General features: G+C 66.6%; 54 protein-coding genes (1 of these 54 cut by a window edge). 14 read left to right on the plus strand and 40 right to left on the minus strand.

Annotated features, from left to right (window positions below; translation table 11 throughout):
* Nucleotides 1-238: 238 nt before the first annotated feature.
* The 4 genes from ACFQ4E_RS05465 (at nt 239) to aat (ending at nt 3,551) form a co-directional block, all read left to right on the plus strand.
* Nucleotides 239-757, plus strand: coding sequence for a hypothetical protein (locus ACFQ4E_RS05465; RefSeq protein WP_386801933.1), 519 nt, complete (start codon nt 239-241; stop codon nt 755-757).
* A gap of 309 nt (nt 758-1,066) precedes the next feature.
* Nucleotides 1,067-1,561 (plus strand): acetyl-CoA carboxylase biotin carboxyl carrier protein, encoded by a 495-nt coding sequence (gene accB / locus ACFQ4E_RS05470; RefSeq protein ID WP_386801934.1) that lies wholly within the window; start codon nt 1,067-1,069, stop codon nt 1,559-1,561.
* Between the two features lie 5 nt (nt 1,562-1,566).
* Nucleotides 1,567-2,919, plus strand: coding sequence for an acetyl-CoA carboxylase biotin carboxylase subunit (gene accC, locus ACFQ4E_RS05475; protein WP_386801935.1), 1,353 nt, complete (start codon nt 1,567-1,569; stop codon nt 2,917-2,919).
* Nucleotides 2,916-3,551, plus strand: coding sequence for a leucyl/phenylalanyl-tRNA--protein transferase (aat, locus tag ACFQ4E_RS05480; RefSeq protein WP_386801936.1), 636 nt, complete (start codon nt 2,916-2,918; stop codon nt 3,549-3,551). Before accC ends, aat begins: the two co-directional genes overlap by 4 nt.
* Here the strand turns inward: aat and ACFQ4E_RS05485 are convergent.
* Nucleotides 3,515-3,871, minus strand: a complete 357-nt coding sequence (locus ACFQ4E_RS05485) for a DUF2155 domain-containing protein (RefSeq protein WP_386801937.1) — start codon at nt 3,869-3,871, stop codon at nt 3,515-3,517. The two genes, aat and ACFQ4E_RS05485, sit on opposite strands and share 37 nt — an antisense overlap.
* A 5-nt stretch (nt 3,872-3,876) precedes the next feature.
* Complete coding sequence (locus ACFQ4E_RS05490) at nt 3,877-4,260, minus strand: NADH:ubiquinone oxidoreductase subunit NDUFA12 (protein WP_386801938.1); 384 nt, start codon at nt 4,258-4,260, stop codon at nt 3,877-3,879.
* A gap of 250 nt (nt 4,261-4,510) precedes the next feature.
* Between ACFQ4E_RS05490 and ACFQ4E_RS05495 the strand changes: the two genes are divergently transcribed.
* Nucleotides 4,511-5,668 carry a glycosyltransferase family 61 protein gene (locus ACFQ4E_RS05495; protein WP_386801939.1) on the plus strand — a complete coding sequence of 386 codons (1,158 nt, stop codon included), beginning with the start codon at nt 4,511-4,513 and terminating at the stop codon, nt 5,666-5,668.
* Here the strand turns inward: ACFQ4E_RS05495 and ACFQ4E_RS05500 are convergent.
* From ACFQ4E_RS05500 to ACFQ4E_RS05510, 3 genes are all read right to left on the minus strand, one after another.
* Nucleotides 5,629-5,991 carry a RidA family protein gene (locus ACFQ4E_RS05500; protein ID WP_386801940.1) on the minus strand — a complete coding sequence of 121 codons (363 nt, stop codon included), beginning with the start codon at nt 5,989-5,991 and terminating at the stop codon, nt 5,629-5,631. The two genes, ACFQ4E_RS05495 and ACFQ4E_RS05500, sit on opposite strands and share 40 nt — an antisense overlap.
* Nucleotides 5,992-6,124: 133 nt before the next feature.
* Nucleotides 6,125-7,390 carry an ATP-dependent Clp protease ATP-binding subunit ClpX gene (gene clpX, locus ACFQ4E_RS05505; protein WP_386801941.1) on the minus strand — a complete coding sequence of 422 codons (1,266 nt, stop codon included), beginning with the start codon at nt 7,388-7,390 and terminating at the stop codon, nt 6,125-6,127.
* A 159-nt stretch (nt 7,391-7,549) separates the two neighbouring features.
* Complete coding sequence (locus ACFQ4E_RS05510; RefSeq protein WP_386801942.1) at nt 7,550-8,182, minus strand: ATP-dependent Clp protease proteolytic subunit; 633 nt, start codon at nt 8,180-8,182, stop codon at nt 7,550-7,552.
* A 200-nt stretch (nt 8,183-8,382) separates the two neighbouring features.
* Here ACFQ4E_RS05510 and ACFQ4E_RS05515 point away from each other — a divergent pair, with 200 nt between their 5' ends.
* Nucleotides 8,383-9,570, plus strand: a complete 1,188-nt coding sequence (locus ACFQ4E_RS05515; protein ID WP_386801943.1) for an FAD-binding domain-containing protein — start codon at nt 8,383-8,385, stop codon at nt 9,568-9,570.
* Between the two features lie 69 nt (nt 9,571-9,639).
* Here the strand turns inward: ACFQ4E_RS05515 and ACFQ4E_RS05520 are convergent, their stop codons facing one another.
* From ACFQ4E_RS05520 to ACFQ4E_RS05570, 11 genes are all read right to left on the minus strand, one after another.
* Nucleotides 9,640-10,899, minus strand: a complete 1,260-nt coding sequence (locus tag ACFQ4E_RS05520) for an FCSD flavin-binding domain-containing protein (RefSeq protein ID WP_386801944.1) — start codon at nt 10,897-10,899, stop codon at nt 9,640-9,642.
* A gap of 31 nt (nt 10,900-10,930) precedes the next feature.
* Nucleotides 10,931-11,254 (minus strand): c-type cytochrome, encoded by a 324-nt coding sequence (locus ACFQ4E_RS05525; RefSeq protein WP_386801945.1) that lies wholly within the window; start codon nt 11,252-11,254, stop codon nt 10,931-10,933.
* Nucleotides 11,251-12,501, minus strand: a complete 1,251-nt coding sequence (locus ACFQ4E_RS05530) for a c-type cytochrome (protein ID WP_386801946.1) — start codon at nt 12,499-12,501, stop codon at nt 11,251-11,253. The genes ACFQ4E_RS05525 and ACFQ4E_RS05530 overlap by 4 nt, the downstream gene beginning before the upstream one ends.
* On the minus strand, nt 12,485-13,759 hold the full coding sequence (soxC, locus tag ACFQ4E_RS05535; RefSeq protein ID WP_386801947.1) for a sulfite dehydrogenase: 1,275 nt from the start codon (nt 13,757-13,759) through the stop codon (nt 12,485-12,487). The genes ACFQ4E_RS05530 and soxC overlap by 17 nt, the downstream gene beginning before the upstream one ends.
* A gap of 90 nt (nt 13,760-13,849) precedes the next feature.
* A complete protein-coding gene (soxB, locus tag ACFQ4E_RS05540) occupies nt 13,850-15,547 on the minus strand; it encodes a thiosulfohydrolase SoxB (protein ID WP_386801948.1) in 1,698 nt (565 codons plus the stop codon).
* A 94-nt stretch (nt 15,548-15,641) separates the two neighbouring features.
* A complete protein-coding gene (soxA, locus tag ACFQ4E_RS05545) occupies nt 15,642-16,490 on the minus strand; it encodes a sulfur oxidation c-type cytochrome SoxA (protein WP_386802065.1) in 849 nt (282 codons plus the stop codon).
* Nucleotides 16,491-16,543: 53 nt separating this feature from the next.
* Nucleotides 16,544-16,870, minus strand: coding sequence for a thiosulfate oxidation carrier complex protein SoxZ (gene soxZ / locus ACFQ4E_RS05550; RefSeq protein ID WP_386801949.1), 327 nt, complete (start codon nt 16,868-16,870; stop codon nt 16,544-16,546).
* 24 nt (nt 16,871-16,894) lie between these two features.
* Nucleotides 16,895-17,311: a thiosulfate oxidation carrier protein SoxY gene (gene soxY / locus ACFQ4E_RS05555; protein WP_386801950.1), complete on the minus strand. Its 417-nt coding sequence runs from the start codon at nt 17,309-17,311 to the stop codon at nt 16,895-16,897.
* A 29-nt stretch (nt 17,312-17,340) separates the two neighbouring features.
* Nucleotides 17,341-17,805, minus strand: a complete 465-nt coding sequence (soxX, locus tag ACFQ4E_RS05560) for a sulfur oxidation c-type cytochrome SoxX (RefSeq protein ID WP_386801951.1) — start codon at nt 17,803-17,805, stop codon at nt 17,341-17,343.
* Between the two features lie 138 nt (nt 17,806-17,943).
* On the minus strand, nt 17,944-18,528 hold the full coding sequence (locus tag ACFQ4E_RS05565; RefSeq protein WP_386801952.1) for a SoxW family protein: 585 nt from the start codon (nt 18,526-18,528) through the stop codon (nt 17,944-17,946).
* A 19-nt stretch (nt 18,529-18,547) separates the two neighbouring features.
* Complete coding sequence (locus ACFQ4E_RS05570) at nt 18,548-19,285, minus strand: cytochrome c biogenesis CcdA family protein (protein ID WP_386801953.1); 738 nt, start codon at nt 19,283-19,285, stop codon at nt 18,548-18,550.
* A gap of 14 nt (nt 19,286-19,299) precedes the next feature.
* Between ACFQ4E_RS05570 and ACFQ4E_RS05575 the strand changes: the two genes are divergently transcribed.
* The 3 genes from ACFQ4E_RS05575 to ACFQ4E_RS05585 all read left to right on the plus strand — a co-directional run bounded on the left by ACFQ4E_RS05575 (nt 19,300) and on the right by ACFQ4E_RS05585 (nt 21,248).
* Nucleotides 19,300-19,791: a thioredoxin family protein gene (locus tag ACFQ4E_RS05575; RefSeq protein ID WP_386801954.1), complete on the plus strand. Its 492-nt coding sequence runs from the start codon at nt 19,300-19,302 to the stop codon at nt 19,789-19,791.
* Nucleotides 19,788-20,123: an ArsR/SmtB family transcription factor gene (locus ACFQ4E_RS05580; protein ID WP_386801955.1), complete on the plus strand. Its 336-nt coding sequence runs from the start codon at nt 19,788-19,790 to the stop codon at nt 20,121-20,123. The genes ACFQ4E_RS05575 and ACFQ4E_RS05580 overlap by 4 nt, the downstream gene beginning before the upstream one ends.
* A 66-nt stretch (nt 20,124-20,189) precedes the next feature.
* Nucleotides 20,190-21,248 (plus strand): YeeE/YedE family protein, encoded by a 1,059-nt coding sequence (locus ACFQ4E_RS05585; protein WP_386801956.1) that lies wholly within the window; start codon nt 20,190-20,192, stop codon nt 21,246-21,248.
* Nucleotides 21,249-21,257: 9 nt separating this feature from the next.
* On the opposite strand, the gene ACFQ4E_RS05590 is transcribed toward ACFQ4E_RS05585, so the two are convergent.
* The 8 genes from ACFQ4E_RS05590 to ACFQ4E_RS05625 form a co-directional block, all read right to left on the minus strand.
* Nucleotides 21,258-23,678 carry a DUF3772 domain-containing protein gene (locus tag ACFQ4E_RS05590; protein ID WP_386801957.1) on the minus strand — a complete coding sequence of 807 codons (2,421 nt, stop codon included), beginning with the start codon at nt 23,676-23,678 and terminating at the stop codon, nt 21,258-21,260.
* Nucleotides 23,675-24,703, minus strand: coding sequence for a cysteine synthase A (locus ACFQ4E_RS05595; protein ID WP_386801958.1), 1,029 nt, complete (start codon nt 24,701-24,703; stop codon nt 23,675-23,677). Before ACFQ4E_RS05595 ends, ACFQ4E_RS05590 begins: the two co-directional genes overlap by 4 nt.
* A 59-nt stretch (nt 24,704-24,762) precedes the next feature.
* Entirely contained in the window at nt 24,763-25,890 is a 1,128-nt protein-coding gene (locus ACFQ4E_RS05600) for an NUDIX domain-containing protein (RefSeq protein ID WP_386802066.1), read from the minus strand.
* A 4-nt stretch (nt 25,891-25,894) separates the two neighbouring features.
* On the minus strand, nt 25,895-26,335 hold the full coding sequence (locus ACFQ4E_RS05605) for a TrgA family protein (RefSeq protein WP_386801959.1): 441 nt from the start codon (nt 26,333-26,335) through the stop codon (nt 25,895-25,897).
* Between the two features lie 4 nt (nt 26,336-26,339).
* On the minus strand, nt 26,340-27,554 hold the full coding sequence (locus ACFQ4E_RS05610; protein WP_386802067.1) for a class I SAM-dependent methyltransferase: 1,215 nt from the start codon (nt 27,552-27,554) through the stop codon (nt 26,340-26,342).
* Nucleotides 27,555-27,662: 108 nt separating this feature from the next.
* On the minus strand, nt 27,663-29,084 hold the full coding sequence (locus ACFQ4E_RS05615; RefSeq protein WP_386801960.1) for a cryptochrome/photolyase family protein: 1,422 nt from the start codon (nt 29,082-29,084) through the stop codon (nt 27,663-27,665).
* Between the two features lie 195 nt (nt 29,085-29,279).
* Nucleotides 29,280-32,759, minus strand: coding sequence for a transcription-repair coupling factor (gene mfd, locus ACFQ4E_RS05620; protein WP_386801961.1), 3,480 nt, complete (start codon nt 32,757-32,759; stop codon nt 29,280-29,282).
* A gap of 63 nt (nt 32,760-32,822) precedes the next feature.
* A complete protein-coding gene (locus tag ACFQ4E_RS05625) occupies nt 32,823-33,347 on the minus strand; it encodes a component of SufBCD complex (RefSeq protein ID WP_386801962.1) in 525 nt (174 codons plus the stop codon).
* 171 nt (nt 33,348-33,518) lie between these two features.
* Between ACFQ4E_RS05625 and hemB the strand changes: the two genes are divergently transcribed.
* Together hemB and ACFQ4E_RS05635 are read left to right on the plus strand one after the other, a co-directional pair.
* Nucleotides 33,519-34,517, plus strand: a complete 999-nt coding sequence (hemB, locus tag ACFQ4E_RS05630; protein WP_386802068.1) for a porphobilinogen synthase — start codon at nt 33,519-33,521, stop codon at nt 34,515-34,517.
* Between the two features lie 137 nt (nt 34,518-34,654).
* Nucleotides 34,655-35,209, plus strand: a complete 555-nt coding sequence (locus tag ACFQ4E_RS05635) for a lipid-binding SYLF domain-containing protein (protein ID WP_386801963.1) — start codon at nt 34,655-34,657, stop codon at nt 35,207-35,209.
* A 267-nt stretch (nt 35,210-35,476) separates the two neighbouring features.
* On the opposite strand, the gene scpA is transcribed toward ACFQ4E_RS05635, so the two are convergent.
* The gene (gene scpA, locus ACFQ4E_RS05640) at nt 35,477-37,606 is read right to left on the minus strand and encodes a methylmalonyl-CoA mutase (protein ID WP_386801964.1); all 2,130 of its coding nucleotides are present in this window, start codon (nt 37,604-37,606) and stop codon (nt 35,477-35,479) included.
* 117 nt (nt 37,607-37,723) lie between these two features.
* Here scpA and ACFQ4E_RS05645 point away from each other — a divergent pair, with 117 nt between their 5' ends.
* On the plus strand, nt 37,724-38,170 hold the full coding sequence (locus ACFQ4E_RS05645) for a DUF4174 domain-containing protein (RefSeq protein ID WP_386801965.1): 447 nt from the start codon (nt 37,724-37,726) through the stop codon (nt 38,168-38,170).
* Nucleotides 38,171-38,237: 67 nt separating this feature from the next.
* Here ACFQ4E_RS05645 and ACFQ4E_RS05650 read toward each other — a convergent pair whose 3' ends face one another.
* The 7 genes from ACFQ4E_RS05650 to ACFQ4E_RS05680 all read right to left on the minus strand — a co-directional run bounded on the left by ACFQ4E_RS05650 (nt 38,238) and on the right by ACFQ4E_RS05680 (nt 44,682).
* Nucleotides 38,238-39,038 carry a hypothetical protein gene (locus ACFQ4E_RS05650; protein WP_386801966.1) on the minus strand — a complete coding sequence of 267 codons (801 nt, stop codon included), beginning with the start codon at nt 39,036-39,038 and terminating at the stop codon, nt 38,238-38,240.
* 4 nt (nt 39,039-39,042) lie between these two features.
* Complete coding sequence (locus ACFQ4E_RS05655) at nt 39,043-41,043, minus strand: acetyl-CoA carboxylase biotin carboxylase subunit (protein WP_386801967.1); 2,001 nt, start codon at nt 41,041-41,043, stop codon at nt 39,043-39,045.
* Between the two features lie 132 nt (nt 41,044-41,175).
* On the minus strand, nt 41,176-41,379 hold the full coding sequence (locus ACFQ4E_RS05660; protein WP_386801968.1) for a hypothetical protein: 204 nt from the start codon (nt 41,377-41,379) through the stop codon (nt 41,176-41,178).
* A gap of 295 nt (nt 41,380-41,674) precedes the next feature.
* Complete coding sequence (locus tag ACFQ4E_RS05665) at nt 41,675-42,034, minus strand: hypothetical protein (RefSeq protein ID WP_386801969.1); 360 nt, start codon at nt 42,032-42,034, stop codon at nt 41,675-41,677.
* A gap of 66 nt (nt 42,035-42,100) precedes the next feature.
* Nucleotides 42,101-42,244 (minus strand): hypothetical protein, encoded by a 144-nt coding sequence (locus tag ACFQ4E_RS05670; protein WP_386801970.1) that lies wholly within the window; start codon nt 42,242-42,244, stop codon nt 42,101-42,103.
* Between the two features lie 214 nt (nt 42,245-42,458).
* Nucleotides 42,459-43,130: a DUF6497 family protein gene (locus ACFQ4E_RS05675; RefSeq protein ID WP_386801971.1), complete on the minus strand. Its 672-nt coding sequence runs from the start codon at nt 43,128-43,130 to the stop codon at nt 42,459-42,461.
* A gap of 19 nt (nt 43,131-43,149) precedes the next feature.
* Nucleotides 43,150-44,682, minus strand: coding sequence for an acyl-CoA carboxylase subunit beta (locus ACFQ4E_RS05680; RefSeq protein ID WP_386801972.1), 1,533 nt, complete (start codon nt 44,680-44,682; stop codon nt 43,150-43,152).
* Between the two features lie 181 nt (nt 44,683-44,863).
* Here ACFQ4E_RS05680 and ACFQ4E_RS05685 point away from each other — a divergent pair, with 181 nt between their 5' ends.
* Both ACFQ4E_RS05685 and ACFQ4E_RS05690 read left to right on the plus strand, forming a co-directional pair.
* A complete protein-coding gene (locus ACFQ4E_RS05685) occupies nt 44,864-46,093 on the plus strand; it encodes a multidrug effflux MFS transporter (protein WP_386801973.1) in 1,230 nt (409 codons plus the stop codon).
* Nucleotides 46,094-46,154: 61 nt separating this feature from the next.
* Nucleotides 46,155-47,555, plus strand: a complete 1,401-nt coding sequence (locus ACFQ4E_RS05690) for a helix-turn-helix domain-containing protein (protein WP_386801974.1) — start codon at nt 46,155-46,157, stop codon at nt 47,553-47,555.
* Nucleotides 47,556-47,616: 61 nt separating this feature from the next.
* On the opposite strand, the gene ACFQ4E_RS05695 is transcribed toward ACFQ4E_RS05690, so the two are convergent.
* From ACFQ4E_RS05695 to ACFQ4E_RS05730, 8 genes are all read right to left on the minus strand, one after another.
* Entirely contained in the window at nt 47,617-48,210 is a 594-nt protein-coding gene (locus ACFQ4E_RS05695) for an N-acetylmuramoyl-L-alanine amidase (protein ID WP_386801975.1), read from the minus strand.
* 65 nt (nt 48,211-48,275) lie between these two features.
* A complete protein-coding gene (locus tag ACFQ4E_RS05700; RefSeq protein ID WP_386801976.1) occupies nt 48,276-48,968 on the minus strand; it encodes a hypothetical protein in 693 nt (230 codons plus the stop codon).
* 34 nt (nt 48,969-49,002) lie between these two features.
* Nucleotides 49,003-50,484, minus strand: a complete 1,482-nt coding sequence (gene gatA, locus ACFQ4E_RS05705; RefSeq protein WP_386801977.1) for an Asp-tRNA(Asn)/Glu-tRNA(Gln) amidotransferase subunit GatA — start codon at nt 50,482-50,484, stop codon at nt 49,003-49,005.
* On the minus strand, nt 50,484-50,771 hold the full coding sequence (gene gatC, locus ACFQ4E_RS05710; RefSeq protein WP_386801978.1) for an Asp-tRNA(Asn)/Glu-tRNA(Gln) amidotransferase subunit GatC: 288 nt from the start codon (nt 50,769-50,771) through the stop codon (nt 50,484-50,486). The genes gatA and gatC overlap by 1 nt, the downstream gene beginning before the upstream one ends.
* 72 nt (nt 50,772-50,843) lie before the next feature.
* Complete coding sequence (locus ACFQ4E_RS05715) at nt 50,844-52,052, minus strand: beta-ketoacyl-[acyl-carrier-protein] synthase family protein (protein WP_386801979.1); 1,209 nt, start codon at nt 52,050-52,052, stop codon at nt 50,844-50,846.
* Nucleotides 52,049-52,309, minus strand: a complete 261-nt coding sequence (locus ACFQ4E_RS05720; protein WP_386802069.1) for an acyl carrier protein — start codon at nt 52,307-52,309, stop codon at nt 52,049-52,051. The genes ACFQ4E_RS05715 and ACFQ4E_RS05720 overlap by 4 nt, the downstream gene beginning before the upstream one ends.
* Before the next feature lie 38 nt (nt 52,310-52,347).
* Nucleotides 52,348-53,436, minus strand: coding sequence for a UDP-3-O-(3-hydroxymyristoyl)glucosamine N-acyltransferase (gene lpxD, locus ACFQ4E_RS05725; protein ID WP_386801980.1), 1,089 nt, complete (start codon nt 53,434-53,436; stop codon nt 52,348-52,350).
* A 39-nt stretch (nt 53,437-53,475) separates the two neighbouring features.
* On the minus strand, nt 53,476-54,676 hold the 3' portion of the coding sequence (locus tag ACFQ4E_RS05730) for a L,D-transpeptidase family protein (RefSeq protein ID WP_386801981.1). Its footprint extends 419 nt past the window's final position; the window shows 1,201 of its 1,620 coding nt (coding positions 420-1,620); its start codon lies off the right edge, out of view; its stop codon occupies nt 53,476-53,478.

Here is a 54,676-nt window from a genome sequence, read left to right on the forward strand (position 1 = left end):
TACGGCTCCCTCGGCGACACCTCCACCCTCGCCGAACCCGAGGTCGTCGACGACCTCATCGAAAATCGGCAGAACAGAACCTGATACTTTTTAATGGCTTGCAGAGCGAAGCTGATCTTGGCTTTGCCCGGCATGGTCACCCCGGTTTACGGTTTGGCAACCATGAGATCCGAATTCGCTCCGGTTCTCGCAGGCACCGATGCTACGCTTCGAGGAGTTCCCGAAGTCGGAGGCATCCATGCACATCACTGGACCCGTTCCGCTAACCGCACCGCAGGTGAGCGGCCACCCTCTGGGCCTCGCAGAGCGCCCTCAGCCGTTTCGACCCGAGGCGAGGGTGGAGCGGCTCGAAAACTCCGGCCGCAGCGCCCTCGACACAGGATCGATGGCGCGGGACAGCGACGCCAACGCAAAATCCCAACGCGCGGGATCGGACGATCACGTCGCGCCGCCGACCATCGTGCAACTCAAGATCGCCGCGCTGCTCGACGCACAAGCGCGCTCCGGCGCCCTCCCCGACCGTGCCTCGGATACAGCAAGGGACGCCCGCGCCCTGCCCGACCACGCAGCACCCCAAGCCTACGCGGCACCGGGCGCCGCGATGCGGGGGTTCAGCTCTGAGCCGCCCGAGATAGGGGCCCCGGGAGGATCGGACGCAGACCCGCCGAGCCCGCCCGTGGGCCTGATCGAAGACGGGCCAGAGGTTCTGCCACCGGTCAGCGAGCCAATGGAAGATGCTCTTGCGCGCGATACGTGAGAGACGACGGGGGCTTTTCGGGAGGGCCCCCTCTATCGTTCGTCCCGATCGCGAGCGGCCTTGTAGAGCCTTCGATCAGCGATGTTCTCCTCGGTGGCCGGGCGATTTTCCGAGGCCTGATGTCCGAGCTCGGCGTCTGGCAAATGGGTTGAAGGCAGGCTCGCGTCGCGTCCTGACGGAGAGCGATGGCGCGCCTGGCTGCAAGCCCCGACGCAGCGTCGCTTTTCACCGCCTTTGCCATGCCCTATAAGCGGCGGTGACAGCGCTGACCCAGGGTCCGGGCGGCGGCGAGAACCGACCGAGGATGGCATGACCAACAACAAACACGAGGCCGACGTCGCCTTTATCCAGGCGCTTGCGGAACTCCTGCGGGAAAACGATCTGACCGAGCTGCAGGTCAAGCGGGATTACGGCGAAGACGACAGCCTCAATGTCCGCGTCAGCCGTCTGCAACCGCAAGCCGCCGCACCGGCAATCGCCGCCCCCGCTCCTGCACCGGCGGCAGCGCCCGCAGCGGCAGCCCCCGCGCCCGCCGCTGAAGCCCCGGCGAGCGACGATCCGGCCAGCCATCCAGGCGCCGTGACCTCGCCGATGGTCGGCACGGTCTACATGCAGCCGGAACCCGGCGCCCCGTCCTTCATCAAGACCGGCGCGCAGGTCCAGGAAGGCGACACGCTTCTCATCGTCGAGGCGATGAAGACGATGAACCACATCCCGGCGCCGCGCTCCGGCACGGTCAAGCGTATCCTCGTCGAAGACGGCGCACCGGTCGAATACGGCGCGCCTCTCGTCATTCTCGAGTAAGCGCGATGTTCGACAAGGTCCTGATTGCCAATCGCGGCGAAATCGCGCTGCGCGTCATCCGCGCCTGCCGCGAGATGGGGATCGCGAGCGTCGCGGTCCATTCCACCGCCGATGCCGATGCGATGCATGTGCGCATGGCCGACGAGACGATCTGCATCGGCCCGGCCTCTTCGGCGCAAAGCTACCTGTCGATCCCGGCGATCATCTCGGCCTGCGAGGTGACCGGCGCTCAGGCGATCCACCCGGGCTACGGGTTTCTCTCGGAGAATGCCCGCTTCGTGCAGATCGTCGAGGATCACGGCCTGACCTTCATCGGGCCGACCGCCGAACACATCCGTATCATGGGTGACAAGATCACCGCCAAGGACACGATGAAGGCGCTCGGCGTGCCCTGCGTGCCCGGCTCGGACGGCGGCATCCCGGATCTGGAGACCGCCAAGGCGCTCGGCGACGAGATGGGCTATCCGGTCATCGTCAAGGCGACCGCGGGCGGCGGCGGCCGCGGCATGAAGGTGGCGCAGAGCGCCGGCGACATGGAGCGCGCCTTCCAGACCGCGCGGTCCGAGGCCAAGGCGGCCTTCGGCAATGACGAGGTCTATATCGAGAAATACCTGACCACGCCGCGCCATATCGAGATCCAGGTCTTTGGCGACGGCAAGGGCAAGGCGGTGCATCTGGGCGAGCGCGACTGCTCGCTGCAGCGCCGTCACCAGAAGGTGCTGGAAGAGGCCCCCGGCCCCGCAATCTCGGAAGAAGAGCGCGCGCGGATCGGCAAGATCTGCGCCGATGCCGTGGCCGAGATCGGCTATGCCGGTGCTGGAACCATCGAGTTTCTCTATGAAGACGGCGAGTTCTATTTCATTGAGATGAACACCCGCCTGCAGGTCGAGCATCCGGTGACCGAGGCGATCTTCGGGGTCGACCTGGTGCGCGAGCAGATTCGCGTGGCCTCGGGGCAGCCCCTGTCCTTTGCGCAGGAGGATCTCGTGATCCGCGGGCACGCGATCGAGGCGCGGATCAATGCCGAGAAACTGCCGAACTTCTCGCCCTCGCCGGGCCGGATCACGCAGTATCACGCGCCGGGCGGCCTCGGCGTGCGGATGGACAGCGCGCTCTACGACGGCTACCGCATCCCGCCCTATTACGACAGCCTGATCGCCAAGCTCATCGTGCACGGACGTGACCGACCCGAAGCCATCGCGCGGATGAAGCGCGCGCTCGGCGAGCTGATCGTGGACGGCGTGGACACGACGGTCCCGCTCTTTCATGCGCTCCTGGACGAGCCGGATGTCGAAGCCGGGCGCTACAACATCCACTGGCTCGAGAAATGGCTGGCGGAGGCGCTCGAGACCGCGTGAGCCTGTCGCCGGACCTTCTGATCCAGGCCTATCGCGCCGGGGTGTTTCCCATGGCGGAAAGCCGGAACGACCCGGTTATCTTCTGGGTCGATCCGAAGCTTCGCGGCGTCCTGCCGCTCGACGGGTTCCGCATCTCGCGCAGCCTCGCGCGGCGGCTCCGGCGCGACGATTACGAGGTGACGCTGAACCGCGCCTTCGGCGACGTGATCGCGGCCTGCGCCGACCGGCCCGAGACCTGGATCAACCCCGAGATCGACCGTCTTTTCAACGCACTCCATGCCTCGGGCGATGCCCATTCGCTGGAGGTCTGGCAGGATGGCGAACTGGCGGGCGGGATCTACGGCGTCGCGCTCGGCGCGGCGTTCTGCGGCGAAAGCATGTTCTCGCGCCGGACCGATGCGTCGAAGGTGGCGCTCGCGTGGCTGGTCGATCAGCTGCGGCGGACCGGGTTCACGCTCTTCGACACGCAGTTCCTGACCTCGCATCTGGCGTCGCTCGGTGCGATCGAGATCCCCCGGGCTGCCTATCACGACGCCCTGCGCGACGCGCTGGAGATGTCGGCGGACCTGGTGTCAGTGGCGCTTGCGGCGTCGGGTCAGGACGTGGTGCAGCGCAACACCCAGACGTCGTAGCGCGGGTGGTCGAGCGCGTTGAGCGCGGGGGCCGACGCGATCATCCAGCCGCGGAACACCGGCTCGGGCACGCCGAGCTCGCGCACCGTCAGCCAGGCATAGGCGTCGCCCGCGGGATTGCCATCCGGGTAGCGGCACTGCTCTGCGGCGATCTCGATCCGGCCGACCGACTGCATCTGCCCGGCGGGCAGCTGCATGTCGCTGACCTTGCCGGTCAGCTTGTCGAGCGCGCGGATCGCCACGCCCGAGCCGTTCTGCGTGGCTTCCTGCGCCATCGCCGGAGAGGCGATCAGCGCGAGCGCAAGACACAAAGCGCGCATCGGCGTCACTCCGGGCTCCAGGCCTCGTAATCGCTGCGCTCGATCGGGTCGACGCGGCGGATCGAGCCCTTCGGCGCATAGGCCAGCGCGCTGCCGGTGAGGTTCTCGATATGGGGCTTTTCCCACGGCTTGTGGGCGAGCGGCTTGTCGGTGGGAGGCGCATCATAGGTGTGGTGCAGCCAGCCGTGCCAGTCGGGATCGACGCGCGTGGCCTCGGCCTCGCCGTTGTAGATCACCCAGCGGCGGGCGCCGCCGCCGGACTGGTAGAAGACGTTGCCCTGCGAATCCTCGCCGACCTTCTCGCCTTTGCGCCAGGTCCAGAGCTGAGTGTTCAGGGTTTGGCCGTTCCACCAGGTCACTGCCCGGAGAAGCGTGTTCACGATGCCCATATGCACCTCCAATCGTGCCTGTCTCTCCTATGCCGCATCGCGCGGGCGAGGTCCAGCCTCGGCCGGGTGTGGCGGCGCACCCGCATCCCCGGGCGGCGACGGAGCCTGGGACTGTGCAGGCGGCGCAGGCGACGCTAGGCTTTGGTCGCATGACGAACAGCCCCAGAAGGGGCTTGAGGATCGACTACATGAGAGCTGTAATAATAGCCGGGATTTTAGCCGCTCAAGATGACATCCGGGGTATCGTTTGATGACCCAAACGTTTCAGGAATGCCCTCACCCGGACGGCGGATGGTCCGTCTCTTTGGAAGATTTAAGGGATGCGCTGGTTCTTCCGGCGGAGACGCGCGGGTTCGTGCAGCCATTGGGCATCCGCCGGTCAGATGGCAGCTATTGCAATACCGGCGCTTATTGGCGCAATGCCCGCCCGCTTTCGACGGAACCGCCGCTGCCTGACAATTGCACGCCCGCAAAGCTAGAAGGACGGTGGCTTTGGGGTGGTGTCCTTTGGCGTCATTTCGGACACTTTCTTGTAGAAAGCACCGGACGTCTTTGGGGTCTCGACGCGACCGAACGCCCGCCCGAAGGAATCGTTTACGTGGGCAAAAGACCGCGTTCCGGCAACGAGATACGAGACTTCCAGCGCGCCTTCTGGAGCCTCTGCGGCATTGATCTCCAAGTCAAGGTGATCGAGGAGCCAACCGAGGTCGCGGAATTGATTGTACCGGGCCAAGGCTTCGGCCTTGGACCGATCATTTCGGGCACTGAGCCGTTTCGCGGCTTCATTTCTCGACGTTTCGGCTCATATGTGGAGCCGGATGGCAGCGAGCGGCTTTATATCAGCCGCGCGAACCTCGGGAGCCGCAAAGGCGGACTTATCGGCGAGGAACGGATCGAAAGGCTTTTGGCTGCGGAAGGCTATGAGATTTTCCATCCAGAAAAACACGACCTGCACACTCAGGTGGCGCGCTACAAGGCCGCAAAGAAGGTGCTGGCCGTTGAAGGGTCGGCGCTCCACCTTTTTGCCATGTGCGGACGTCCGCACCAGCAGGTTGGAATTATCCTTAGACGCCAGAGTGTCGCCACGAACCAAATTTTGCGTCATCTTCAGAGCTTCGCTGGGATCACGCCTCACCGCCTCGACGCACTTCGGAACGTGTACGAACGAAAAGGCGGGCACAAATCGCGCCACGATCTAGGCGTTCCAGACCTGCCGCGCCTCGAACGATTGCTCGCGGAAGCCGGTTTCGTTTCGGGCACCGCAGATTGGCCGGACCTTCGATGGCGTTACGTGAAGAAGATCATCGGAAACGACTACGATAAACGATCCAAACGCCGGACGTCCGGCACTGCTGAGTCATCGCCCGCTCAGCCCGCAAGCGCCGTCAGTTCGATCTCGATCCGATAGGCCGGGTCGATCAGGCCGCATTCGATCATCGTCGCGGCGGGCGGGTTGGCGCCGAAGGTCTCGGAGAGGATCGGCCAGCAGCGTTCGAACTCGCTCCGGTCCGGCAGGTAGTAGGTGACGCGCACCGCCCGGTCGAAGCCGCTTCCGGCCTCGGCGAGGGCCTTGCTGATGGTGGCGAGCGCGGCGCGGCATTGCTCTTCGACCGTCTCGCCCTGCCCCACCGTTCCGGCGACGAAGACGAACCCGCCGGCGACGGTGGCGCGGCAATATCCGATCTTGGCCTCGAACGGGCTGCCGGTGTGGATGCGGGTGATCTCGGTCATGTCCATGTCTCCAGAGAGTGTCTGGCGCCGATAAGAGCCGCGCCGCGCGCCGCGTCAAGAGCCGCTCTCCACGAACGAAACGCGCCGCCCGATGGACCGGACGGCGCGTAAAGGTTTCAGATGCGACCGGAGATCAGCCCGCGGAGGCGGGCTCCTTCTTCTGGTCGGCGTAGATCATCAGCGGCTTGGCCTCGGAGGTCACCGCCTCTTCGTTGACGACCACCTCTTCGACATCATCCATGCCCGGCAGTTCGAACATGGTGTCGAGCAGGATGTCCTCGAGGATCGAGCGCAAGCCGCGCGCGCCGGTTTTCCGGGCGATGGCCTTCTTGGCGATGGCCGAGAGCGCATCGTCGGTGAAGGTCAGCGTCGTGTCCTCGATCTCGAAGAGCCGCTGGTACTGCTTGACCAGCGCGTTCTTGGGCTGGGTCAGGATGGTGACCAGCGCGTCCTCGTCGAGATCCTCGAGCGTCGCCAGAACCGGAAGACGACCGACGAATTCCGGGATCAGGCCGAACTTGAGCAGATCCTCGGGCTCCAGATCCTGGAAGATCTCGCCCACGCCGCGCTCGTCCACGTCGCGGACATCGGCCCCGAAGCCCATCGCCGAGCCCTTGCCGCGCTGCGCGATGATCCGGTCGAGACCGGCGAAGGCACCGCCGCAGATGAAGAGGATGTTGGTCGTGTCCACCTGCAGGAACTCCTGCTGGGGATGCTTCCGACCGCCCTGCGGCGGCACGGAGGCCACGGTGCCCTCCATCAGCTTCAGAAGCGCCTGCTGCACGCCCTCGCCCGACACGTCGCGGGTGATCGACGGGTTCTCGGACTTGCGGGTGATCTTGTCGACCTCGTCGATATAGACGATGCCGCGCTGCGCCCGCTCGACATTGTATTCCGACGCCTGCAGGAGCTTGAGGATGATGTTCTCGACATCCTCGCCCACGTAGCCGGCCTCGGTCAGCGTGGTCGCGTCGGCCATGGTGAAGGGCACATCGAGGATGCGCGCCAGCGTCTGTGCCAGAAGCGTCTTGCCGCAGCCGGTCGGGCCGATCAGCAGGATGTTCGACTTCGAGAGCTCGATATCGGAGCTTTTCGCCGAATGGTTCAGGCGCTTGTAGTGGTTGTGCACCGCGACCGAGAGCACGCGCTTGGCCTTGGCCTGGCCGATCACGTAATCGTCCAGAACCTTGCAGATCTCGAGCGGCGTCGGGACGCCATCCGAGCTCTTGAGGCCGGAGCCCTTGGTCTCTTCGCGGATAATGTCCATGCACAGCTCGACGCATTCGTCGCAGATGAACACGGTCGGGCCCGCAATCAGCTTGCGCACTTCATGCTGGCTTTTGCCGCAGAAGGAACAATAGAGGGTATTCTTGCTGTCGCCGCCAGAATTCGTCGCCATATCAACCCTTTCCCGGACCTGCCCTCCGGAGCCCGCCGTCATGGGCGGACACCCGGGGCCGACAGGCCAAAAAGATGCCGTTAGCCTAGGCCAGCTTCCCCGGCCCGACAATCGCAAATTGCACCGGCTTTGCGCCGGTCACGGTCTGTTGCCCAAAGGTTAGGACGTCAGATCTTCGACCTTTTCGCGGCTCGCGACGATCTCGTCGATGAGCCCCCAGTCCTTGGCCTCTTCGGGCGACATGAAATTGTCCCTCTCAAGCGCCGCCTCGACCTTCTTCAGGGTCTGTCCGGTGTGCTTGACGTAGATCTCGTTCAGCCGGTTCTTGAGCTTCTGGGTCTCTTGGGCGTGGATCATGATATCCGTCGCCTGGCCCTGGTAGCCGCCGGAGGGCTGGTGGACCATCACCCGGCTGTTGGGCAGCGAGAACCGCATGCCCTTCTCGCCCGCGGTCAGAAGAAGCGAGCCCATCGAGGCCGCCTGGCCGATGACCAGCGTCGACACGGCGGGCTTGATGTACTGCATGGTGTCGTAGATCGACAGCCCCGAGGTCACCACGCCGCCGGGCGAGTTGATGTACATCGAGATTTCCTTGGACGGGTTCTCGGCCTCGAGATGTAGAAGCTGCGCCACCATCAGGCTCGACATGCCGTCATGGACGGGGCCCGACAGGAACACGATCCGCTCCTTGAGAAGACGCGAGAAGATGTCGTAGGCGCGCTCGCCACGGCTGGTCTGCTCGACCACCATGGGCACGAGCGTGTTCATATAGGTGTCGATCGGATCTCTCATAGCGCCTGCCTCTCGCTTGTCCCGCCGCCCCGCACGGCGGCCGGTCGGGAGAGTCTTAGTCACGCCCGGGAGGGGCTGCAAGGGAGGGTCGTGCACAATCCGAGAGGTTGGTCGTGAGGCACTCCGACCCGCGCGTTTGGTCGCGCTTGCGGCGGGGCGGCGGCGCCCTACCCTCGCTGGCGTCGAGACGGGAGGCAGAGATGGATCAGGGCTGGGCGGAGCCGACGCGGGACGCCGGATTGAAGCGGCTGAGGGCGTTCGTGCCGCAGGCGGGCCGCGCCTATGCGGAGCGGCGGAATTACGATCTGCCGGGGCATGAGAACGTCTCGCGCCTGTCGCCCTGGCTGCGGCATCGCCTGGTGACCGAGGAGGAGGTGCTCGGGGCGGTTCTGGCCGAGCATGGCCGCGACGCCGCGGGCAAGTTCGTCGACGAGGTCTTCTGGCGCAGCTACTTCAAGGGCTGGCTCGAGATGCGGCCCACCGTCTGGGGCGCCTATTGGGGCGAGCTGGTCCTGGCCTGGGACCAGGTGCAAAGCCAGTCGGGCCTGCGCGAGCGCTGGGAGGCCGCCTGCCGCGGCGAGACCGGGATCGACTGCGCCGATCACTGGGCGCGGGAACTGGTCGAGACCGGGTATCTGCACAACCACGCGCGCATGTGGTTCGCCTCGATCTGGATCTTCACGCTGCGCCTGCCCTGGGCGCTCGGGGCGGATTTCTTCCTGCGGCACCTGCTCGATGGCGATCCGGCCTCGAACACGCTGTCCTGGCGTTGGGTGGCGGGGCTGCAGACGCCCGGGAAACCCTATGCGGCGACCGCGTCGAACATCGCGCGCTTCACCGAAGGACGGTTCCGCCCGAATGGACTGGTCGAGGAGGTGCGCGCGGTCTCGGGCGCGCCGAACCCCGATCCCGGCCCCCTGCCCGAAGGCGGTCGGATCGATCCCGGCAAGCGTTCTGTGCTGCTCCTGCACGAAGACGACCTGTCGCCGGAATGGCTGTTTGAGGCCGGGCTGGCGCCGGTGGCAACAGGGGTGGTGGATGCGACGGGGCGGATGTCGATCCTGAAGGCGTCGGAGCGGGTCCAGGCGTTCAAGGCCGGGGCGCTGGCCGATTGCGTGGCGCGGCACGAGGAGCGGCTCGGCGAGGTCACGGACGGGCTCGACAACCGCGAGGCGGTGATGGCCTGGGCGGAGGGGCATGGTGCGGAGCAGATCGTGACGTCCTACCCACCCGTCGGACCGGTGCAGGGTCTTCTCCGGGGTGCGGGCGGCGTGCCGATCGTCTCTCCGGTCCGGGACTGGGACGCGCGGGCCTGGCCGCATGCCACCAAGGGCTTCTTCAAGTTCCGGGAGCGCATCCCCGACCTTCTTTCGGCGAGCGGATTTTGACACAAAATCCGCCCGAAATCCGAACCGGATTTCGACGGTTTCCGGTTCGGAAACCGCCGCCGGTGGGGATCAGCCGAACATGTCCTCGGTGATCGCCCGGTACCAGCCGAGGCTTTCCTCGTAAGTCGCCTTGCGGGTCGCCGGGTCCTCTCCGGTCTGGCTGATGAAGCCCTCGGTCGATGCGATCTTCTCGTCGGTCGCCTCGTAGGCGGCGCCGACCTTCACCCCATCCTCACCCGAGATCAGCGACCAGCAGGTGTTGTTGAACCGCGCCGGGAAGACGCGGCTGCCCGTCAGCGCGCCGCGCACCGCCATCGCGCAGACCTTCGCCTGGCTGTTGGCCGAGAAGCCCGATTTCGGCATGTCGCCCTGCGCCGAGGCATCGCCCAGGATATGCACGGCCTCGTCCATCTTCGAGGACATATCCGCCGCGTTGACCGGCGCCCAGTCGCCCTCGGTCAGCCCGGCCTCGGAGCAGATGCGCCCGGCCTTCTGGGCGGGGATGACGTTGACCACGTCGGCCTCGATCACCTCGCCGTCGATATCAACCGTCATCGACGCGGCATCGACGCTGGTGTTGCCCGCGCCGAAATCAGGGCCGATCCGCTCGATCATGCCGGAATAGTGCTTTTGCCAGCCTTCCTCGAAGAGCGCCTGCTTCGAGAACTTCTCTTTCGGATCGGCGATGATGATCTTCGCGGTCGGGTTGTTGGCCTTGAGGTAATTCGCAATCATCGACACCCGCTCGTAGGGTCCCGGCGGACAGCGATACGGGTTCGGCGGCGCGACCATGACGAAGGTGCCGCCCTCGGGCATGGCCATGACCTGCGCTTTCAGGAGCTCTGTCTGCGTCCCGGCCTTGTAGGCGTGGGGCATCACGTCCTGATGCTCGAGCCCCCAGCCCGGCACGGAGCCGTCGACGAAATCGATGCCGGGCGACAGGATCAGCCGGTCATAAGGCACCGAGCCGCCGCCCGCGAGCGCCACGGTCCGGGCATCGCGATCGACGCCGGTGGCCCAGTCATGCACCACGTTGATGCCATGCTCCGCGGCCAGCGTGCCGTAGCCGTGGGCGAGGCTCTCCAACTCGCGGAAGCCGCCGAGATAGAGGTTCGAGAAGAAGCAGGTGTAGTAAGTGCGGCTGGGCTCGATCAGCGTGACGTCGATCGCGCCCTCGCTGTCCTTGGCGATGTAGCGCGCCGCCGTGGCGCCCCCGGCGCCGCCGCCGACCACCACCACGCGGGGTTTGCCTTGGGCGCGCAGCATCGGGGCTGCGAGCGTCAGCGACGCGGCCCCCGTGGCGAGAAATGAGCGTCTGTGCAAAGTCATGATGTCCTCCCTTAAAAAATGAAACGGCTCCTTATTGGAGCTCTTCGAAATAGGCGGCGAGTGCCGCGATCTCCTCATATGAGAGACGCCCGGCGACCATGGTCATCACCGGGTGCTCCAAATCCTTGTGCTTGTAGGCCGCCATGACGTCGAAAAAGGCGTCGCGCGGCAGGCCGGTGATCGCCGGGATGCCCTCTGCCCCGCCATCGCCCTGGTGGCAGGCGGTGCATTCTCCGGCGAGATAGGCGCCCCATTCCGCGTCTCCGTCGGCGAGGAGCGCGGCGCGGGTGTCAGGATCGGGCTCGCTCGCCGCGGCGGGGGCCGCGGCGAGGAGCAGGAGGGCCCATGCCCTCATTCGCCGACGCTCTTGAGATAGGCGATGACCGCGGCGCGGTCCTCCTCCTTGCGGAGACCGGCGAAGGCCATCTTGGTGCCGCTCATCGTGCCGCGCGGATCGGCGAGGAACTCGGCCAGGAGCGCCTCGTCCCAGACCCCGCCATGATCCGCAAGCGTGCCGGAATAGTTGAAGCCGTCGACGCCGCCGACCTCGCGCCCGACGATGCCGTTCAGCTGCGGACCGGAGCCGTTCTTCGCGCCCTCGCCGACCTTGTGGCAGGCCGAGCATTTGCGGAAGACCTTCTCGCCCGCGGCGACCAGTTCGGGGTCCGGGGCCGAGATGTCCTCCGCGGGCGCCTCGGTATCGGCGGTCTCTTCCGCGGAGGCTTCGACGGTCTCGGAACCCTCGCTGTCGCTGCCCGCCTCTTCGAGCTCGGCCTTGGCCTCGGTCAGCGCTTCGGCGACGGTGCCCTCTTCCTCGGGCGTCACGTCGAGCACGGTGGCCTTCATGGTGATCTTCACCTCGTCCTTGCAATTCTCCATGCAAGGCTCGGCGCGCCACATCGGGTATTCCGTCTCGGCCCGGTCGTCGACGATGAAGCCGTCGGCGTTGGGCATCTCGACCTCGAGGAAGTTCTCGTTCGAGAGGACGAATTCGTCATCCACGATGAAGTTGGAATAGAGGATGTAGGCCACGATCGCGTAGACCTCGTCATCGCTGAGGCTCTGGGCGTTGCCGAAGGGCATGGAGCGGTGGACGTAGTCCCAGGCGGTCGAGAGATAGGGCCAGTAGCTGCCCACGGTCTTGACCGGGTCCTTGTCGGCCAGCGTGCCCTCGCCGCCGGCGAGCTCGGGCCAGTTGCCGATGCCCTCGGCGAACTCGCCGTGACAGACCGCGCAGTTTTCCGAGAAAAGCCCCTCGCCATCGGCGACCGAGCCCGAGCCCTCGGGCAGCCCCTCGCCGTTCGGCATGATGTTGACATCCCAGGCGTCGATCTCTTCGGGCAGCGCCTCGCGGCCGATGCCGAACTTGGCGCCCGAGCCGCCCTCGTCGGCCTGCGCGGCGGCGACGAGCAGCCCCTCCGCGGGAGCCTCGGAGGTCTGGGCAGCGACGGGCGGAGACGACGGTGCGGGCTCTGCCTCGGCCGCGCGCTGGGGCGCGGGTGCGGGGCGGGTCACGAAGCGGTCGGCGAAGCCGACGGCGGTGGTCAGCAGGATCGCCATGCCGCCGAGCGCGCCGCCGAAGAGTTTAAGAGACTTCGACATTTTCCGCCTCCCCGTTTTCCTTCACATGCCAGGTCTGGATGCAGTTGTTGTGGTAGATCGAGTTCTCGCCGCGCACCTCGCGCAGCTGCGTCTTGGTCGGCTGGACATAGCCGGTCTCGTCCATTGCGCGCGACTGGAGCAGCATCTCGGAGCCGTCCCAGACCGTGTCGAGATAGAAGCGGGTCAGCGCCATCTTCTCGCCGGGCTTGGCCAGGCGCGCGGTCTCCCAGGTCTTGCCGCCATCCTTCGAGACATCGACGCGCGTGATCGCGCCGTGACCCGACCAGGCGAGACCGGTGATGACCATCGGGCCGGGGCCGTGGGAGATCGGCGCTTGCGGACTGGGCGATGTGACGACCGACTTGGCGTCCATGACCCAGGTCCATTTCCGCGAGGTGCCATCGGCCAGCGTGTCGGTGTATTTCGAGGTCTCCTCGCGGCTCTCGACGGGGCCGTCGGTGATCTCGATGCGGCGGAGCCACTTCACCCACATGTTGCCTTCCCAGCCGGGCACGACGAGGCGGACGGGATAGCCATGCTCCTTGCGGAGCGCCTCGCCATTGGCCTTGAAGGCGACGAGCACGTCGTCGAGCGCCTTCTCGATCGGGATGGAGCGGCCGTTCGAGGAGGCGTCGTGCCCCTCCACATAGACCCATTTGCCATCGAGATCGTCGGGCAGCCCCGCCTCTTCCAGGAGCGTGCGGAGCGGCACACCGGAATATTCCATGTTGTGGATCATGCCATGGGTGAACTGCGCGCCGTTGAGCTGCGCGCCCGCCCATTCCATGCCGGTATTGGCCGCGCATTCGCAGAAATAGACATGGTTCTCGCGCGGGAAGCGTTCGAGATCGGAATAGGTGAAGACCAGCGGCGTGCCGACGAGGCCGTTGACCATCAGCCGGTACTCGTCCTTCGACATGTCGATGGCGCCGGAATGGTGACGCTCGAAGGCGCAGCCCTGCGGGGTGATCGTGCCGTCGAGCGCGTGGATCGGCGTGAAGTTGATCGACGAGATCGTGTCGGCGGTCAGCCACTCGACATTGCGGCGGATCACGTCGCTCTCGTATTCGATGGGCAGGCCGTAGGGCGTGGCGTCGACGCCGTCGCCCAGGCTCTGCGCGAAGCCTTGGGTCTCCGTGATCAGCGGATCGGGCTCTGCCGCCCGCGCCGCGCCCGCCCCCAGAACCGCGCCCCCGAGCGCGACCGACCCTCTCAGGAATGCCCGGCGGCTGGTGCCCGCCTTGGTCTCGTCCGTCATCTCAGACCTTCCTCCTTCGTATCGTCACATTCTACTATGTGAATGATATATCGAAAATTTTTTGACCCCGAGGGGCCGAGGCGGCGGCGCTTACGCGCCGTCCACCGTCACACTGGTATTCTCGTCGGAATTGACCGTGCCGAGCTTGCGGATGTGGCTCTCGACCACCTCCCAGATCGGCGGGCCCTCGGTGCCCTCGTTGACGCTGGCCCAACCCGCGACGACGTAGTTTCGCGCCGGGTCGATGGGCTCGCCGGTCGCGAGAAGCGTCATCTCCGAGATCCGCTCGCCCTGCGGCTTGCGCACGTCGATGCGGTAGCCCATGCCGCCGACCCGGACCATGTCGCCGCCCTGCTGGTAGAACGGGTCGGGGTTGAAGATGTTGTCGGCGACGTCCTCGAGCACGACCTTGAGGAACTCGCCGTTCATCTCGGTCCGGTAGGCCTCGGGATAGGTCATCGAGGTGACGCCGAAGATGTCCTCGCGGGTGATGTCCTGACCGGGGATCAGGGACGGCCCCCAGCGCACGCCGGGAGAGAGCGCGATCTCGGCCTCGCGCTCCGACAGCAGCGCGTCGCAGATCACGTCGTCCCAAGAGCCGTTGAAATTGCCGCGGCGATAGAGAAGCCCCTCGGCCTGGCCGATCACCTCCTGCATGTCGGCGAGGAACGGCGCGCGGGAGCTTTCGATCTGGGCCGCCATCTCGGCGTCGGGCGCGATCACGTCCGAGAAGATCGGGATCAGCTTGTGGCGGTAGCCCATCATCTTGCCGTCGCGCACATCGAGATCGACGCGGGAGACGAACTTGCCGTTCGAGCCGGTGGCGATGACGATCGTGTCGCCGACGACGACCGGCTCGGGCAGCGCATCATGGGTGTGGCCGGAGAGGATGACGTCGATGCCGGGCACGACGCTGGCCATCTTCTTGTCCACGTCGAAGCCGTTATGGCTGAGGCAGACGACGAGATCGGCGCCCTGGTCACGCACCTCCTGGACCATCTGGGCCATGTGCTCGTCGCGGATGCCGAAGCTGTATTCGGGGAACATCCAGCCCGGGTTGGCGATCGGCATATAGGGGAAGGCCTGGCCGATGACGGCGATGTTGACGCCGTTCTTCTCGAAGAACTGGTAGGGCTTGAAGCGCTCCGCGGGCTCGTCCCACTCGGCGTCGAAGATGTTCTGCCCCAGCGCGGCGAAGGGCAGCGTGTCGAGGATCTCGTGCACGCGGTCGGAGCCCAGCGTGAACTCCCAGTGGAAGGTCATCGCGTCGGGTTTCAGGAGGTTCATCGCATCCACGACGTCCTGACCGGCGGTCTTGAGACAGGTGTAGGAGCCGTGCCAGGTGTCGCCGCCATCAAGGAGAAGCGCGTCGGGCCGCTCGGCGCGGATCGCCTTGATCACCGTCGCGATGCGGTCGAGCCCACCCATCCGGCCATAGCCTTTGGCCAGGGCGGAAAAATCGTTGTAGGTCAGCGCGTAATGCGCCGGAGTTCCATCTTCGATCCCGTAGAAGCGGCGGAATTCGGCGCCGGTGATATGCGGCACCTCGCCCCGGTTCGCACCGACGCCGATATTCACCTCGGGCTCGCGGAAATAGAGCGGCGTGAGCTGGGCGTGGATATCCGTCATGTGGATCAGCGTGACGTTGCCCAGGGGCTCGAAGCCCAGGATGTCGTCCTGGCTGAGCATCTGCTGGGCAGCGAGGCGAGACCATCGGCCAAAGCCCGACGCGCCGTAAAGCGCCGCCGCGGCCATTGAGGCTTGCAGGAAATCGCGTCTGGAGATCATCTTCGGGCCCTTCCCGTCAGGTCAAACATTCGGATATGTGCATGCGTTACAAGCGAAAGACCCCGCGCCACGGATGCGACGCGGGGTCCTTTGATCAGTTGCGGACCGAGGGTGCCTCGACCGAGAGACCGTTGCCGCGCGAGGCGACATAGAGCTCGAGCGCCACGAACTCGGGCGAGCCGGGGCTGAAGGTTTCGGCGCGGGTGTCGCGCACGCAGCCCTTGAAGCGATCATGCACCTGGTTGAGCTTGGTGTTCTTCAGACGGTAGGCCGGGAAGCCGTTGATCTGACCCTGGCTCAGGTGGTCGGCGCGGATGTAGTTGCCGTAGTTCTGCTCGTGGCAGGACGCGCAGCTCAGCTCCAGCTGACCGAACCGGGTGTAGTAGAGCTCCTTGCCCTGCTCCCAGGTCTCGGCCACCGGGCCGTCGATGGCGACGTTCACCGGCATGCCGCGCGACTGGACCGAGATAAGCGCTTCCATCGCGGTCATGTCGCCCGAGGTGTAGCCATAGGGCTCGGCCTTCATGTTCTCGGTCCGGCAGGCGTTGATCTGCTGGGCCAGGGTGCGAACCTCGCCGGCCCCTTCGTTCCACTTGGGATAGACAGCGCGCACGCCCTCCATCGCTTCGGACACGTCGCCGTGGCAAGAGGCGCAGCTCTCGCCCGCCTCACCCTCGACCGTATCCCAGGCCGCCTGGGCCTGATCGACGGCCAGGAAAGCCGGGTTGTCGAAATCGTCCATCTCGGCTTCCTGGGTTTCGTCCGAGCGGAAGCGCCAGCCTGAATAGATCACCGGCAGCACACCGTCGAGATGCGCCGGCGGCTCTGCCTCGGTCACGATCTCGATGTCGCCGTTGATGACGAGGCTGTCCTCGTCGGCCTCGGCCCAGGCAAGGCCTGCCGCGGCGACGAGGCCGGCGGTCAGGGCGATGGTCTTTGTCATTTTCATGTTTTCCCTCCCTGTGAGACCGGGCCCCCAGCGGGGCCCGGCTGCCGTCAGCCGACGGTGATCTCGCCGGTCTCTTCGTAGACGTCCCCGTCCTGGTCGTGCCAGGTGAAGGTGAAGGTGCCGCTCTCGGGCACTTTCGCCTGAAACTCGAAATACGGGTTGGTCGAGATCGCCGGCTCCATCGCCACATCGATGATCGTCTCGCCGTTGAAGGTGGCGGTGAAGCGATCGATGATGTGCTCGGGAATGACGTTGCCGTCCTTGTCCTTGCGCTGGCCCGATTCCATCGGGTGGCTGATCAGCGTCTTGATGGTGACGCTCTCGCCGGCAGAGGCCTTGCTCGGCACTTTGACGCGGGGTTTGACGTTATCCATGTCTTCTACTCCTGTGCCTGTGCCTCAGCCGCCGCAGCCGCCGATGGTGACTTTGACGTTCTTCGTGGTGCGCGCGAAGCTGCCATCCTCGAGCTTGGCGATCGCGATCACGTCCTGGGTCTTGGCCAGGCGGATGCGGGTCGAGGCGGTCTGCGACCCGGCCATCGGGCCGAAGTTGAAGGTCGCGACGACCGGCTCGGGGTTGCCCGCGGCCAGAAGCAGGATCGCGCTGGCGCCGGGTGCGGAGACCTCGACCGGCACAGTGTTGCCGTTCTCGGCGATCTCGGGCGCGTTGAGCTCAACGCCGCCCTCGCCGGGCTCGGTGCCGCCGGTGAATTCGGTTACGGCATCTTCCACGGCCGCGGAGACCGGGAAGGGCAGCAGGGCGAGAAACGCGGCACCCGCGCCCATCGCCATGGTGTCTCGTCTGGTGAAGTCCATCTCGTTTCTCCTTGTTCTCTCGCTCAATTTTACTTGAGCGTCATCAGGAAGGCGACCACGTCCTCGACCTGCTGTGCGGTCAGGAGCGGCGGCAGCGGCTCTGTGCCGGCCTTGCCGGTGAATGCATCGCCGGGACGGATGAAGCCGGTCGACTTGTAGAAGGCCGGCATGACCGTGTCCGGGAAGGTGATCTTGGCGTTGGCCACGATGCCGCGAAGCTCGGCCTCGCCCCAGCGATCCGCGACGCCGTCGAGCGGCGGGCCGATTTCGCCCTGGAAGGCGGCGTCGAGCGCGCTGATCTGGTGGCAGGCCACGCAATTGCCGAGACCGCGGGTGCTGGCGACGTTCGCGCCTGCCTCCGCATCGCCCGGAGCGCCCGAGAGCGAGCTTTCCACCGAGCCGTATTCTCCGTAAGCGACCTCTTGCGGGTCAACGTCCTGCGCATGGACCGCGCTCGCGGCCAGAAGCGCAACACCGAGTGCTGTGAGCCTCATTTTTCCTCCCATATTCATCCGCGGCCCGTAAACCGGACACTGAGACTTCCGTATACCCTAGAGCACAACCGGGCCGCCCCGCAACGACAAATTCACATAAGCGAATTTTTGTTGGCGTTACGCGAAAGGCGCCTCCGGTCAGTCGGTTTTGCCGTTGTCGCGCTCCTGGATCATCCGCGCATGATACCGCTGGAAATCCTCATCGCCGTCAAGCTCATAGCGCTTTTCGTTCACCCAGGTGAACATGTCCAGAGTGGTCCCGAGAGCGAAGGCTCCGGGCATCACCGACACCGCCGCCTGGGACACGCTTTGTCCCTCGGGGACCTCTTCGGGCAGGAACAGGATCGTCGGCGTGAAGAGAATCCCCCACTTCCGCGCCGCCGCCTTTTCCGACAGCGCCTCGCCGTCGAGATCGGTGACCTCGGTGTCGCCGTGCAGGTTCATCTGCACGACGAAATAGTTCTCCTCGATGTAGTCGCTGAGGACCGGCTCGGGGAACACCTCCTCGTGCATCTTGGTGCAGTAGACGCAGCCGCGCTGCTCGAAGAAGATCACCAGCCGCTTGCCCTCGGCATTGGCCTCGGCGAGGTCCTCGCGCAGGTCCTTGAAGGTGTCGCGCATCCAGTCGGTCTTGTGCAGACCGTCATCGCCCAGGGTCGCGGCGAGAAGCGGTGAGGCAACGGCGAGTGTCGCGGCCGTGGCGACGGCGATCAGGGCTCTCATGTCGGTCATGTCCTCCGTGTCAGCCCAGCGATGTGAAGCCGGGAAAGGTGTCGATCAGCCATTGCGCGATCAGGTTGACCGACCCGGTCGCGATCAGGATAGCAAAGAGGATGAGCATGACGCCCATCACCTTTTCGGCATAGCCGAGGTATGTGCGGTTGCGCGCGGTCCAGCGCAGGAACGGCCCCGAGAAGAGCGCCGCGACCACGAAAGGCGCGGTCATGCCGATCCCGTAGACCAGAAGCAGGAGCCCGCCGCGCCAGAGATCGCCCATGCCCGACGCGATCATCAGGATCGAGGCCAGCGCCGGGCCGACGCAGGGCGTCCAGCCGAAGCCGAAGGCCAGGCCCATCGCGTAGGCCCCGAGATAAGTCGAGGGCGGCACGGTGCTCTCCACACGCGCCTCGCGGTAGAGGATCGGCACCCGGATCACGCCGAGAAAATGCAGGCCGAAGACCATCAGGATCGCCGCCGCGACATAGGAGAGCGGCTCCTGGTAGGTCGCGAAGGTGCGGCCGAGCGCGGTCGCGCCGAGGCCCAGAAGCACGAAGATCGTGGTCACCCCGGCGGCGAACAGCAGCGCCGAGACGACGAGCCGCCTCTGCGCGCCCGGCGCCACCTCGGTCTCGCCGCGGATCTCGTTGATCGAGAGCCCCGCCATGTAGCTCAGGTAGAACGGCACCATCGGCAGGATGCAGGGGGTAAAGAAGCTCAGGATGCCCGCAAAAAGGGCACCCGCATAGCTCATGTCCAGCATTGCACCGGCGCTCCTTGAGCAATTCATATATTCAGATTATGTTGTGCGTCGAAACCATCGTCAACGGACCACACCGCGTGCGTTTGTTTTTGTCCATGCTCACGGCCCTGGCAACCCTCGCCAGCGCCGCGATCGCTGAGACCCGGCTCGTCATTGTCGAGCAACCGGGCTGCATCTTTTGTGCCCAGTGGAACGAACAGATAGCCCCGGCCTACCCCAACACCGAGGCCGGAAAGTTCGCGCCTCTGCTGCGGGCCCAGATGTCCGAGGGCGCGCCCGAGGGCTACAGTTTCGACCGTCGGGTCCTCGTGACGCCGACCTTTATCCTGACCGAGGACGGCACGGAGCTTGCGCGGATGGAAGGCTATCCGGGCGAGGATTTCTTCTGGCCGCTCTTCGAGGAGCTCCTGCGCACGCATACCGATTTCGGGGCCGAGACCGGCGCGGAGACCGTCAAGGAAACACGTCTTTTGAATCCGACCGAAGCACGGGGAGTGCTGCGATGAACCTGCCTGTAATGACCGCCGACATGGCCGATGAAGAGATCGAGGAGATCGTCTCGAAGGCGACCTCCGCGGCCTCCTTCCTCAAGGCGATCAGCCATGAGGGACGTCTGATGATCCTGTGTCACCTGGTTTCCGGCGAGAAATCCGTGACCGAGCTCGAGGATCTTCTCTCGGCCCGCCAGGCGGCGGTGAGCCAGCAGCTCTCGCGGCTGCGGCTCGAAGGGCTCGTCGTGCCCCGGCGCGAGGGCAAGGCGATCTACTACCGGCTCGCGGACGACAAGCCGCGAAAGATGCTCGAATGTGTCTACGAGCTGTTCTGCAAGGACACGTGACGCCGGACGCCGCGGACAGGGAGCCCTGACAGGGGGCTTGCGGCACCGGATCTGGGAGGGGAATGCATGGACGCCGTGATGACGGATCACGCGCTGATGGCCGCTGTCGGTCTGTTCGGCGGCGTGCTTCTCGGTCTGGCCGCTCGAATCGGCCGCTTCTGTTCGCTCGGGGCCATCGAGGACGTGCTCTATGCCGGGTCCGACCGGCGCCTGCGGATGTGGGGGGTGGCGATCGGTCTGGCGGTCGCGGGCAGCTTCGGCGCGGGCGCGCTCGGGTTTGCCGATCTGTCGTCCTCGATCTATCTCGCGCAGGCCTGGAACCCGCTTGCCTCCATCGTCGGAGGCCTGCTCTTCGGCTACGGCATGGCCTTGGCGGGCAATTGCGGCTACGGCGCCATCGCGCGGCTCGGCGGCGGCGATCTGCGCAGCTTCGTGATCGTCCTGGTGATGGGCGTCGCGACCTTCGTGGTCCTCTCGGGCCCCCTCGCCTCGCTCAGGGTGGCGCTCTTCCCGACGGACCTTGCCGCCGCCGGACGCGAGCCGGGGCTGGCGCATGGGCTGGCACGGATGACCGGCGTCCCCTTGGCCGCGACCGGGATCGCCGCCGGGCTTCTGATCGCCCTGGCCTCCGCCGCCGGGCGCGAGATCCGCGGTGACGCCAAGGCGCTGGCCTGGAGCGCGGTGGTCGCCCTGGCCGTCGTCTCCGCCTGGGTCGGCACGAGCGCGATCACCGCGCAGAGCTTCGAGCCGCTGGGCGTCCAGTCCCACACCTACTCGGCCCCGCTGGGCGAGACGATCCTGTGGTTCATGACCGCGTCCGGCCGCCCGCTCAGCTTCGCGGTGGGATCGGTCGCGGGGGTCTGGCTCGGCGCGTTTCTGGGCTCCGTGCGGCTGGGGCATTTCCGCTGGGAGGCCTGCGAGGACCCGCGCGAGCTGCGCCGCCAGATCGTCGGAGCCGCGCTCATGGGCGGCGGCGCTGTCGTCGCCATGGGCTGCACCGTCGGTCAGGGACTCTCGGCCTTCTCGGTCCTGGCCTTCAGCGCGCCCGTCACCGCGGCCGCGATCTTCGCGGGCGCGGCGCTTGGTCTTCGGCACCTGATCTGGGGCTTCTCCCCCGCCGAATAGCCCCGCAGCCTATTCGCCGTCGGGATCGCCCATCGAGGTCTTCTCGTGGCGCGGCGGCTCGGGCGGCATCTCCTGCGTACCCTGATCCTTACCGGCAAAAGCGCGGTGCGGGGTGACGGTCTGGCCGGTGAGCGTCTCGGCGTTGCGGAGCCAGATATCGCGCTGCGGGAACGGGATCTCGATGCCTTCCTCGGAGAAACGCTCGGCGATCTGGTGGTTCATCTCGGTGTGCACGACGAGGATTTCGAGCACGTCCGACAGCATCACCCGGATCTCGAAATTCAGGGCATTGTCGCCGAAGCCCTTGAAATAGATGAAGGGCTCGGGGTTCATCAGCACCAGCGGATGCGCCCGCGCGATCGAGGTCAGGATGCGTTCGACCTGCCGCGTATCGGTGCCGTAGGACACGCTGACCGGCACGATCAGACGCCCCACCGTGTTGCCATGCGTGTAGTTCGTGACCGTGCCGGTGATGAAATCGGCATTGGGCACGATCACGTCGAAGCGGTCGAAGGTCTCGATGCGGGTGGAGCGGACCGAGATGTCCTTGACGAAGCCGGAATTGCCGTTGACGTCGATCCAGTCGCCCTGGCTGATGGGGCGCTCGATCAGCAGGATGATGCCCGAGACGAAGTTCTGGACGATGGTCTGCAGGCCGAAACCGATCCCGATGGAGAGCGCACCGGCGACCACGGTCAGGGTCGACAGATCGAGGCCCGTGGCCGTGAAGGCGACAAGCGCGGCGATGATCACCCCGACATAGCCGAGGCCCGATACGATGGCGTTCTGGCCGCCCACGTCGATCCGGGTCTTGGGCAGGACCGTGGTGCGCAGACCGCCCTGGAAGAGCCGCGTCAGCGCGTAGCCAATGGCGAAGACCAGCGCGAAGGTGAGGAAATCGAGCGGCGAGATCCGCGTCTCGCCGATGGAGAAGCCGGTGACGAAGCGGGTCCAGAGCTCGGTGATGTCCGAGGTCCGCGCGCCCCAGATCAACGCCGCGACGGGCGCGGCCGCGAGCAGCAGGATGAACCCCGCGAGCACCGGGATCAGCGTCTGCGATTCCTCGGTCGTGCGGCCCGTTACCAGTTCGTAGATGTCCGAGACCAGCCGCTGCAGGACGAGCACCAGACCCGCCAGGAGCAGGGACGCGATGGTGGGCGCGATCATGAATTGCGACAGCGCCGCGTAGCCCGCCACGGCCAGGAGCGGCGCGACCGAGGCGATGATCATCAGCAAGGTGCCGACGATGCGTAGGACCCGCATCTCGAACTGCGTGCCGTAATTCGCTTCGGCCTCTTCGTTCTCGTAGACCGCCTCGGCGTTGCTGAAGATCTGGCCCAGGCGGAAGAGGACGAGGGACGCGCCGATCAGGACCGGCAGCGCGAGGACGCCGTTGATCTCGGCGGACCAGTCGCCGAAGCCCGACAGGGTCATGCGCGCGTCGCGCAGAACCATCAGGATGGAGAGGATGTTGAAATAGGCGCGCGCCTCGAAGCGGCGCTGCGGCGCGATGGGCAGCGTGGCCTCGCGGTCGTCATCCGAGAAGGTCTGCAGCGCCAGCCAGCGGACGAAGACGAAGGTCCCGAGCCAGATCGGCAGGTTCAGGAGCAGCGCGTCGACGCGCTCGGTCACGAAGCCCGTCAGGCGCGCGGCGACCACGATCAGGAGGATGCCCGTCAGGGGCAGCACGATCAGCCCGAGCGACAGGAGGAACCGCCAGACGCCCGAGCCGCGCCGGGTCGCGCGGCGCAGCCAGCGGACGGCCGCCTCGGCCCAGGCGCGGCCGCGCAAGAGCAGGATGAGGCCCGCGGCCAGGGTGACGATCACCGAGGGCAGCGTGTCGTAGAAGGCCTGCGTGCCCGCGTTCTCGATCCAAGCGTCGTCGATCTCGTTCCAGAGCGACTCGAGGGTCAGCGCCAGCGCGGCAGCCGCCTCGGTCCAGATCACCGGGTTGAGCGGCGCGGCCTCGCGGCGCAGAAGCTCGCGCGTCTGCCGGGCGCGGATGCTCTGGTCGATCTCCCGGATCAGGCCGTCGGCGCGGGTAAAGGCCTCTTCGGCGGTCTGCACCGGCGCGCGCGCCTCGGCGAGCTGGGTGGTCAGTTCGGATCGGCGGCGGGCGACGTCCTCGGCCTCGACCTCTTCGGGCGCGGGTCCGAGCGCTTCGAGCTGGGCCTGGATCGTCGAGATGCGCGAGCTCTGCTCTTCCTGCAGGGCGATGAACCGGTCGCGGAACCCCGCGATCCGGCTGCGCAGCCCTTCGAGCACGTCCTCGTCGGGCCGCGCGGCGCCCAGCGCCTCTTCGGCCTCGGCCGCCGTCGTCTCCCAGGTCGCGTAATCGACCGCGGTCGCGTCCGGCTGTGCCCAGGCCGTGCCCAGAGAGATCCACAGCGCGGCAAGTGCCGCGAGGCAAATCCTCAGAGCGGGTCTCATACGTCCTCGAAGACGCCCGGGATCGACGCCGGGGCGCGGTCGAGCCAGGACGGAACGGGCAGTCCCTTGCCCGCCAGGAACTCCGGGTTGAAGAGCTTGGACTGGTAGCGGTTGCCGAAGTCGCAGAGGATCGTGACGATCGTGTGCCCCGGCCCGAGCTCCTTGGCGAGACGGATCGCGCCCGCCACGTTCACGCCCGTGGACCCGCCCATCACGAGCCCCTCCTCCTGCAGGAGGTCGAAGACGATCGGCAGGGCCTCGGCGTCGGGAATGCGGTAGGCGAAATCCGGGGTGAAGCCTTCGAGATTCGCGGTGATCCGGCCCTGCCCGATGCCTTCGGTAATCGAGTCGCCGGGGTTCTCCTCGCCGGTGTAGATCTTGAAGAGCCCCGCCCCCTCGGGATCGGCGAGACCGATCTTCACGCCCTTGGACTGCAGCGCCTCGGCGACGCCCGCCAGCGTGCCGCCCGAGCCCACGGCGCAGATGAAGCCGTCGACCTTGCCGCCGGTCTGCTCCCAGATCTCGGGGCCTGTGGTCTCGATATGCGCGCGGCGGTTGGCGATATTGTCGAACTGGTTCGCCCAGATCGCGCCATGGGCGCTGTCGCGCGCCAACTCCTCGGCCAGGCGGCCGGAATATTTCACGTAGTTGTTCGGGTTCTTGTAGGGAACCGCCGGAACCTGCACGAGCTCGGCGCCCGCGAGCCGGAGCATGTCCTTCTTCTCCTGGCTCTGGGTTTCGGGGATCACGATCACCGTCTTGAAGCCCATCGACGCGCCGACCAGCGCGAGACCGATGCCAGTATTGCCCGCCGTGCCCTCGACGATTGTGCCGCCGGGCTCAAGAAGCCCCTTCTCCACCGCGTCGCGGATGATGAAGAGCGCGGCGCGGTCCTTCACGGACTGGCCGGGGTTCATGAACTCGGCCTTTCCGAGGATCTCGCAGCCGGTCAGTTCGGACGCCTTGCGGAGGCGGATGAGCGGCGTGTGGCCGACCGCGTCGGCAAGGTCGCGGGCAATGCGCATGGTCTGAATATCCTCCGGGGCAACAGTGGCCTACGGTGTAGGCCGCGTCCTGCAGGATCTCAAGCTGCGCCGCGCAAGCCCGGACGTGCCCGCGCGAGCCAGAGGAGCATCATGGCCAGGGGGCCTGCGTTGATCTCGCCGCTGTCGAACAGCGCCATCGCGTCGTCGAAACTGAGGACATGGGCGCGGATGTCCTCATTCTCGGCATCGAGGCCCGCGAGCCGCATGCCGCGGCCCTCGAGATCGCAGATCCCGAGATAACAGTGGAAAAACTCGGTCGAATAGCCCGGCGAGGCATAGACGCGGGTCATGCGCTCGACCGCGGAGAGCTCGATATGCGCCTCTTCGCGGGCCTCGCGGATGACGCACTCGGCCGGGTCCTCGCCCGCCTCGACCAGCCCGGCGACCGGCTCGAGCACCCAGGGCGCGGCATCGCCGCGGCAGAGCGGGCCGTAGCGCAGCTGTTCGATCAACAAAACCTGATCGGTGGCCGGGTCGTAGGGCAGGACCAGCGCGGCGTCGAAGGCGATGAAGCTTTCGCGGGTGATCCGGTCGCTCGTGCCACCGGCGAAATGCGGATATTGCAGGTCGAACTCGGCCATGCGGAAAAAGCCGTTGAACGGGTAGCGCGTCTCGAAACGCTGCATGTCCTCGGCGCGAAAGCTCGCGCGGAGCGTCTGCGGCGCAGTGTCCCGAGCGAGAATGCGCGCCCAGCCACGCGCGCAGAAGAACGGCCAGAGCGCCTGCACCGCTTCGGGCGATTGATGACCGTAGCGGGCCATCACCTCTTCGGCGGCTAGAAGCGTGATTTCGCCCCAGTCGCGCTGCCACCCCTCGAGGCTCCAGGGCGCGCCCGCCTGCCAGGTCTCGCCCAGCGGAAAGAACACCCGCGCCTCGGCGGGGCCGGTCTCGGTCGTGACGGTGAGCGGGCGCAGCTCGAACGCGAACCCGCCCTCGTAGAAGGCCAGCCGCGCGACATCCTCGTCGCTCAGATCGCGCAGGAGAAGACCGGACGCCGCGGCGCCGGGCTGGGCCTCGATCATCGGGAAATTGTGCCCCGTCACGGCGCGGCAGGCATAGCCGTCGAGCCGGGCGGTCAGGGGCGCAAGCGCGTCCTCGGCGCGGTCCAGCACCAGCGCGAGCAGCGGCAGATGCCGAAGCGTGCCGTAGAAGAACAGGTCGGACAGGGACTTATCTCCAGTGCTTCGCGGCTTTCTCGGACGCGAAGCCCACCACGATCGCGCCGATCAGGAGCGGGCCGATCACCGAGGGCACCATCATCGTTCCGGCATAGTCGATGAAGAGAACGAAGGCCTCGTTCAGGGCTTCCATTGCGCCGTGGAACCGGTGCTTCATGGACAGGCGGAACATCTCGTAGAGCGCCTGCACGGCCAGTCCCCAGACCACCAGCGCCACCACGCCGGTCAGACCGTTCGAGACCGCCGCCGCCCAGCCGCGGCCGACACGCTTGCCGACCACGATCCAGCCCGCCAGGAATCCGAGCACCGCGTTGACGATCGAGAAGATGCCGAAATCGGTGCTGTCGGGCAGGAGCTCCTTGATCAGCTCCGAGATAAGATATCCGAGCGCCGCCATGAGAAGGGCAGCGACCAGTTTCGGAGCAGTGGGCATAAGATCAAGAACTCGGCTTTGTGACAGTGATCTGCGTAACGTCGCAATTACCTGAACTGAAAGTCGCGGCACATGAAGTCAGGTAGAAGTTCCACATCCTGCGGAAGCGTTCGTCAAACCCCAGCCGCCCGATCTCGTCCCATTTTTCGTTGAATGTGTCATGCCAGCGACGCAGCGTCTGGCTGTAGCTCGGCCCGAACTCGATGCTGCGGGCGACCTCGAGCCCGGCGCGGCGGATCTCGTCGCGCAAGACCACCGGCGAGGGCAGCATGCCGCCCGGGAAGATGTATTTCTGGATGAAATCGACGCCGCGCTTGTAGACCTGCCAGCGGCGGTGCTGGACGGTGATGATCTGCAGCGTGGCGCAGCCTCCCGGTTTCAGGCGGTCGCGCACCGTCTCGAAATAGACCGGCCAGTATTTCTCGCCCACCGCCTCGAACATCTCGATCGAGGCGATGCCGTCATAGCTGCCGCGCTCGTCGCGGTAATCCTGCAGCTTCAGCGTGACCCGATCCTCGAGACCGGCGCGGCGAATGCGCTCCTGCGCATAGGCGAGCTGCTCGCGGCTGATGGTCAGTCCGGTGACCCGGAGGCCCCGCTCTTTCGCGGCGTATTCGGCGAAGCCGCCCCAGCCGCAGCCGATCTCGAGCACATGATCGCCGGGCTTCGCGCCCATCTGGTCGACCATCGAGGCGTATTTGCGGATCTGCGCCTTCTCGGTGCTCTCCTGCCCGGTCTCGAAGAGTGCCGAGGAATAGGTCATCGTGTCGTCGAGCCAGAGCCCGTAGAACTGGTTCCCGAGATCGTAGTGATACGAGATGTTCTTCTTGGCCTGGCGCTTGGAGTTGTTCTGCAGCCAGAAGCGCAGCATCTCGTAGGCGCGGATCAGGCGCTGGCCGGGAAAGCCGTCATAGATGTCGTCATTGTCCGCATGGACGAGATCCATGAAGGCCATGAGGTCCGGCGTCGACCACCATTGATCGAGATAGGCGTCGCAGAAGCCCAGGTCGCCTTCGCGGATCAGCCGAGCGAAGAGATCGGGGTTGTGGATATGCAGCTCGGCCATGGGGCCGGGATTGCGCCCCTCGGCCCGGAAGGTGCGCCCGTCGGGCAGGACGAAATCGATCCGCCCGTTGTTCATGTCTGAGGCCATGGAAAAGACCTGCGCGAAATAGCGCGGCAGGTTGCCTTCACCCTCGGTGTCTGTCCGGATCGTCACGTTCGTCACCCTCATTCTCCCGCCCGCTCGGGAGCCGCCACCCGTCAGATTGCAGTGGAGCCTAGCCGCGCGAAAACCGCTCTTTCAAGCCTAACCGGCGATCACAATTCAGAAATCTCGATTTTCATACGCCTTGAGCGCCCGTTTTCGCCCCTCGTCGGCCTCGACGATCGGATCGGGATAGGGATCGTCGGGCGACATGTGCCAGCGCTCGGGGATCGCGTCGAAATAGCTGAGCGCGGTGTCCGAGGGCTGCTCCTGCCCTTCGGCGATCCACGCCCGGACATAAGTGCGCTCCTTGTCGAAGCGATCGAGCTGCGTTTCGGGGTTGAAGACGCGGAAATACGGGGTCGCATCCGGGCCCGATCCCGCCGACCATTGCCAGCCCATCGCGTTCGAGGCCGGATCCCAGTCGATCAGGCAGTCCTCGAACCAGTCCTTGCCGATCTTCCAGTGACACATCAGGTGCTTGGTCAGGTAGGACGCGACGATCATCCGGCCGCGATTGTGCATCCGCCCGGTCACGTACATCTCCCGCATGGCCGCATCGACGAAAGCGATGCCGGTGCGGCCCTGTTTCCAGGCCTTCACCTCCTTCAGCCGTTCGTCCTCGTTCCAGGGGAAGGCGTCCCAGTCTTCCTTCCAGTTCTCGCTGACAATCCGCGGCGTGTGCCACATCAGGTGATAGGCGAACTCGCGCCAGACGAGCTCCTGCAGGAAGGTCTCGGCCCCCTCCTTGCCCTCCTCGCGCGCCCGCAGCCCGGCATGCCAGCACTGATGCGGGGTGATCTCGCCGAGGCTCAGGTTCTCCGACAGGCCCGAGGTGCCGTCGACCGAGGGGATGTCGCGGGTCTCGTCGTAATCGGCGACTTTGCTGGCCATGAAGGCCCCCAGCCGCGCCTGCGCCGCCTCTTCGCCCAAACGCACATGCGGACGCACCACATCCGCGCCGCGCCGCATGCCCGCGCCAAGCCCCCAATCGTCGAGCGCTTCGCTGTCGGGCCAGCTCTGCGGCGCGGTGAGCGTGTCCGGCGTTCCGAGCGGCGCGCGGATCTCGCGATCCTTCACCGCGCGCCAGAACGGTGTGTAGACCTTGTAGAAGCCCCCCTGCTTGGTCTCGACCGTCCAGGGCTCATGCAGTAGGTGGCCTTCGCGGCTTTGCGCATCGACGCCTTTCTCCTTCAGCGCCGATTTCACCGCCTCGTCGCGGGAGACGCTGTCGGGATCGTAGGCGCGCATCCACCAGACCGCGCCCGCGCCGGTCTCCTCGACCAGCGCTTCGAGCGCTTCGCGGGCGGGGCCAGAGCGCAGGATCAGGCGCGATCCCTTCTCGCCCAGCCGTTTGGCGAAGGCCCCGACCCCGAGCCCGAGCCGCCATTGCGGCGCCGTGCCGAGCCCGTCGACCACGTGGTCGCGAATGAAGACCGGGATGACCGGGCGGCCGGTCTTGGCCGCCTCGAAGAGCGCCGGATGGTCCGAGAGCCGCAGGTCGCGGCGATGCCAGATCAGGATGGGAGAGCGGTCGGCCACGAAGGTCCCTCGCGAGAGTCACGGTTTCCCGTCCACCTAGCGCGCGCCTGCGGCCTGCACAGCCGGAGACGCCGTGCCCGTTCTCGCGCTCCGGTGACGCCGCACCGCGAGGGGCGACCCGCCCCTCGCCCCCGCAGGATGATCGGGACGATCAGACTGCCAGACATGCGCGCGCGGAACGCGCGCTCCGCCGGATCAGGCGGTCTCGCGCTTGGCGTCCCGGACCTTCTCGGCGAGGTCCCGGGCGATCGCGAACGCGCCCTGGATCTTGTCCTTGTCGCGCTTCCAGTCGCGGCGCACGACGATCTTGTTGTCGCGGATCTTCGCCAGCCCGTTCTGCGCCTGGACGAACTCCACAAGGCCCTGGGGGCTCGCGAACTTGTCGTTGTGGAACTGGATCGTCGCGCCTTTCGGGCCGGCATCGAGCTTGGCGATGCCTGCGCGTTTGCACATCGCCTTGATCCGCACCACCAGAAGCAGCGTGTTGACCTCGCGCGGGAGCTTGCCGAACCGGTCGATCAGCTCGGCCGCGAAGCCCTCGAGCTCGACCTTCGTCGTCAGCGACGACAGTCGGCGATAGAGCCCCAGCCGCACGTCGAGATCGGGCACGTAGTCTTCGGGGATCAGCACCGGCACGCCGAGATTGATCTGCGGCGCCCAGTGATCGTCGGCCTCCGACAGCCCCTCCATCTCGCCCGAGCGGATCTTGGCGATCGCCTCTTCCAGCATCGACTGGTACAACTCGTAGCCCACGTCGCGCATCTGGCCGGATTGCTCCTCGCCCAGAAGATTGCCCGCCCCCCGAATATCGAGGTCCTGGCTTGCCAGCGTGAACCCCGCCCCGAGCGTGTCGAGCGAGCCCAGCACCCGCAGCCGCTTTTCGGCCCCGGGCGTCAGCTTGGCCCGTGGCTTGGTGGTCAGGTAGGCATAGGCGCGGGTCTTCGAGCGCCCCACCCGGCCCCGGATCTGGTAAAGCTGCGCGAGGCCGAACATGTCGGCGCGGTGCACGATCATCGTGTTGGCCGTCGGGATATCGAGACCCGACTCGACGATGGTCGTGGCCAGAAGCACGTCGTTTTTGCCGTCGTAAAAGGCGTTCATCCGGTCGTCGAGCTCGCCCGGCGCCATCTGCCCATGCGCCACCATGTAGGACACCTCGGGCACCTGGTCGCGCAGGAACTCCTCGATCTCCGCGAGATCCGAGATGCGCGGCACCACGAAAAAGCTCTGCCCGCCGCGATAATGTTCGCGCAAGAGCGCCTCGCGCACCGTGACCGCGTCGAATTCCGAGACATAGGTGCGGATTGCCAGGCGGTCGACGGGCGGCGTGCCGATGATCGACAGGTCCCGCACGCCGGTCAGCGACAGCTGCAGCGTCCGCGGAATCGGCGTCGCCGTCAGCGTGAGGACATGGATGTCCGAGCGCAGCTGTTTCAGACGCTCCTTGTGCGCGACGCCGAAATGCTGCTCCTCGTCGATGATCAGGAGCCCGAGGTTCTGGAACTTGATCGACTTGGCCAGAAGCGCGTGCGTGCCGACGACGATATCGACCGAACCCTTGGCGATGCCGTCTCGGGTCGCGGCGGCGTCCTTGGCCGAGACGAAGCGTGAGAGCGGACGGACCTCGAGCGGGAAGCCGCGGAAGCGTTCGGCGAACTCCTTGTAATGCTGGCGCGCCAGCAGCGTCGTCGGTGCGATCACCGCCACCTGCACGCCCGACATGGCGGCGACGAAGGCCGCGCGGATCGCCACCTCGGTCTTGCCGAAGCCCACGTCGCCGCAGACCAGCCGGTCCATCGGCTGGCCCGATTGCAGGTCGGCCATCACGTCCTCGATGGCGCGAAGCTGGTCCTCGGTCTCGGCATAGGGGAAGCGCGCGATAAAGGCGTCCCAGGCCCCTTGCGGCGGATCGAGGATCGGCGCCTTCCGGAGCGCCCGTTCGGCGGCGATGCGGATGAGCCGGTCGGCCATCTCGCGGATACGCTCCTTGAGCCGGGCCTTCTTGGCCTGCCAGGCGCCCCCGCCCAAGCGGTCGAGAAGGCCGTCCTCGTGGCCGTATTTCGACAGAAGCTCGATGTTCTCGACGGGCAGGTAGAGCCGCGCGCCCTCGGCGTAGTCGAGGAGCAGGCATTCATGTGCGGCGCCCGCGGCGGTGATGACCTCCATGCCCTGGTAGCGCCCGATGCCGTGATCGACGTGAACAACCAGATCGCCAGGCGAAAGCGATTGAACTTCGCTCAGGAAGTTTTCGGCCTTGCGGCGTTTTTTCGGCTGGCGGATCAGCCGGTCACCGAGCACGTCCTGCTCGGAGATGACGGTGATGCGGGACGCGGCGTCGGCTTTCGCACCGCTCTGCCACGGCCCCTCGAAGCCCGCCTCCAGCGCCCAGACAGCGAGGTAGAGACCGCGCTTGCCGATCCGGGTCGCGTCGGTGATCGGGATCGCCTCAGCGAGCCCCTCGTCCTCGATCAGACCCGAAAGCCGCTCGCGCGCGCCCTCGGAATAGGAGGCCACGACGACCGGCCCCTGTTGAAGCCTTGCCTTCACATGATCGGCCAGCGCAGCGAAAAGGCTCAGCTTTTCCTGCTGACGCTCCGGCGCGAAGTTGCGTCCGATCCGCCCGCCGGCATCGACGACGCCCGGCCCGGAGCCCTGCGGCAAGGGATGGAACTGCACCACGCGCCGCCCGGTCACAGCCGCCTCCCAGGCGGCATCGTCGAGATAGAGCCCCTCGGGCGGCGCGGGTTTGTAGACCGTGTCCATCCGCCCCTTCTGGGACATCGCGTGCTTGCGGGTCTCGTACTGGTCGAGGATGCTCTCCCAGCGCGCCAGCCGCGCAGGCGTGACCTGGTCGTCCAGAAGCACCGGCGCGTCGGGCAGGTAGTCGAAGAGCGTCTCGAGCCGCTCGTGGAAGAACGGCAGCCAGTGCTCGATCCCCTGGTGCTTTCGGCCCGCGCTGACTGCCTCGTAGAGCGGGTCCTGCGTGCCGCCCGCGCCGAACTCGACCCGGTAATTCTGGCGGAAGCGGGTGATCGCGTGCTCGTCGAGAATGACTTCGGAGACCGGGGCGAACTCGACCGCATCGAGCGTGTCGGTGGTGCGCTGGGTGGCCGGATCGAAGCGCCGCGCGCCGTCGAGCACATCGCCGAAGAAATCGAGCCGTACCGGCCCGCCCTCGCCCGGAGGCCAGACGTCGATGAGACCGCCGCGGATGGCGTAGTCGCCCGGCTCGACCACGGTCGGCGCCTGGGTGAAGCCCATCCGCACCAGGAAGCCGCGCAGGCTGTACTCGTCGACACGCTCGCCCACCCGCGCGGAAAAGGCCGCCTCGCGCAGGAGCGCGCGGGCGGGAATGCGCTGGGTCGCAGCGTTGAGCGTCGTCAGAAGAACAAAGCGCGAGGGCATCTCGTGCACAAGCCCCGCGAGCGTCGCCATGCGCGCGGCCGAGATCTCGGCATGGGGCGAGACGCGGTCATAGGGCAGGCAGTCCCAGCCGGGGAAGGTCACCACCGGCATGTCGGGCGCGAAGAAAGCCAGCGCGTCGCGCATCTGCGCAAGACGGCGGTCGTCGCGCGCGACATGGATGACGGGACCGCTGGCGGCCTCGTTCAGGACGAGGCGCGCGTCGAAGCCCTCGGGCGCGCCGCCCATGCGGATGTGCTGCTCTTTTGCCATGAGCGCTCAGATGGCCCGCGCAGGGCACGGCGTCAAGAAGCGGGACCGCCCTCGGGGGGACGGTCAGCCGAGCGCGCCCACCGAGAAGTTCTGGTACATGCCCCAGAGCGCGGTGACGAAGATCGAGATCATGCCGACCACCTGAACCGAGAGACGGTGGCGCTGCAGCATCTTGCGCAGATCGGCGCCCACGGCCTCGCGCGCCTGGATCCGGCTGGCGGCGCGCACGCTCAGGAGTCCCACCAGCGACATCGGCATCAGCATCAGGAACAGCGCCTGCGCCAGCTCCACGCCGAAGGCGAAGCCGAGGCTGGCGATGGCGGCCAGAAGGAACGAGCCGAGCATGACCAGCCAGAAGCCGCTTTCATTGGCGATGAAGAGCAGCCGGTTGGTGTTGATCCGGACGAGATCCTCGAGATCGGTCTCGGCGCGGCCGCCCGAGCGCGCGGCGCGGGTGACCATGTCGTAGGGCACGCCGAGGACCCAATGGCTGGTGGTCGACCACATCACCGCAAGCGCAATCCAGAACCACAGGTTGGAGAATGACCGAAGGTCGATCACCTCGAGAACTTTCAAGTGCCAATCCACGCGCTGCGCCTCGATCTTCCGCCCCGTCGCGCGGTTGTAGCCCGGCCCCGGCGCAGGCGCCAGACGCCCCCGTGCGCGGCAGGCGGCGGCGTGGCAGAGCGACCACCGGCGCTGGACAAGACCGTCGCGGGCGGGCAGGACTGGAGCCCGGAACGACAGGAGAGACGCGCCATGCAGCCGGTCCAGGCCCCCTTCCCCGCCACCCGCCTTCGCCGCGCGCGCCAGAGTGCCGCGATCCGCGCTCTGGTCCGCGAAACGACGCTGGCGCCGTCGGATTTCATCTGGCCGGTCTTCCTGCGCGACGGCACCGGCGTCGAGGAAGAGATCCCCTCGATGCCCGGCGTGATGCGTCGCTCGGTGGACCGCGTGGTCGAGTCCGCGCGCGAGGCCCTCGGCCTCGGGATCCCGGCGATCTGTCTTTTTCCCTATACCGATCCGGCGAAGAAGACGCAGGACTGCGCCGAGGCGTGGAACCCCGACAACCTCTCGAACACCGCAACCCGCGCGATCAAGGACGCGGTGCCGGAGATGGCGGTGATGACCGACGTGGCGCTCGATCCCTACAATATCGACGGGCATGACGGCTTCGTGGAGGATGGCGAGATCGTCAACGACCGCACCGTCGAGGCGCTGGTCAAGCAGGCGCTAAGCCAGGCCGCGGCCGGGGCCGACATCATCGGCCCCTCGGACATGATGGACGGGCGCATCGGCGCGCTGCGCGCGGCGCTCGAGGCCGAGGGCCGCCAGAAGGTGATGCTGCTGTCCTACGCGGCGAAATATGCCTCGGCCTTCTACGGTCCGTTCCGCGACGCGGTGGGGGCCTCGGGGGCGCTCAAGGGCGACAAGACCACCTACCAGATGGACCCGGCCAATTCCGACGAGGCGCTGCGGCTGGTGGCGCGGGATCTCTCCGAGGGCGCGGACATGGTGATGATCAAGCCGGGCATGCCCTATCTCGACATCTGCCGGAGGGTGAAGGACGCCTTCGGCGCGCCGACTTTCGCCTACCAGGTGTCCGGCGAATACGCGATGCTCGCGGGTGCCGCGCAGAATGGCTGGGTCGATGGCGACCGGGTGATGCTGGAGAGCCTGATGGCCTTCAAGCGCGCGGGCTGCGACGGGGTCCTGACCTATTTCGCACCCGCCGCCGCGCGCCTCCTCAACGGCTAGCGGAGCGCCGCCCGCCCGCTACCAGATGACGTGACAAGCGCGCACGAAAAGCGTATGGCTGTGGATAACCGGCGGCACAGCCGGATCCCGAGGCCCTGTTCCAGGCATCACGTCACATGAGAAACGAGAGCGGTTTCATGACCCATTACACACGACGCGGCGTTGCCGCGATGCTCGCCCTTGGCGGGCTGTCGGCCTGCGCCAACGGCGTGGGCTCCTCCGGTCCGGCGCGGATCGACGCCCGCGTCGACGCCACGCTGAACCAGCTTTACACGCAATATCCCGGCACCCAGGCGCTGGCGCAGAAATCGGCGGGCATCCTGGTGATGCCGCTCGTAACCGAGGCGGGCCTCGGCGTGGGCGGCGCCTATGGGCGCGGCGCGCTGCGCGTCGGCGGCGCGACGGTCGACTATTACTCGGTGACCAAGGCCTCGGGCGGGCTGCAGATCGGCGCGCAGCAATACGCGCATGTGCTGTTCTTCATGACCGAAGAGGCGCTCGCGAATTTCCGCCGCTCGCCGGGCTGGGCCGCGGGCGCGGATGTCGAATACGCGCTTCCCTCTCGTGGCGAGACGCTGACCGCGGACACGACCACGACGACCTCGCCGGTGATCGCGGTGATCTTCGGCCAGTCGGGCCTGCGCGTCGGCGCGACGCTCGAAGGGTCGAAATACACCCGGATCATTCCCTGATCCAAAGGTCCGGGCCGCCGAGCGGCCCGGGCATGTCTGGCCCGCTGATCGTTCCGATCATCGGGCGCTGAGGGGGCGCTGCCCCCATCGGCGCACAGGGTGCGCCTCCCCCCGGGAATATTTTTGGACAGATGAAACGCTAAGCGCACGCGCTTGTGCCGAGGGTTCCGGATGCGATGCGGCCGGGAGGCTTGTCGACGCCCCCATGGTTTCATCTGTCCAAAAATATTCCTCGGGGGGTCCGGGGGGCAGACGGCCCCCCGGCGGTCACGCCCGCGCCTCTCGAATGAGGTTCAGGATGTCCTCCGCCGCCTCCGGGATATTGGTGCCAGGACCGAAGATCGCCTTCACGCCCGCCTCCTTGAGGAACGCGTAATCCTGCTGCGGGATGACGCCGCCGCAGATCACGAGGATATCTCCCGCTCCCGCCGCGTCGAGCGCCTTGACCAGTTGCGGCGCCAGCGTCTTGTGGCCGGCGGCCTGGCTCGAGATGCCGATCACGTGGACATCGTTGTCGACCGCGTCCTGCGCGGCTTCTTCCGGGGTCTGGAAGAGCGGGCCGACATCGACGTCGAAGCCGATATCGGCGAAGGCGGTCGCGATCACTTTGGCGCCACGATCATGCCCGTCCTGCCCCATCTTGACGACGAGCATCCGCGGGCGGCGGCCTTCCTCCTCGGCGAAGGCCTCGACCGAGCGCTGGATCGCCGCGAAGCCCTCGTCGCCCTCGTAGGCCGCGCCGTAGACCCCTGCGAGCGTCTTCACCTCGGCGCGGTGGCGCCCCCAGATCTTTTCCATCGCCATCGAAATCTCTCCTACAGAGGCGCGTGCGCGCGCGGCTTCCACGGCTGCGGCCAGAAGGTTGCCCTCGCCCGCGGCGGTCTCTTCGAGCTTGGCCAGCGCCCGGTCGCAGGCCTCCTGGTCGCGGCTTGCGCGGATGCGTTCGAGCCCGGCCACCTGCGCCTCGCGCACCTTGGCGTTGTCGATATCGAGAATGTCGAGCTCGTCTTCCTTCTCGAGCCGGTACTTGTTCACGCCGACGATCACATCCTCGCCGCGGTCGATCTTGGCCTGGCGGGTGGCGGCGGCTTCCTCGATGCGGAGCTTGGGCATGCCCGAGGTCACGGCCTTGGTCATGCCGCCCATCTCGTCGACCTCCTCGATCAGCTTCCAGGCTTCCTCGGCGAGGTCATGGGTCAGCTTCTCGACATAGTAGGAGCCCGCCAGCGGATCGACGACATTGGTGACGCCGGTCTCTTCCTGGAGGATGAGCTGGGTGTTGCGCGCGATCCGGGCGGAGAACTCGGTCGGCAGCGCCATCGCCTCGTCGAGCGCGTTGGTGTGGAGCGACTGGGTGCCGCCCAGGACCGCGGACATCGCCTCGTAGGCGGTGCGGATGACGTTGTTGTAGGGGTCCTGCTCGGCGAGGCTCACGCCGGAGGTCTGGCAATGGGTGCGCAGCATCTTCGAGCGCGGGTTCTTGGCGCCGAGCTCGGTCATGATGCGGTGCCAGAGCATCCGCGCGGCGCGGAGTTTCGCGGCCTCCATGAAGAAGTTCTTGCCGATGGCGAAGAAGAACGACAGCCGCCCGGCGAACTTGTCGATATCCATGCCCCGGGCGACAGCGGTCTTCACGTATTCCTTGCCGTCCGCCAGCGTGTAGGCGAGCTCTTGGACGAGGTTCGCGCCCGCTTCCTGCATGTGGTAGCCGGAGATCGAGATCGAGTTGAACCGCGGCATCTCGGTCGAGGTGTACTCGATGATATCCGCGATGATCCGCATCGAGGGCTCGGGCGGGTAGATATAGGTGTTGCGGACCATGAACTCCTTGAGGATGTCGTTCTGGATGGTCCCGGAGAGCACGGATTTGTCGTGGCCCTGCTCTTCGCCGGTGACGATGAAATTGGCGAGGACCGGGATCACCGCGCCGTTCATGGTCATCGACACCGAGACCTGGTCGAGCGGGATGCCGTCGAAGAGCACCTTCATGTCCTCGACCGAGTCGATGGCGACGCCCGCCTTGCCGACATCGCCGACGACGCGGGGGTGGTCGCTGTCATAGCCGCGATGGGTGGCGAGGTCGAAGGCGACCGAGACGCCCTGCTGACCGGCGGCGAGCGCCTTGCGGTAGAAGCGGTTCGATTCCTCGGCGGTCGAGAAACCGGCATATTGGCGGATGGTCCAGGGGCGCCCGGCATACATCGTCGCCTTCACCCCGCGGGTGAAGGGCTCGATCCCCGGCAGCGTGCCCAGATGCGGCAGGCCCTCGACATCCTCGGCGGTGTAGAGCGGCTTGATGTCGATGCCTTCGAGCGTGTGCCAGGTCAGGCTCTCGGGATCGCGGCCCTTGAGCTCCTTTTCGGCGAGCGCGCGCCAGTCGTCCTTGGTGGCGGTCATGTCGAACTCCTTCTGTCTTGGGGTCGCGGCGCGGGAGGGAGCGCCTGCGTCCGGATCGCGGGACAGGCGGGGCGTCGACGCTCGCAATCGCGCCTCGCCCTGCCTATATTCAAGAGCATGAAATGGATGCTTGTTTTCCTCGCGGCGCTGGCCGCATCGCCGGTGGCCGCGACGGATGCGACGCTGGCCCCGGAAGAGATCGTGATCCCGGCCGAGGGCCGGACACTCGACGAGTTCCTATGGATCAAGCGGCCGCTCGTGGTCTTCGCCGACAACCCGGCCGATCCGCGATATGTCGAGCAGATGCAGCTCATCGAAGAGCGGCTCGACGCGCTTGCGGACCGCGACGTGGTGGTGATCATCGACACCGATCCGCGGGCGCGCTCCGGGATCCGGACCGAGCTCCGGCCGCGCGGCTTCATGTTCTTCCTGATGGCCAAGGACGGCGCACCGGTCCTGCGCAAACCGACGCCCTGGGACGTGCGCGAGCTGTCGCGTTCCATCGACAAGTTGCCGCTGCGCCAGCAGGAGGTGCGCGACCGGCGCGACACCTTGCGGCGCTGAGCCGCGAGGCTTATCTTCAGGACAGAGCAAGGAGGCTCGGATATGGAAAAAGACCCCAACATCCCGTTCACTCCGATCCCGCTGACCGGCCGGACCGGCCCGCGTCCCGGATACTGAGCGTCCGCGCGATCACACGATCGGCGGCCTCGGGGCCGCCCTTGGCATATTCCTTCATCAGCTCCAGAGCGTATTGGCCGAGAATGAAGGCCTGCCGACGCATCGAGCTGTAATCCTCGTACATCGCGATCCGGCGATCCTGCGCCATGCCGCTGCGAAAGGTCTCGCCGCGCATGTCCTCGACGATGTGGCTCAGCGCCTGCATCTGGCTGTAATAGGCGACGATGGCGTCGATGGTCTGGCGCGGCAGAACCTCGATCTCGTCGAGGATCGCCTCGTAGACGCGGTCATGCTGTTCGCGCGGAATGAAGGGCACGAATTCGGGATCGGCGCGCATGCGGTCTATGGTGGCGGCGACATGGCTTTCGGACTGGCCCTCGTCCCAGAGCGCGCGGAGCGCGTTGCCGATCTCGGCATAGATCGCCTTGTGATAATCGCGGGTCTTCTCGGCCTTGCCGGACACCCGGTCGACCTGCGCGAAGATGGTCGAGGTGAGCCAGCCGGTCGCGATGACCAGACCCGCGATCAGCGCCTGGCCGACACGCGGATCGAACTCGAGCAGGTGGAAGAGAAGCGCGAAGGGCAGCGCCACGATCACCGCAAGCGGCAGCGCGATGGACAGAAGGAACCGGCGGATCACCCGCCAGGCCAGACGCCCCTCCTCGCCGCCCAGCGCAAGCGCCAGGCGGTCGCCCGCGCCCACGGCAATGGCCGAGAGCACAGCGAGGGTGAGGAGGAGCGCCCAGATCATCGGATCATTCGAACTCCATGATCACGTCGTCGACGGCGAGGCTGTCACCGGGGCCCGCGTTGATCTTGGAGACCACGCCCTTGCGCTCGGCGCGCAGGATGTTCTCCATCTTCATCGCCTCGATGGTGCAGAGCGCCTGGCCCTCCTGCACCTCGTCGCCCTCTTCCACGTTCACCTTCACGATGAGGCCCGGCATCGGGCAGAGCAGCATCTTGGAGGTGTCGGCGGCCTCTTTCTCGGGCATCAGGCGCGCAAGCTCGGCCTGACGGGGGGTGCGGACATGGACCTTGAGGTCCGCACCGCGTGACCGGATGCGGAAGCCGCCCGAGATCTTGCCGACCTTGAGGACGAGCGGCTCGCCCTCGATCCGCATGTCAGCGAGTTGATCGCCGGGCGTCCAGTCGCCCGCGACCCGCAACTCGGCACCGTCCGCAAAGCGCACCGTGGCCCCGTCGCGGTCGGCGGCGATGGTCACGTCGTAGCTTTCGCCCTGGAGCGCCACGTTCCAGTCCTCGCCCACCCGGCGCTCGTGATTGTCGAGCGTCCCGGAGATGCGCGCGCGGCGGATCTCGGCCACCCGGTTCATCGCGGCACAGGCGGCGGCGATGCGGCGGAGGGTGCCCTCGTCCAGTTCGACCCCGTTGAAGCCCTCGGGATACTCCTCGGCGATGAAGGCCGTGGTCATGTCGCCCGAGACGAATTTCGGGTGATCCATCACCGCCGAGAGGAACGGCAGGTTGTGCCCGATGCCTTCGACCTCGAAGCTGTCGAGCGCGACGCGCATCGCCTCGATGGCCTCGCCGCGATCGGTGCCCCAGGTGCAGAGCTTGGCGATCATCGGGTCGTAATACATGCTGATCTCGCCGCCCTCGTAGACGCCGGTATCGTTGCGGATGATCCAGTCGCCGCGCTGGCCCTCGGCGGGCGGGCGGTAGCGGGTGAGACGACCGATGGACGGCAGGAAGCCGCGATAGGGGTCCTCGGCATAAAGGCGACTTTCCATCGCCCAGCCGTTGATGCCGATATCGTCCTGCGTGATGGACAGCGGCTCACCGTTGGCCACGCGGATCATCTGCTCGACAAGGTCGATCCCGGTGATCAGCTCGGTCACCGGATGCTCCACCTGCAGGCGGGTGTTCATTTCGAGGAAGTAGAAGTTCTTGTCGCCGTCGACGATGAACTCGACGGTGCCGGCACTGGTGTAGCCCACCGCCTTGGCCAGCGCGCAGGACTGCTCGCCCATGGCCTTGCGCGTCTCTTCGTCGAGAAACGGCGACGGCGCCTCTTCGATGACCTTCTGGTTGCGGCGCTGGATCGAGCATTCGCGCTCGTTCAGGTAGACGCAGTTGCCATGGCTGTCGGCCAGCACCTGGATCTCGATATGGCGCGGCTGGGTGACGAATTTCTCGATGAAGATCCGGTCGTCGCCGAAGCTGTTGGCGGCCTCGTTCTTGGAGGACTGGAAGCCCTCGCGCGCTTCCTCGTCGTTCCAGGCGATGCGCATGCCCTTGCCGCCGCCACCGGCGGAGGCCTTGATCATCACCGGATAGCCGATCTCGGAGGAGATCTTCACCGCCTCGTCGGCATCCTCGATCAGCCCCATGTAGCCGGGCACGGTGCTCACACCGGCCTCCTGGGCGATCTTCTTCGAGGTGATCTTGTCGCCCATCGCCTCGATGGCTTTCTTGGGCGGGCCGACGAAAGCCACGCCCGCGGCCTCGAGCGCCTCGGCGAATTTGGGGTTCTCGGAGAGGAAGCCGTAGCCCGGATGCACCGCCTCGGCGCCGCTCTCCTTGATCGCCTGCATCACCTTTTCGATGACGATGTAGGACTGGTTGGCGGGCGGCGGGCCGATATGCACAGCCTCGTCGGCCATCGCGACATGCAGCGCGTTGCGGTCGGCATCCGAGTAGATGGCAACGGTCTGGATCCCCATGGCCTTGGCCGATTTGATCACCCGGCAGGCGATCTCGCCCCGGTTGGCGATCAGGATCTTCTTGAACATCTCTGTCCCCTTTTCGTCAGGCCGGGCGCGACGGGTGCGCGCGCGGCGGATGGCACGAAAAAGCCACCGCGCCCGGGGGCGACGGTGGCTTCGAAAACGGTCGATGGGCCGCGCGCGGCGGCCCGGTCGCGATCAGCAGCGCGACGGATAGGTCTGGCAATAGGCGACGTTGCCGGCTGCGCCGACGGCCGCGCCGGTGAGCGCGTCTCCGCCTGCCGCTTCAGAGGCCAGCGCCCCTGCGCCGCCGCCGATGAGGGCCTGTTCGCCCAGGGTGTCGCCGCAGGCCGCGAGACCGGTGAGAGCGAGGATTGCGGTGAGTTGTGCGATGCGGGCCATGAGTTTGCCTCCGAGGACGTAAGATGTGGTTGCCCGGAGGTAACGCCCTGACGGGAAAGAATGTTCCTCCGAACGGCGTCAAAAAAGAAGACGGGCGGGCAACCCGGGGAAAGGTCACACCGCCCGGCAGGAAAAAGGGAACGGTACATTCTCGGCGTGGGGAAACGCCGACCTAGATCGCCCCCGAGAGGGGACGACTCAACGCTGGCGCAACGCTGTGAATCGGAAAAGGCCGAAACACGGTATGCGAGAATTTCGGCTCGTTCCTGCCGATCCTGAAAGGGGCTGCGCGAAATCACGCCCAAATCTCCGGATCGAAGGCGTCGGGGAAGCTCGCGCGCGCGGCGCGCTCGTCGATGATCAGGCGCGCCTCGTAATCGGTCGGGTCGAAGGGATCGTCGTAAGGCAGCACCTCACGCCCGAAGAGCCAGCTCAGCCGCCCCGCATCGAGATTGCCGCGCTCGAAGGGTTCGTCGCCGAAATGCTCCCAGAGCGCCGCCATGAAATAGGTATCGGCGCGCCTGTCGGGCGCCCGCCGGTCAGCATAGCGCTCGCGGCGGATGATCGGCGTCACGCCCTTGGGATTGGCGCGGCGGATGGTGAACTGGAAATCGGAGCCGGGAAGGCGACCGGGAAAGCCACGGTGCTTGATCATGCCGCCCTCCCCCGCTGGAGGCGCGGCCGAAGCGGGACGGGCGCGGACGCCCGTCCCGACGGAGCATTACTTGTACTTGCCCATGGGCTGTTCCATCGTGATCGGCTCGGGCGCGACCACGACGTACTCTTCTTCCTGCTGACCGCCACCACAGGCCGAGAGACCAGCGACGAGACCGAACATGGCGAGAAGCTTGAGGCTGTTGGACATGACGTCCTCCTTTGTTGTTCGCGTGTCCCGGACGTGACCTTGCGGACCAGACCAGAACCCACCTGTCTTGAGACTGCCAAAGGGCAATCCGTACTCAAGCTATCGCAAACGTGAAAAAAATCACCAATAACACGTGCATCATTAGGCGCGCGTGTCGGCAAAGTCGCAAATTCCCGCCGCCGGGGCGGTTGCGAAACAAGGTATTGGGTCTGCATCAGAACGCCTCCCAGATACAGCGGTCACCGTCGATGCTGTAAAGTTCGAAGAATTGCGTGACGGAGCGGTCGGAGACGCCGAACGCGGAGCGCGCGGAGCCCAGCGACACGACGATCTTTTCCGGACCGGCGATCTCCAGCGGCAGCGCGGGCAGCGCGATCTCGGAGCAGAGATATTCCATGTCGTCTGCGACCGCGTCGAAATCCGCGCCGTCCTCGGAGATCCAGGGCGCGACGAAGCGGAAGCGGTAGAGCGGGCCGTCGATCCCGTCAGGATCGAAGATCAGCTCCTGCAGCTCGACGACATGGCCGGACGGCACGCCCAGTTGCTCAGGCAGGGCCGAGACCGGCAGCGCGGCCGCGCAGAGGCTCAGGGCGACAAGTGCCGAGGTCGAAGACGGGACCCGGGGTGAAACGCAGCCCCGGCCCTCTTTCGAGGCTCCTCCCGCCGGGGCTGCTGAACGGCGGGCTTGGCCCGCACGCGCCGCGCGACTGGCGCGCAGCGATATTCCTTCTCTGCCGACCCGGCGGGCGGTCGAGACCGCCACATGCCCAGAATCCCGGCAGACCGCGAAAGGATTAACACAGTATGTCAACTGAGCAAGCCCTAAGCTTTTGGTCCACCTTGATCGGCGGGAAACATCCGCTTTGCCGCGCGCGCGTGCCAACATGGGACCGGCCTCCACGCGCTCACAGCGGGATATTGTCGTGCTTCTTCCACGGGTTCTGCAGCTTCTTGCCGCGCAGCGCCGCGAAGGCGCGACTCACCCGCCGCCGCGTCGAGCGCGGCTGAATCACTTCGTCGATGAAACCACGCTCGGCGGCGACGAAGGGATTAGCGAAGCGTTCCTCGTAGTTGCGGGTATGCGCCGCGATCTTCTCGGCATCGCCCAGATCGGCGCGGTGGATGATCTCGGTCGCGCCCTTTGCCCCCATCACCGCGATCTCGGCGGTGGGCCAGGCGTAGTTGAAATCGCCGCGCAGGTGCTTCGAGGCCATCACGTCATACGCGCCGCCATAGGCCTTGCGGGTGATGACGGTGACCTTGGGCACCGTCGCCTCGCCATAGGCGAAGAGCAGCTTGGCGCCGTGCTTGATGACGCCGCCATATTCCTGGCCGGTGCCGGGCAGGAAGCCGGGCACGTCCACGAGCGTGAGGATCGGGATCTCGAAGGCGTCGCAGAAGCGCACGAAGCGCGCGGCCTTGCGGGAGCTGTCGATATCGAGGCAGCCCGCGAGAACCATCGGCTGGTTCGCCACGACGCCGACGGTCTGGCCTTCGAGGCGGATGAACCCGGTGATGATGTTCTTCGCGAACTCGGCCTGGATCTCGTAGAAATCGCCCTCGTCCGCGACCTTCAGGATCAGCTCCTTCATGTCGTAGGGGCTGTTGGCGTTCTCGGGGATCAGCGTGTCGAGGCTGTCCTCGACCCGCCCCGGCTCGTCGAAGAACGGACGGACCGGCGGCTTTTCGCGGTTATTGAGCGGCAGGAAGTCGACAAGACGGCGCACTTCGGCCAGGGCCTCGACGTCGTTCTCGAAGGCGCCGTCGGCGACAGAGCTCTTCTTGGTGTGGGTCGAGGCGCCGCCCAGCTCCTCGGCGGTGACGACCTCGTTCGTGACGGTCTTCACCACGTCGGGGCCGGTGACGAACATGTAGGACGAATCCTTCACCATGAAGATGAAGTCGGTCATCGCCGGCGAATAGACCGCGCCACCGGCGCAGGGCCCCATGATGACGGAGATCTGCGGGATCACGCCCGAGGCCATGATGTTGCGCTGGAAGACCTCGGCATAGCCCGCGAGCGAGGCCACGCCTTCCTGGATGCGGGCGCCGCCCGAGTCGTTCAGGCCGATCACCGGCGCGCCGTTCTGCATCGCCATATCCATGATCTTGCAGATCTTCTGCGCATGGGTCTCGGAGAGCGATCCGCCGAACACGGTGAAGTCCTGGCTGAAGACATAGACCATGCGGCCGTTGATGGTGCCCCATCCGGTCACCACGCCGTCGCCGTAGGGGCGCTGCTTTTCCATGCCGAAATCGGTGCAGCGATGCGCGACGAACATGTCGAACTCTTCAAAGGAGCCTTCGTCGAGCAAGAGCTCGATCCGCTCGCGGGCGGTGAGCTTGCCCTTGGAATGCTGCGCGTCGATGCGCTTTTGTCCGCCACCGAGCCGGGCTTCGCCCCGGCGCTCCTCGAGCTCCTGAAGAATGTCCTTCATCGCGCGCCTCCTCTGAACCTGGCGGAGGGATGACAAAGGCGCTGCGGAACGGCAAGGGTTTTTCGGCAAATTTGCAAATACTGAAAACAACTGCACACGCTAAATGCAAAAATGAATAACACGCGATCTGTTCCTATCCGATCGGATGGACAAGCCGCGCCATGCAGGGTTTTCTCTGGGCATGACCCGGCCTCCCGCCAGCAAGTTTCTGGACCGCTCCAGCCCTCCGCACATCGCCACGCTGATCCTATTGGCAGGCGTTTCGGCGATGTCCATGAACATCTTCCTGCCGAGCCTGCCCAACATGGCGGCGTTCTTCGAGACCGAGTACCGGCTCGTGCAGCTGTCCGTCGCGGTCTATCTGGCCGTCAACGCCTGCCTTCAGATCTTCGTCGGCCCGATCTCGGACAAGTACGGGCGACGCCCGGTGATCCTCGGCGGCATCGCGCTTTTCATCGTCGCGACGGTCGGCTGCATCTTCGCGCCGACAATCTGGGTGTTCCTGGCGTTCCGCATGGCGCAGGCGGCCATCGTCACCGCGATGGTGCTGAGCCGCGCCGTGGTCCGCGACATGGTTCCGCAGAACCAGGCCGCCTCGATGATCGGTTACGTGACGATGGGCATGGCCGTGGTGCCGATGATCGCGCCGCTGATCGGCGGCCTTCTCGACCAGGCCTTCGGATGGCAGGCGAACTTCTGGTTCCTGCTGGCGTCGGGCGTGCTGCTCTTCTGGCTCACCTGGCGCGATCTGGGCGAAACCGCGCAGCGCTCGACGCTCAGCATCGGCCAGCAATTCGCCGAATACCCCGAGCTTCTGCGCAGCCCGCGCTTCTGGGGCTACTCCCTGGCAGCGGCGTTCTCGTCGGGGGCGTTCTTCGCCTATCTGGGTGGCGCGCCTTTCGTCGGCTCGGTGGTCTTCTCGCTGTCGCCGGGCTGGCTCGGCTTCTATTTCGGCGCGCCCGCGGTCGGCTATTTCCTCGGCAACTGGGTCTCGGGCCGGTATTCGGCGGAGATCGGCGTCAACCGGATGGTCCTCTGGGGCGCGGCGATCAATTTCGTCGGCGTCAGCATGTCCATGGCGCTCTTCGCCACCGGCCTCGGCAATGCCGAGAGCTTCTTCGGCCTGATGACGCTGGTGGGCCTCGGCAATGGCATGACCATTCCCAATGCGACGGCGGGGGCCCTGTCGGTGCGGCCGCACCTTGCGGGAACGGCATCGGGTCTTTCCGGCGCGATGATGATCGGTGGCGGCGCGGGACTCTCAGCCTTGGCCGGGGCGCTGTTGACCCCGGCGACCGGGCCTTGGCCGCTCCTGTGGCTGCAGCTCGGCACCGCGGTCTGCGGCATCGGCGCCATTCTCCTCGTGATGCATCGCGAGAAACACACGCCGGAACTCGACGCCACGCCCTAACTTTGCAAACCCGCGGAAAGCCCTTAGCAAAGGCGCAAGGGGACGGAAGACGGAGCGGGTCATGGCGGTTCAGAAGCTCTATGCCGGGGCGAAGCTCCGGGAAACCCGGCTGCGGCTGAACCTCACGCAGAAAGAGTTCGCCGCCAAGCTCGGCGTCTCGTTGCCCTATCTGAACCAGATGGAGAACAACAACCGGCCGGTCTCGACCACCGTCGTGCTCGCGCTGGCGCAGGAGTTCGGCTTCGATGTCACCGAGCTTGGGCAGGGCGACGCCGAGCGGCTGGTGACCGATATGCGCGAGGCCCTGGCCGATCCGGTCTTTGCCGAGGCCGCCCCGCCCCTCGCAGATCTCCGCCTGACCGCGTCGAACGCGCCCGCCCTCGCCCATGCGTTTCTCGCGCTGCACCGCGCCTATCGCCAGACCCATGAGCGGCTCGCCTCGCTCGACGAGGCGCTGGGGCGCGAGGGCGCGCAGTTGCAGCCATCGCCCTGGGAGGAGGTGCGCGACTTCTTCCATTACTGCGACAACTATATCGACGCGGTCGACCGCGCGGGCGAGCGGCTGGGCGAGACGCTTGCCGCCTCGGGCAATATCGCGACGGCGGCCATCGAGCATCTGGCGGCGGCCGGGATCACCGTCGCCGAGACCCAAGGCCCCGCGCTGCGCCTGTTCGACCCGGAGAGCCGCACGCTGACGCTGTCCTCGCTCTCGCCGCGCGAGACGCAGACCTTCCAGCTCTTGATCCAGGTCGCGCTCTTGCGTCAGGAGCAATTGCTGGAGGCCACGCTCGATCTTGCGCGCTTCCAGTCCGACACCGCCCGCTCCATCGCCAAGCTCGGGCTCGCCAATTATTTCGCGGGCGCGGTGCTGATGCCCTATCGCCGCTTCCTGGCGGCCGCGCAGGAGACGCGGCACGACCTGGAGCTTCTGGCGACGCGGTTCGGCGCGTCGATCGAGCAGGTGGCGCACCGGCTCTCGACGCTGCAGCGCCCGGGCGCCAAGGGCATCCCGTTCTTCTTCGTGCGCGTCGACCAGGCCGGGACGATCACCAAGCGCCACTCGGCCACGCGGCTGCAATTCGCGCGGTTCGGCGGCGCCTGCCCGCTCTGGAACGTGCACCGCGCCTTCGAGACGCCCGGCCGGTTCCTGCGGCAACTGGCCGAGACGCCCGACGGGGTGCGCTACATCAACCTGGCGCGGGATGTCTCGAAACCCGGGGGCCGCTTCGGCGCGCCGGTCCGGCGCTACGCCATCGCGCTTGGCTGCGAGGTCCGGCATGCGGGCGCGCTGGTCTATGCCGACGGTCTGGATCTGGGGCGCGAGGGCACGTTCGAGCCGATCGGCATTTCCTGCCGGATCTGCGAGCGCCGGGCCTGCCACCAGCGCTCTGTGCCGCCCCTGGAGCGGCGGCTGTCGATCGCGGAGGACCGGCGGGGCGTGTTGCCCTACGAGGTCGAGTGAGCCGCTTTTGGCGGCGTCTTTTTGCGTATTTTGAAAAAGAAGAAGCGCAAGGGGGTCGCGCTCAGCCCCCGGCGCGGAGCGCTGCGGCGAACCCTGCGGCGAGGCGGCGGTCGGTGTCGTCCTCGGGCCCCTCATGGCCGGGGCGGAGCCGGAAGCGCAACGCCTGGAGAAGCGCGTCCTCTTGCCCGTCTTGCCAGCGATAGCCCGCCGCATGGGCCGAGGCGGTGATGGGCTGAGGCTCGGCAGGGATCGGGTCGAGCGCCAAGCCGCGGCGCGCCAGCCGCGCCCAATCGAAGCGCGGGCCGGGGTCGATCTTGCGGCCAATGGCGAAGTCGGAATGCCCGATGACCCGACCCGGCGGGATCGCGTGGCGGTCGCGGATGGCGCGCAGAAGGGTCTCGAGCGCCGCCATCTGCGGCTCGGGGAAGGGATGGGCACCGGTATTGGCGAGCTCGATGCCGATGGAGCGCGAGTTCATGTCGGTGATCTCGCCCCATTGGCCCGTGCCCGCATGCCAGGCGCGCTGGTCTTCCTCGACGAGCTGCCAGGACCGCCCGTCCTCGGCGATCACGTAATGGGCGGAGACCTGGGCCTTTTCGGCGCAGAGCCACTCGCAGGCGGCCGCGGCCGAGGCCATTGCGGTGTAGTGGAGCATGACGTGATCGGGCCGCGCGCCGTCTCGGCGCGGCCCGAAATTGGGGGAGCGGTGCTCGCGGAGGATCAGTTCCGGGCGGCCGCGCGGAAGGGCGCGGGGCTCCAGCTGCAGGCAAAGCCGTCGCCATCGGCGTCGAGGCCCTTGCGGTCGCGGTCCGGGCCGCCCGAGGACAGGAAGTCGAGCTGGGCGAGATCGGCCGAGGAATAGGCGGCGCAGTTCCGGGCTTCCTTGTCCTTCGAGGCGAAGGCCGAGCGGCTGTAGATCGATTGGCCGACCGCGTTGGTGGTCGACAGGGCATAGGCCACGATATTGGGGCCTTCCGCGCCGGTGCGGGTCGGCAGGGCCGTCGGCTGCACCTGCTGATATTGCGCGCTGTTCTGGGCGATGAGCGCGGCATCCTCGGCGATGGAGCGTTCACCCGAGACCGCGTCGAAATTGTTTTCCTCGGAGATGCCTGCTGCGTTCGAGACCGATTGCGGCGCGGGTGCCAGGGGATCAACCGTGGTGCCGTCGCCGCGTGCGAGGGCCGCCGCGGCCATTTCGGTCACCGGGTCGCCCGAGGCGTTGATCGGGGCGCCCGAGACGTCGGGCGGCGGCGTGATGGTGGCGGTCTGCGGCGTCGGGCTGCCGTTCAGGAGCGCCTCGCGCCGGGCGCGGTCGTAATTGTCGAAGCCGACGCCCGCGGCGCTGTCGGGCACCGTCGGCTGGCAGGCGGCAAGGCCGGTGAGGGCGGCGGAGACAAGCAGAAGCGAACGCATGGGGCACTCCTTGAGGCGCGCGTATTGGCGCCGATTACCACCACCTGTCGGGTTTGGCCACAAACCCCGAGGCACGTTCCAGTGCGTAGGCGGTGTTCAGCAGGTCGCCCTCTTCCCAGGGACGGCCGATCAGTTGCAGGCCCAACGGCAGGCCGGTGGCATCGGTTCCCGCGGGCACCGAGATGCCGGGCAGACCGGCGAGGTTCACCGTCACCGTGAAGACGTCGTTGAGATACATCTGCACCGGATCGTCCATCTCCATCCCGAGCGGGAAGGCCGCCGAGGGGGTGGCCGGGGTCAGGATCGCGTCGACACCGTCGGCGAAGACCTCTTCGAAGTCGCGCTTGATCAGGGTGCGGACCTTGCGGGCGCGGTTGTAATAGGCGTCGTAGAAGCCCGCCGACAGAACGTATGTGCCGACCATGACGCGGCGCTGCACCTCGGGGCCGAAGCCCTCGGCGCGGGTCTTTTCGTACATCTCGGTGATGCCGTCGCCCTGGGCGAGCTTGGCGCGGCGCCCGTAGCGCACGCCGTCATAGCGCGCGAGATTGGACGAGGCCTCGGCGGGCGCGATCACGTAATAGGCGGGCAGCGCGTATCTGGTGTGCGGCAACGAGATGTCGACGATCCTGGCGCCCGCGTCGCGGAGCATGTCGGCGCCCTGGGACCAGAGCGTCTCGATCTCCTCGGGCATGCCGTCCATGCGGTATTCGCGCGGGATGCCGATGGTCTTGCCCTTGATGTCGCCGGTGAGCATCGCCTCGAAATCCGGCACCGCAAGGTCGGCGGAGGTCGAATCCTTCGGGTCGTGGCCGCACATGGCCTCGAGCAGAATGGCGGCGTCGCGCACGTCCTTGGCCATGGGACCGGCCTGGTCGAGCGAGGAGGCGAAGGCGATGATGCCCCAGCGCGAGCAGCGCCCGTAGGTGGGCTTGATGCCGGTGATGCCGGTGAAGGCCGCGGGCTGGCGGATCGAGCCGCCGGTATCGGTGCCGGTTGCGCCCAGGCAGAGATCGGCGGCCACCGCCGCCGCCGAGCCGCCCGAGGAGCCGCCGGGCGTCAGGGCCTCGTCGGAATTGCCCTTGCGCCACGGGTTGACCGCGTTGCCATAGGTCGAGGTCTCGTTCGACGAGCCCATCGCGAACTCGTCCATGTTGAGCTTGCCCAGCATCACCGCGCCGCGCTCGAAGAGCTGGGTCGTCACGGTGGATTCGTATTCCGGCTTGAACCCGTCGAGGATCTTCGAAGCCGCCTGCGAGGCGACGCCCTTGGTGCAGAAGAGGTCCTTGATGCCGAGCGGGATGCCGTTCAGCGACGGCGCGTCCGGCCCACGCTTGGCATCCGCCGCGCGCGCCATGTCGAGAGCAAGGTCGGGCGTCTTGTGAACGAAGGCGCCCAGCGCATCGGCGGCGTCGATGGCCGAGAGGCAGGCCTCGGTCAACTCGACGCTCGTCACCTCGCCCTTGCGGAGCGCGTCGCGCGCCTCGCCGATCTTCATCTTGGTCAGCTCGGACATCATTCCACCACTTTCGGAACCGCGAAGAAGCCCTCGCGGGCATCGGGGGCGTTCGAGAGGATCTTTTCCTGCATGCCGCCATCGGTGACACCGTCCTTGCGGCGCTTGAGGCGCATCGGCTCGACCGAGACCATGGGCTCGACGCCCTCGACATCGACTTCCTGGAGCTGCTCGATGAAGCCCAGGATGGTGTTGAATTCCTGTGCCAGCGCGGGCAGCGCGTCATCCTCGACGCGGATGCGGGCCAGCTTGGCCACGCGGGCGGCGGTCTCGGTGTCGATGGACATGGGGTGCCTCGTCTCGGGGTGCCTGTCGGGCACAGGCTTTAGCGAAGGCCAAGCGAGGCCGCAAGGCGGCGCTCAGGCGCGGGCCAGCGCCAGGACGGCATTGAGCCCGCCGAAGGCGAAGGCGTTGCTGAGCGCGGCCTCGATCCGCGCCTCGCGCGCGGTGTTCGGGACCACGTCGAGAGCGCATTCTGGATCGGGCTCTTCGTAGCCGATGGTGGGGGCGATGACGCCGTCGCGCAGCGCCATGAGGCAGGCCAGAAGCTCGACCGCGCCGGTGCCGCCGATCAGATGGCCATGCATCGACTTGGTCGACGAGATCATCAGCCGGTCGGCATGGGGGCCGAACACGTCGGAGACGGCGGCGCATTCGGTCTTGTCATTGGCCGCGGTGCCGGTGCCGTGGGCGTTGATATAGCCCACCCGGTCGCGGTCGAGGCGCGCATCCGAGAGTGCGCCTCGGATGGCGCGGGCCGCGCCGGTGCGCGAGGGCATCACGATGTCCGATGCGTCCGAGGACATGGCGTAGCCGGTCACTTCGGCGAGGATCTCCGCGCCGCGCGCCCGCGCGTGTTCATACTCCTCGAAGACAAAGACGCCCGCCCCTTCGCCCTGCACCATGCCGTTGCGGGTGGCCGAGAACGGGCGGCAGGCGTCCTTGGACATGACCCTGAGCCCCTCCCAGGCCTTGATACCGCCGAAGCAGAGCATGGATTCGGAGCCGCCGGTGACCATGACCGGGGCCATGCCGGAGCGGACAAAGGAAAAGGCCAGCCCCATCGCGTGGTTCGACGAGGCGCAGGCCGAGGCGACGGTGAAGCTCGGCCCCTGGATGTTCCACTGCATCGAGACATGGCTGCAGGCGGCGTTGTTCATGAGCTTCGGCACCACGAAGGGATGAACGCGGTTCTTCCCCTCCTCATAGACCGCGCGGTAATTCTCGTCCTGAGTGGTCAGGCCGCCGCCAGAGGTGCCAAGAACGACGCCCGAGCGCGCCGCGAGATCGCCGTCGAACACCACGCCCGACTGGGCGATCGCTTCCTCGGCGGCGATGAGCGTGAATTGCGTGTAGCGGTCGTAGAGAGAGATTTGCTGGCGATTGAAGCGGGTCTCGGGCTCGTATCCCTTGACCTGCCCACCGATCCGGATCGAGAGCCGGTCCACGTCGCGCATGTCGAGAGGCGCGATGCCGCAGCGCCCTTCACGCATGGCTTCCAGCGTCGCGGGCACGTCATGGCCGAGCGGGTTGATCGTCCCCGCGCCGGTGATGACGACCCGTCTCACCCGTGCTGCTCGGCCACCAGACGCTCGACGCCCGCGACGATGCTGGCGACGGTGGAGATGTCGAAATCGCTTTCCGTGGGCTCGTTGGCATTGAACGGCACGGAGACGTCGAACTCTTCCTCGATGGCGAAGATCGCCTCGACGAGACCCAGACTGTCGATCCCGAGCTCCGACGTGCTCATCCCCATGGTGACATCACCGGGCTCGACCATCGCTTGCTCGGCGAGGATGGCGGTGACGCGGTCCTTCACGCTCATGTCCAGCATTCCCGGCACTCCGTTGTTGCGTCGCAGACTTAGTCACTCTCGCCGGAGTTTGAAACAGTCTTGCGAAGGCGCGCGACGTCACGGAAGAGACGCGGCAACCGGCGGAGGTTCTTGTAGGCCTCGATATGGGTGTCCATCTTCATCGCCGGATAGCCCAGCATCACCCGCCCGTCCGGCACGTTGGCGAGCACCTTGGTGGCGCCGCCGGTAATAACGTTCGAGCCGATCCTGAGATTGTCACCGACCCCGGTCTGGCCGCCGAGGACGGTGTGATCGCCGATAGTCGACGACCCGGCCACACCCACCTGAGCGCAGAGAAGGCAGTGGCGACCGACGATCACGTTATGGCCGACCTGTACGAGGTTATCGAGTTTCGTGCCCTCGCCGATCCGCGTGTCACGGACCGTGCCGCGGTCGACGCAGCTGTTGGCGCCGATCTCTACATCGTCGCCGATCTCGACCGCGCCCAGCGAATGGATACGCGCCCAGCTCTGCTCGGCCACTTCTCCCTGATCGCCGAGGCTCTGGCGCGCGCGCTCGACGCCTGAGACCTCGGGCGTCACGAACGAAAAGCCGTCGCCACCGACGACGACGCCCGGCTGCGCGATGAAGCGCTGGCCGATGCGCACCCGGGCGCCGATCCTGACGCCCGCGTGGAGCAGGCTCCCGGCACCGAGCACCGCGTCGGGGCCGATCCAGCACTGGGGGCCGATCACGGTGCCGTCGCCGATCTGCGCTCCGGGAGCGATGACCGTGAACGCGCCGACCGACACGTCCTGTCCCAGCGTCGCGGACGGGTCGACCGACGCCTTGTCGGAGATGCCGCCGCCCAGGCCCTGCCCCGGATCCATCAGCGCCGAGAGCCCCGCCATGGCGAAACGCGGCCGTGGCGCGAGGATCGCCGCGGCCAACCCGTACTCGGACCAGTCCGCACCGGCCCACATCATCGCCGCGCGGGCCTCGCCTTGGGCCAGACCGGCGGCAAATTCGGGCTTCAGCGCCATCGCCAGCTTGTCCGGAGGACAGCCCGCAGGCTCGGCGACACCGCTCACGCGAAGGTCGCCATCGCCTTCGAACGCAAGGCCAAGAGCCTCGGCAATCTCGGAAATTCTGTGCATGGGCGGGCCTCCGGCAGCGCGATCAGCGGCCCGAGGGGTTTAGCTGCGTCCCACTTCCAAAGAAACCCCTGCCCGCTCCAGCGCCCGCCAGATCGCCGCATCGCGCCCGTAGATGTCGTGGCGATACTGCACGTGACCCTTGGGCGTGGTGTAGGCGGTCCGGTACATCAGGTGCACCGGCACATGGGTTTCGAGGTCGATCCGGCTCTCGCGTCCGCCGCGCAGGCGCGACTGGAAGAGCCCCTTGGGATCGTCGCTCTGCGGCGCGAGCAGCACATAGGCGAGATCGTAGGGATCATCCAGCCGGATGCAGCCGTGCGAATAGGCCCGGACGTCGTCGGCGAAGAGATGCTGCGACGGGGTGTCGTGCAGGTAGATGTTGTAGCGGTTCGGGAACATGAACTTGACCTGCCCGAGCGCGTTCTTCGGCCCCGGGGGCTGGCGCATCGAGAACGGAAAGCTCTGCGGTCCGTATTGCGAGAAGCCGGCAGCGCGATTTACCCGGCGGCCACGGCTGTCGGTGATCTCGATATGGCCGACGGAATAGGGGTTCTGGCGCAGGAGCGGCAGGTATTCGTTCACCACGATGGAGCGCGGGACGTACCAGCTCGGGTTGACGACCATATGCTCCATCTCGTCTGAGAACTCGGGCGACTCGCGGTCGTCGCCGCGCGCACCGATCACCGCGCGCGTCTCGAAAGTGAGCTTGTCGTCGTCATAAACGCGCGCCATGAACTCGGGCAGGTTCACCCTGATATGGCGCTTGCCGAGGCCGCCGGGCAGGTTCATCCAACGCTCGCGCTCCATCGCCACGAGAACCGACCGCAGCCGTTCGTCGGCATCGACATTCATCGCCCGCAGCGTGTCACCGCCCACGATCCCGTCGACGATCAGCCCGTGATCGGCCTGAAAGAGCTCGACCGCATCATGCATCGTGCTGTCGAAACCGGCCCGCGCGGTCGGCGCGAGATAGTCCATCGCGATCAGCCGGTTTCTGAGCGCGATCACGCCCGGTCCACTCATGCCGCGCTCGTATTTGCCCGAGGGCACCTGAGGCCCCCATCCGCCGCGCGCGATGCGGCGCTCGAGCGTGAATTTCTCGCGCATCAGACGGGCGTATTCGCGGGTCGCGGGCGAGAGCTTGCGCATCGCCGAGCGCGGCGGATTGTCGGCCACCAGCATCAGCAATTCGTCGGCGCTGCGATAGGGCACCTCGCGGCGGATGTCGCGCACCACCCGG

Source organism: Litorisediminicola beolgyonensis, from assembly GCF_042679605.1.
GTDB lineage: Bacteria > Pseudomonadota > Alphaproteobacteria > Rhodobacterales > Rhodobacteraceae > Litorisediminicola > Litorisediminicola beolgyonensis.

What these genes read in the sequence shown, in the direction of transcription:
- ACFQ4E_RS05500 (WP_386801940.1), bottom strand. Translation starts at nt 5,991, where the DNA reads ATGACCGAGATCACCCGCATCCACACCGGCAGCCCGTTCGAGGCCAAG.
- ACFQ4E_RS05485 (WP_386801937.1), bottom strand. Translation starts at nt 3,871, where the DNA reads ATGCGCGCTTTGTGTCTTGCGCTCGCGCTGATCGCCTCTCCGGCGATG.
- ACFQ4E_RS05660 (WP_386801968.1), bottom strand. Translation starts at nt 41,379, where the DNA reads ATGGCCCGCATCGCACAACTCACCGCAATCCTCGCTCTCACCGGTCTC.
- ACFQ4E_RS05650 (WP_386801966.1), bottom strand. Translation starts at nt 39,038, where the DNA reads ATGATCTGGGCGCTCCTCCTCACCCTCGCTGTGCTCTCGGCCATTGCC.
- soxY (WP_386801950.1), bottom strand. Translation starts at nt 17,311, where the DNA reads ATGGACTTCACCAGACGAGACACCATGGCGATGGGCGCGGGTGCCGCG.
- ACFQ4E_RS05665 (WP_386801969.1), bottom strand. Translation starts at nt 42,034, where the DNA reads ATGATCAAGCACCGTGGCTTTCCCGGTCGCCTTCCCGGCTCCGATTTC.
- ACFQ4E_RS05635 (WP_386801963.1), top strand. Translation starts at nt 34,655, where the DNA reads ATGACCCATTACACACGACGCGGCGTTGCCGCGATGCTCGCCCTTGGC.
- ACFQ4E_RS05585 (WP_386801956.1), top strand. Translation starts at nt 20,190, where the DNA reads ATGGACGCCGTGATGACGGATCACGCGCTGATGGCCGCTGTCGGTCTG.
- gatA (WP_386801977.1), bottom strand. Translation starts at nt 50,484, where the DNA reads ATGTCCGAGCTGACCAAGATGAAGATCGGCGAGGCGCGCGACGCGCTC.
- ACFQ4E_RS05565 (WP_386801952.1), bottom strand. Translation starts at nt 18,528, where the DNA reads ATGAGAGCCCTGATCGCCGTCGCCACGGCCGCGACACTCGCCGTTGCC.
- hemB (WP_386802068.1), top strand. Translation starts at nt 33,519, where the DNA reads ATGCAGCCGGTCCAGGCCCCCTTCCCCGCCACCCGCCTTCGCCGCGCG.
- scpA (WP_386801964.1), bottom strand. Translation starts at nt 37,606, where the DNA reads ATGACCGCCACCAAGGACGACTGGCGCGCGCTCGCCGAAAAGGAGCTC.
- ACFQ4E_RS05670 (WP_386801970.1), bottom strand. Translation starts at nt 42,244, where the DNA reads ATGTCCAACAGCCTCAAGCTTCTCGCCATGTTCGGTCTCGTCGCTGGT.
- lpxD (WP_386801980.1), bottom strand. Translation starts at nt 53,436, where the DNA reads ATGCACAGAATTTCCGAGATTGCCGAGGCTCTTGGCCTTGCGTTCGAA.
- ACFQ4E_RS05690 (WP_386801974.1), top strand. Translation starts at nt 46,155, where the DNA reads ATGGCGGTTCAGAAGCTCTATGCCGGGGCGAAGCTCCGGGAAACCCGG.
- ACFQ4E_RS05685 (WP_386801973.1), top strand. Translation starts at nt 44,864, where the DNA reads ATGACCCGGCCTCCCGCCAGCAAGTTTCTGGACCGCTCCAGCCCTCCG.
- clpX (WP_386801941.1), bottom strand. Translation starts at nt 7,390, where the DNA reads ATGGCGACGAATTCTGGCGGCGACAGCAAGAATACCCTCTATTGTTCC.
- mfd (WP_386801961.1), bottom strand. Translation starts at nt 32,759, where the DNA reads ATGGCAAAAGAGCAGCACATCCGCATGGGCGGCGCGCCCGAGGGCTTC.
- ACFQ4E_RS05465 (WP_386801933.1), top strand. Translation starts at nt 239, where the DNA reads ATGCACATCACTGGACCCGTTCCGCTAACCGCACCGCAGGTGAGCGGC.
- ACFQ4E_RS05700 (WP_386801976.1), bottom strand. Translation starts at nt 48,968, where the DNA reads ATGCGTTCGCTTCTGCTTGTCTCCGCCGCCCTCACCGGCCTTGCCGCC.
- ACFQ4E_RS05605 (WP_386801959.1), bottom strand. Translation starts at nt 26,335, where the DNA reads ATGCCCACTGCTCCGAAACTGGTCGCTGCCCTTCTCATGGCGGCGCTC.
- ACFQ4E_RS05525 (WP_386801945.1), bottom strand. Translation starts at nt 11,254, where the DNA reads ATGAGGGCATGGGCCCTCCTGCTCCTCGCCGCGGCCCCCGCCGCGGCG.
- ACFQ4E_RS05590 (WP_386801957.1), bottom strand. Translation starts at nt 23,678, where the DNA reads ATGAGACCCGCTCTGAGGATTTGCCTCGCGGCACTTGCCGCGCTGTGG.
- soxX (WP_386801951.1), bottom strand. Translation starts at nt 17,805, where the DNA reads ATGAGGCTCACAGCACTCGGTGTTGCGCTTCTGGCCGCGAGCGCGGTC.
- ACFQ4E_RS05695 (WP_386801975.1), bottom strand. Translation starts at nt 48,210, where the DNA reads ATGCTCCACTACACCGCAATGGCCTCGGCCGCGGCCGCCTGCGAGTGG.
- soxC (WP_386801947.1), bottom strand. Translation starts at nt 13,759, where the DNA reads ATGACGGACGAGACCAAGGCGGGCACCAGCCGCCGGGCATTCCTGAGA.
- ACFQ4E_RS05515 (WP_386801943.1), top strand. Translation starts at nt 8,383, where the DNA reads ATGGATCAGGGCTGGGCGGAGCCGACGCGGGACGCCGGATTGAAGCGG.
- ACFQ4E_RS05520 (WP_386801944.1), bottom strand. Translation starts at nt 10,899, where the DNA reads ATGACTTTGCACAGACGCTCATTTCTCGCCACGGGGGCCGCGTCGCTG.
- ACFQ4E_RS05675 (WP_386801971.1), bottom strand. Translation starts at nt 43,130, where the DNA reads ATGTTGGCACGCGCGCGCGGCAAAGCGGATGTTTCCCGCCGATCAAGG.
- accC (WP_386801935.1), top strand. Translation starts at nt 1,567, where the DNA reads ATGTTCGACAAGGTCCTGATTGCCAATCGCGGCGAAATCGCGCTGCGC.
- soxZ (WP_386801949.1), bottom strand. Translation starts at nt 16,870, where the DNA reads ATGGATAACGTCAAACCCCGCGTCAAAGTGCCGAGCAAGGCCTCTGCC.
- ACFQ4E_RS05645 (WP_386801965.1), top strand. Translation starts at nt 37,724, where the DNA reads ATGAAATGGATGCTTGTTTTCCTCGCGGCGCTGGCCGCATCGCCGGTG.
- ACFQ4E_RS05570 (WP_386801953.1), bottom strand. Translation starts at nt 19,285, where the DNA reads ATGCTGGACATGAGCTATGCGGGTGCCCTTTTTGCGGGCATCCTGAGC.
- ACFQ4E_RS05495 (WP_386801939.1), top strand. Translation starts at nt 4,511, where the DNA reads ATGACCCAAACGTTTCAGGAATGCCCTCACCCGGACGGCGGATGGTCC.
- ACFQ4E_RS05510 (WP_386801942.1), bottom strand. Translation starts at nt 8,182, where the DNA reads ATGAGAGATCCGATCGACACCTATATGAACACGCTCGTGCCCATGGTG.
- ACFQ4E_RS05655 (WP_386801967.1), bottom strand. Translation starts at nt 41,043, where the DNA reads ATGTTCAAGAAGATCCTGATCGCCAACCGGGGCGAGATCGCCTGCCGG.
- ACFQ4E_RS05720 (WP_386802069.1), bottom strand. Translation starts at nt 52,309, where the DNA reads ATGAGCGTGAAGGACCGCGTCACCGCCATCCTCGCCGAGCAAGCGATG.
- soxA (WP_386802065.1), bottom strand. Translation starts at nt 16,490, where the DNA reads ATGACAAAGACCATCGCCCTGACCGCCGGCCTCGTCGCCGCGGCAGGC.
- ACFQ4E_RS05530 (WP_386801946.1), bottom strand. Translation starts at nt 12,501, where the DNA reads ATGTCGAAGTCTCTTAAACTCTTCGGCGGCGCGCTCGGCGGCATGGCG.
- ACFQ4E_RS05580 (WP_386801955.1), top strand. Translation starts at nt 19,788, where the DNA reads ATGAACCTGCCTGTAATGACCGCCGACATGGCCGATGAAGAGATCGAG.
- accB (WP_386801934.1), top strand. Translation starts at nt 1,067, where the DNA reads ATGACCAACAACAAACACGAGGCCGACGTCGCCTTTATCCAGGCGCTT.
- ACFQ4E_RS05490 (WP_386801938.1), bottom strand. Translation starts at nt 4,260, where the DNA reads ATGGGCATCGTGAACACGCTTCTCCGGGCAGTGACCTGGTGGAACGGC.
- ACFQ4E_RS05680 (WP_386801972.1), bottom strand. Translation starts at nt 44,682, where the DNA reads ATGAAGGACATTCTTCAGGAGCTCGAGGAGCGCCGGGGCGAAGCCCGG.
- ACFQ4E_RS05595 (WP_386801958.1), bottom strand. Translation starts at nt 24,703, where the DNA reads ATGCGCATTGCCCGCGACCTTGCCGACGCGGTCGGCCACACGCCGCTC.
- soxB (WP_386801948.1), bottom strand. Translation starts at nt 15,547, where the DNA reads ATGATCTCCAGACGCGATTTCCTGCAAGCCTCAATGGCCGCGGCGGCG.
- gatC (WP_386801978.1), bottom strand. Translation starts at nt 50,771, where the DNA reads ATGTCCATCGACACCGAGACCGCCGCCCGCGTGGCCAAGCTGGCCCGC.